This is a genomic window from Faecalispora jeddahensis (assembly GCF_000577335.1).
Classification (GTDB): Bacteria; Bacillota; Clostridia; order Oscillospirales; family Acutalibacteraceae; genus Faecalispora; species Faecalispora jeddahensis.
Map to the genome: position 1 here is coordinate 1 of NZ_CBYL010000026.1, position 55,668 is coordinate 55,668.

General features: G+C 52.8%; 53 protein-coding genes, 1 pseudogene and 2 riboswitches. Of the genes and pseudogenes, 21 read left to right on the plus strand and 33 right to left on the minus strand.

What is annotated here, in order from left to right:
- Both TY09_RS10800 and TY09_RS10805 read right to left on the minus strand, forming a co-directional pair.
- On the minus strand, positions 1 to 784 hold a 784-nt coding region (locus TY09_RS10800; RefSeq protein WP_042434166.1), incomplete at its 3' end, for a formate--tetrahydrofolate ligase.
- A gap of 395 nt (positions 785 to 1,179) precedes the next feature.
- Positions 1,180 to 1,800, minus strand: coding sequence for a HutD/Ves family protein (locus tag TY09_RS10805; protein WP_042434168.1), 621 nt, complete (start codon positions 1,798 to 1,800; stop codon positions 1,180 to 1,182).
- A gap of 243 nt (positions 1,801 to 2,043) precedes the next feature.
- Here TY09_RS10805 and ftcD point away from each other — a divergent pair, with 243 nt between their 5' ends.
- Positions 2,044 to 2,937 (plus strand): glutamate formimidoyltransferase, encoded by an 894-nt coding sequence (ftcD, locus tag TY09_RS10810; protein WP_020072018.1) that lies wholly within the window; start codon positions 2,044 to 2,046, stop codon positions 2,935 to 2,937.
- Positions 2,938 to 2,965: 28 nt separating this feature from the next.
- Positions 2,966 to 3,589 (plus strand): cyclodeaminase/cyclohydrolase family protein, encoded by a 624-nt coding sequence (locus TY09_RS10815; RefSeq protein WP_042434171.1) that lies wholly within the window; start codon positions 2,966 to 2,968, stop codon positions 3,587 to 3,589.
- 99 nt (positions 3,590 to 3,688) lie between these two features.
- On the opposite strand, the gene TY09_RS10820 is transcribed toward TY09_RS10815, so the two are convergent.
- A complete protein-coding gene (locus TY09_RS10820; RefSeq protein ID WP_009065484.1) occupies positions 3,689 to 4,144 on the minus strand; it encodes a hypothetical protein in 456 nt (151 codons plus the stop codon).
- A 1,690-nt stretch (positions 4,145 to 5,834) separates the two neighbouring features.
- On the opposite strand from TY09_RS10820, the gene hutH reads away from it, so the two are divergent.
- From hutH to TY09_RS10840, 3 genes are all read left to right on the plus strand, one after another.
- On the plus strand, positions 5,835 to 7,364 hold the full coding sequence (gene hutH / locus TY09_RS10830) for a histidine ammonia-lyase (protein WP_042434177.1): 1,530 nt from the start codon (positions 5,835 to 5,837) through the stop codon (positions 7,362 to 7,364).
- Positions 7,365 to 7,848: 484 nt separating this feature from the next.
- Positions 7,849 to 9,153: an SLC13 family permease gene (locus tag TY09_RS10835; RefSeq protein ID WP_042434180.1), complete on the plus strand. Its 1,305-nt coding sequence runs from the start codon at positions 7,849 to 7,851 to the stop codon at positions 9,151 to 9,153.
- 214 nt (positions 9,154 to 9,367) lie between these two features.
- The gene (locus tag TY09_RS10840; RefSeq protein WP_242841484.1) at positions 9,368 to 9,802 is read left to right on the plus strand and encodes an AraC family transcriptional regulator; all 435 of its coding nucleotides are present in this window, start codon (positions 9,368 to 9,370) and stop codon (positions 9,800 to 9,802) included.
- 106 nt (positions 9,803 to 9,908) lie between these two features.
- Here the strand turns inward: TY09_RS10840 and thiE are convergent, their stop codons facing one another.
- From thiE to thiD, 4 genes are read right to left on the minus strand one after another with little or no spacing between them, the layout of a single operon-like run.
- A complete protein-coding gene (thiE, locus tag TY09_RS10845; RefSeq protein WP_042434183.1) occupies positions 9,909 to 10,556 on the minus strand; it encodes a thiamine phosphate synthase in 648 nt (215 codons plus the stop codon).
- Entirely contained in the window at positions 10,546 to 11,379 is an 834-nt protein-coding gene (gene thiM / locus TY09_RS10850) for a hydroxyethylthiazole kinase (protein ID WP_042434186.1), read from the minus strand. The genes thiE and thiM overlap by 11 nt, the downstream gene beginning before the upstream one ends.
- A 19-nt stretch (positions 11,380 to 11,398) precedes the next feature.
- Entirely contained in the window at positions 11,399 to 12,712 is a 1,314-nt protein-coding gene (gene thiC / locus TY09_RS10855; RefSeq protein WP_042434189.1) for a phosphomethylpyrimidine synthase ThiC, read from the minus strand.
- A gap of 18 nt (positions 12,713 to 12,730) precedes the next feature.
- The gene (gene thiD, locus TY09_RS10860; RefSeq protein WP_042434192.1) at positions 12,731 to 13,525 is read right to left on the minus strand and encodes a bifunctional hydroxymethylpyrimidine kinase/phosphomethylpyrimidine kinase; all 795 of its coding nucleotides are present in this window, start codon (positions 13,523 to 13,525) and stop codon (positions 12,731 to 12,733) included.
- 59 nt (positions 13,526 to 13,584) lie between these two features.
- Positions 13,585 to 13,684, minus strand: a riboswitch (TPP riboswitch).
- Between the two features lie 49 nt (positions 13,685 to 13,733).
- Positions 13,734 to 13,833, minus strand: a riboswitch (TPP riboswitch).
- Positions 13,834 to 14,042: 209 nt separating this feature from the next.
- Between thiD and TY09_RS10865 the strand changes: the two genes are divergently transcribed.
- The 6 genes from TY09_RS10865 (at position 14,043) to TY09_RS10890 (ending at position 17,987) form a co-directional block, all read left to right on the plus strand.
- Positions 14,043 to 14,696, plus strand: coding sequence for a hypothetical protein (locus TY09_RS10865; RefSeq protein ID WP_042434195.1), 654 nt, complete (start codon positions 14,043 to 14,045; stop codon positions 14,694 to 14,696).
- A 26-nt stretch (positions 14,697 to 14,722) separates the two neighbouring features.
- Complete coding sequence (locus tag TY09_RS10870) at positions 14,723 to 15,364, plus strand: Vat family streptogramin A O-acetyltransferase (protein WP_042434198.1); 642 nt, start codon at positions 14,723 to 14,725, stop codon at positions 15,362 to 15,364.
- Between the two features lie 321 nt (positions 15,365 to 15,685).
- Positions 15,686 to 16,252 (plus strand): DUF4256 domain-containing protein, encoded by a 567-nt coding sequence (locus tag TY09_RS10875; RefSeq protein WP_042434201.1) that lies wholly within the window; start codon positions 15,686 to 15,688, stop codon positions 16,250 to 16,252.
- Positions 16,253 to 16,338: 86 nt separating this feature from the next.
- A complete protein-coding gene (locus TY09_RS10880) occupies positions 16,339 to 16,683 on the plus strand; it encodes a DUF4274 domain-containing protein (RefSeq protein ID WP_042434203.1) in 345 nt (114 codons plus the stop codon).
- 10 nt (positions 16,684 to 16,693) lie between these two features.
- The gene (locus tag TY09_RS10885) at positions 16,694 to 17,206 is read left to right on the plus strand and encodes a GNAT family N-acetyltransferase (RefSeq protein ID WP_042434207.1); all 513 of its coding nucleotides are present in this window, start codon (positions 16,694 to 16,696) and stop codon (positions 17,204 to 17,206) included.
- 88 nt (positions 17,207 to 17,294) lie between these two features.
- On the plus strand, positions 17,295 to 17,987 hold the full coding sequence (locus TY09_RS10890) for an aspartate/glutamate racemase family protein (RefSeq protein WP_187119603.1): 693 nt from the start codon (positions 17,295 to 17,297) through the stop codon (positions 17,985 to 17,987).
- A gap of 97 nt (positions 17,988 to 18,084) precedes the next feature.
- Here TY09_RS10890 and TY09_RS10895 read toward each other — a convergent pair whose 3' ends face one another.
- On the minus strand, positions 18,085 to 18,873 hold the full coding sequence (locus TY09_RS10895; protein WP_042434209.1) for a hypothetical protein: 789 nt from the start codon (positions 18,871 to 18,873) through the stop codon (positions 18,085 to 18,087).
- Positions 18,874 to 19,057: 184 nt separating this feature from the next.
- Positions 19,058 to 22,072, minus strand: a complete 3,015-nt coding sequence (locus TY09_RS10900; protein WP_042434212.1) for an AAA family ATPase — start codon at positions 22,070 to 22,072, stop codon at positions 19,058 to 19,060.
- A 196-nt stretch (positions 22,073 to 22,268) separates the two neighbouring features.
- Between TY09_RS10900 and TY09_RS10905 the strand changes: the two genes are divergently transcribed.
- Together TY09_RS10905 and hutI are read left to right on the plus strand one after the other, a co-directional pair.
- Positions 22,269 to 24,290 carry a urocanate hydratase gene (locus tag TY09_RS10905; RefSeq protein WP_042434215.1) on the plus strand — a complete coding sequence of 674 codons (2,022 nt, stop codon included), beginning with the start codon at positions 22,269 to 22,271 and terminating at the stop codon, positions 24,288 to 24,290.
- Positions 24,291 to 24,309: 19 nt separating this feature from the next.
- Positions 24,310 to 25,557 (plus strand): imidazolonepropionase, encoded by a 1,248-nt coding sequence (gene hutI, locus TY09_RS10910; protein ID WP_042434218.1) that lies wholly within the window; start codon positions 24,310 to 24,312, stop codon positions 25,555 to 25,557.
- A gap of 448 nt (positions 25,558 to 26,005) precedes the next feature.
- On the opposite strand, the gene TY09_RS10915 is transcribed toward hutI, so the two are convergent.
- Complete coding sequence (locus TY09_RS10915) at positions 26,006 to 26,959, minus strand: agmatinase (protein ID WP_009065407.1); 954 nt, start codon at positions 26,957 to 26,959, stop codon at positions 26,006 to 26,008.
- A 203-nt stretch (positions 26,960 to 27,162) separates the two neighbouring features.
- Between TY09_RS10915 and TY09_RS10920 the strand changes: the two genes are divergently transcribed.
- Complete coding sequence (locus tag TY09_RS10920; protein WP_042434221.1) at positions 27,163 to 27,594, plus strand: Lrp/AsnC family transcriptional regulator; 432 nt, start codon at positions 27,163 to 27,165, stop codon at positions 27,592 to 27,594.
- 390 nt (positions 27,595 to 27,984) lie between these two features.
- Complete coding sequence (locus TY09_RS10925; RefSeq protein WP_052335607.1) at positions 27,985 to 28,605, plus strand: ECF transporter S component; 621 nt, start codon at positions 27,985 to 27,987, stop codon at positions 28,603 to 28,605.
- Positions 28,606 to 28,791: 186 nt separating this feature from the next.
- Here TY09_RS10925 and TY09_RS10930 read toward each other — a convergent pair whose 3' ends face one another.
- Complete coding sequence (locus TY09_RS10930) at positions 28,792 to 29,946, minus strand: GGDEF domain-containing protein (protein WP_042434224.1); 1,155 nt, start codon at positions 29,944 to 29,946, stop codon at positions 28,792 to 28,794.
- A gap of 465 nt (positions 29,947 to 30,411) precedes the next feature.
- Here TY09_RS10930 and TY09_RS10935 point away from each other — a divergent pair, with 465 nt between their 5' ends.
- Together TY09_RS10935 and TY09_RS10940 are read left to right on the plus strand one after the other, a co-directional pair.
- Positions 30,412 to 31,524 (plus strand): M20/M25/M40 family metallo-hydrolase, encoded by a 1,113-nt coding sequence (locus TY09_RS10935; RefSeq protein ID WP_009065469.1) that lies wholly within the window; start codon positions 30,412 to 30,414, stop codon positions 31,522 to 31,524.
- A 13-nt stretch (positions 31,525 to 31,537) separates the two neighbouring features.
- Positions 31,538 to 32,158, plus strand: a complete 621-nt coding sequence (locus TY09_RS10940) for a peptidase C39 (RefSeq protein ID WP_009065411.1) — start codon at positions 31,538 to 31,540, stop codon at positions 32,156 to 32,158.
- A 173-nt stretch (positions 32,159 to 32,331) separates the two neighbouring features.
- Here the strand turns inward: TY09_RS10940 and TY09_RS10945 are convergent, their stop codons facing one another.
- The gene (locus TY09_RS10945; protein ID WP_009065422.1) at positions 32,332 to 33,747 is read right to left on the minus strand and encodes an MATE family efflux transporter; all 1,416 of its coding nucleotides are present in this window, start codon (positions 33,745 to 33,747) and stop codon (positions 32,332 to 32,334) included.
- Between the two features lie 178 nt (positions 33,748 to 33,925).
- On the opposite strand from TY09_RS10945, the gene TY09_RS10950 reads away from it, so the two are divergent.
- Positions 33,926 to 34,231 carry a hypothetical protein gene (locus tag TY09_RS10950; RefSeq protein ID WP_009065472.1) on the plus strand — a complete coding sequence of 102 codons (306 nt, stop codon included), beginning with the start codon at positions 33,926 to 33,928 and terminating at the stop codon, positions 34,229 to 34,231.
- Between the two features lie 138 nt (positions 34,232 to 34,369).
- Here TY09_RS10950 and purD read toward each other — a convergent pair whose 3' ends face one another.
- The 9 genes from purD to TY09_RS10995 all read right to left on the minus strand — a co-directional run bounded on the left by purD (position 34,370) and on the right by TY09_RS10995 (position 42,848).
- On the minus strand, positions 34,370 to 35,641 hold the full coding sequence (gene purD / locus TY09_RS10955) for a phosphoribosylamine--glycine ligase (RefSeq protein ID WP_042434228.1): 1,272 nt from the start codon (positions 35,639 to 35,641) through the stop codon (positions 34,370 to 34,372).
- A gap of 105 nt (positions 35,642 to 35,746) precedes the next feature.
- Positions 35,747 to 36,919, minus strand: coding sequence for a phosphoribosylaminoimidazolecarboxamide formyltransferase (locus TY09_RS10960; RefSeq protein WP_042434231.1), 1,173 nt, complete (start codon positions 36,917 to 36,919; stop codon positions 35,747 to 35,749).
- 15 nt (positions 36,920 to 36,934) lie between these two features.
- Positions 36,935 to 37,645 carry an IMP cyclohydrolase gene (locus TY09_RS10965; protein WP_042434234.1) on the minus strand — a complete coding sequence of 237 codons (711 nt, stop codon included), beginning with the start codon at positions 37,643 to 37,645 and terminating at the stop codon, positions 36,935 to 36,937.
- Positions 37,642 to 38,292 carry a phosphoribosylglycinamide formyltransferase gene (gene purN, locus TY09_RS10970; RefSeq protein ID WP_009065400.1) on the minus strand — a complete coding sequence of 217 codons (651 nt, stop codon included), beginning with the start codon at positions 38,290 to 38,292 and terminating at the stop codon, positions 37,642 to 37,644. Before purN ends, TY09_RS10965 begins: the two co-directional genes overlap by 4 nt.
- Positions 38,286 to 39,320 carry a phosphoribosylformylglycinamidine cyclo-ligase gene (gene purM, locus TY09_RS10975; RefSeq protein WP_042434237.1) on the minus strand — a complete coding sequence of 345 codons (1,035 nt, stop codon included), beginning with the start codon at positions 39,318 to 39,320 and terminating at the stop codon, positions 38,286 to 38,288. Before purM ends, purN begins: the two co-directional genes overlap by 7 nt.
- A 21-nt stretch (positions 39,321 to 39,341) precedes the next feature.
- On the minus strand, positions 39,342 to 39,848 hold the full coding sequence (gene purE, locus TY09_RS10980; protein WP_042434239.1) for a 5-(carboxyamino)imidazole ribonucleotide mutase: 507 nt from the start codon (positions 39,846 to 39,848) through the stop codon (positions 39,342 to 39,344).
- 436 nt (positions 39,849 to 40,284) lie between these two features.
- Positions 40,285 to 41,205 carry an SPFH domain-containing protein gene (locus TY09_RS10985; protein ID WP_042434242.1) on the minus strand — a complete coding sequence of 307 codons (921 nt, stop codon included), beginning with the start codon at positions 41,203 to 41,205 and terminating at the stop codon, positions 40,285 to 40,287.
- Positions 41,206 to 41,238: 33 nt separating this feature from the next.
- Positions 41,239 to 41,676 (minus strand): NfeD family protein, encoded by a 438-nt coding sequence (locus TY09_RS10990; RefSeq protein ID WP_042434245.1) that lies wholly within the window; start codon positions 41,674 to 41,676, stop codon positions 41,239 to 41,241.
- Positions 41,677 to 41,879: 203 nt separating this feature from the next.
- Positions 41,880 to 42,848 carry a LysR family transcriptional regulator gene (locus TY09_RS10995; RefSeq protein WP_042434248.1) on the minus strand — a complete coding sequence of 323 codons (969 nt, stop codon included), beginning with the start codon at positions 42,846 to 42,848 and terminating at the stop codon, positions 41,880 to 41,882.
- A 277-nt stretch (positions 42,849 to 43,125) separates the two neighbouring features.
- Between TY09_RS10995 and glsA the strand changes: the two genes are divergently transcribed.
- The gene (gene glsA / locus TY09_RS11000) at positions 43,126 to 44,055 is read left to right on the plus strand and encodes a glutaminase A (RefSeq protein ID WP_411918532.1); all 930 of its coding nucleotides are present in this window, start codon (positions 43,126 to 43,128) and stop codon (positions 44,053 to 44,055) included.
- 20 nt (positions 44,056 to 44,075) lie between these two features.
- The gene (locus tag TY09_RS11005) at positions 44,076 to 45,542 is read left to right on the plus strand and encodes an alanine/glycine:cation symporter family protein (protein ID WP_042434251.1); all 1,467 of its coding nucleotides are present in this window, start codon (positions 44,076 to 44,078) and stop codon (positions 45,540 to 45,542) included.
- A gap of 204 nt (positions 45,543 to 45,746) precedes the next feature.
- Here the strand turns inward: TY09_RS11005 and TY09_RS11010 are convergent, their stop codons facing one another.
- The 9 genes from TY09_RS11010 to TY09_RS11050 all read right to left on the minus strand — a co-directional run bounded on the left by TY09_RS11010 (position 45,747) and on the right by TY09_RS11050 (position 54,277).
- Positions 45,747 to 46,205, minus strand: a complete 459-nt coding sequence (locus TY09_RS11010) for a DUF6773 family protein (protein ID WP_042434254.1) — start codon at positions 46,203 to 46,205, stop codon at positions 45,747 to 45,749.
- Positions 46,192 to 46,407 (minus strand): helix-turn-helix transcriptional regulator, encoded by a 216-nt coding sequence (locus tag TY09_RS11015; RefSeq protein ID WP_042434257.1) that lies wholly within the window; start codon positions 46,405 to 46,407, stop codon positions 46,192 to 46,194. The genes TY09_RS11010 and TY09_RS11015 overlap by 14 nt, the downstream gene beginning before the upstream one ends.
- A 299-nt stretch (positions 46,408 to 46,706) precedes the next feature.
- Positions 46,707 to 48,338, minus strand: a complete 1,632-nt coding sequence (groL, locus tag TY09_RS11020; RefSeq protein WP_042434260.1) for a chaperonin GroEL — start codon at positions 48,336 to 48,338, stop codon at positions 46,707 to 46,709.
- Between the two features lie 38 nt (positions 48,339 to 48,376).
- Positions 48,377 to 48,661, minus strand: a complete 285-nt coding sequence (locus TY09_RS11025; RefSeq protein ID WP_009065964.1) for a co-chaperone GroES — start codon at positions 48,659 to 48,661, stop codon at positions 48,377 to 48,379.
- A gap of 262 nt (positions 48,662 to 48,923) precedes the next feature.
- Entirely contained in the window at positions 48,924 to 49,871 is a 948-nt protein-coding gene (locus TY09_RS11030) for a hypothetical protein (RefSeq protein ID WP_042434263.1), read from the minus strand.
- Positions 49,872 to 50,231: 360 nt separating this feature from the next.
- The gene (locus TY09_RS11035; protein ID WP_009065896.1) at positions 50,232 to 51,353 is read right to left on the minus strand and encodes a THUMP domain-containing class I SAM-dependent RNA methyltransferase; all 1,122 of its coding nucleotides are present in this window, start codon (positions 51,351 to 51,353) and stop codon (positions 50,232 to 50,234) included.
- A 106-nt stretch (positions 51,354 to 51,459) separates the two neighbouring features.
- On the minus strand, positions 51,460 to 52,008 hold the full coding sequence (gene hpf / locus TY09_RS11040; RefSeq protein WP_009065922.1) for a ribosome hibernation-promoting factor, HPF/YfiA family: 549 nt from the start codon (positions 52,006 to 52,008) through the stop codon (positions 51,460 to 51,462).
- 119 nt (positions 52,009 to 52,127) lie between these two features.
- On the minus strand, positions 52,128 to 52,970 hold the full coding sequence (locus TY09_RS11045) for a fumarate hydratase (RefSeq protein ID WP_042434265.1): 843 nt from the start codon (positions 52,968 to 52,970) through the stop codon (positions 52,128 to 52,130).
- A 152-nt stretch (positions 52,971 to 53,122) separates the two neighbouring features.
- Positions 53,123 to 54,277, minus strand: coding sequence for an amidohydrolase (locus TY09_RS11050; RefSeq protein WP_042434267.1), 1,155 nt, complete (start codon positions 54,275 to 54,277; stop codon positions 53,123 to 53,125).
- Positions 54,278 to 54,320: 43 nt separating this feature from the next.
- Between TY09_RS11050 and TY09_RS18345 the strand changes: the two genes are divergently transcribed.
- Positions 54,321 to 54,479, plus strand: a complete 159-nt coding sequence (locus TY09_RS18345) for a hypothetical protein (protein WP_157037049.1) — start codon at positions 54,321 to 54,323, stop codon at positions 54,477 to 54,479.
- A gap of 53 nt (positions 54,480 to 54,532) precedes the next feature.
- Here TY09_RS18345 and TY09_RS11055 read toward each other — a convergent pair whose 3' ends face one another.
- The 3 genes and pseudogenes from TY09_RS11055 to TY09_RS18750 form a co-directional block, all read right to left on the minus strand.
- On the minus strand, positions 54,533 to 55,021 hold the full coding sequence (locus TY09_RS11055) for a S1 RNA-binding domain-containing protein (protein WP_009066095.1): 489 nt from the start codon (positions 55,019 to 55,021) through the stop codon (positions 54,533 to 54,535).
- Between the two features lie 36 nt (positions 55,022 to 55,057).
- Positions 55,058 to 55,360, minus strand: a complete 303-nt coding sequence (locus tag TY09_RS11060; RefSeq protein WP_020072056.1) for an FtsB family cell division protein — start codon at positions 55,358 to 55,360, stop codon at positions 55,058 to 55,060.
- 66 nt (positions 55,361 to 55,426) lie between these two features.
- Positions 55,427 to 55,668, minus strand: a pseudogene (locus TY09_RS18750) (spore cortex biosynthesis protein YabQ); the annotation flags it as partial.

Genomic DNA, 55,668 nt, shown 5'->3' on the forward strand with positions numbered 1-55,668 from the left:
ACGTCTGCACCAGGTTCGGCTTGATCGCATCCTTCAGCAAAGCGCACATCGCACCCTCTGCCTTGAGCTGAGCAGCGGTGACAGGCTCTTCGTTGTAAGTATAGCCGATGATCATTTTGCCAAGGCGCTCTTTCATATCGCTGATGGAAGAGGACAGGCACAGAACCGCCATGATCTCGGAAGCGACAGTGATGTCGTAGCTGTCTTCACGGGTGACGCCGTTGGTGCGCGGGCCAAGGCCGTCCACAATGCTGCGCAGCTGACGGTCGTTCATATCGACAACGCGCTTCCAGGTGATGCGCTTGGGATCGATGCGCAGCTCGTTGCCCTGATAAATGTGGTTATCCAGCAGAGCGGCCAGCAGGTTGTTCGCCGCGCCGATCGCATGGAAATCTCCGGTAAAGTGCAGATTGATGTCCTCCATCGGTACTACCTGGGCATATCCGCCGCCGGCCGCGCCGCCCTTTACGCCGAATACCGGGCCAAGGGAGGGTTCGCGCAGAGCGACAATCGCCTTTTTGCCGATTCGGCGCAGGCCGTCGGTCAGGCCGACGCTCGTGGTGGTCTTTCCCTCACCCGCGGGAGTCGGGTTAATCGCCGTGACTAAAATCAGTTTGCCGTCCGGTTTGTCCGCCAGATCGCTCAGGAGCTTATAGTCCACCTTTGCCTTGCCCCGTCCGTACACCTCCAGATATTTCTCGTCGATGCCCGCGGTCTTTGCGATGTCCCGAATGTCTTTTGCTTCGTATTGCTGTGCAATTTCAATATCAGATAAAAAGCCCATTGTTACAATTCCTCCTGATCCATTTATGAATTCGGCCCCCGAACGCCGTCATAGCCGCCACACACGGCCTGCCGGGCGTTTGAAACCACTCTTTATTCCAAAATACCACACCGAATTCCTCGTTACAATAACCAAATGACCGCAAAACGTCCAATTTGACGATAATAAGACGAAAAGCCATAGGGATTCCAGACGCTAAAACCGTCAAAAACCCAGCGGACATCCCGTTTTTAAGAGAAACCGAGGTATTTCAAACGAACTGCTCCGGCTCTTTCCTTACGTCGAAAACAAAAGGCTCATGTTCAGAAATCCGCGCCAAAAAGGACGAATACAGCCAAACGGGCAAGTTCCGGGGGTGGAAACGTACTCATTTTCAATCGATGGGAACGCGAATGTCAGGAAAGAAAAGACACCTGCGCCACCATCAGCCGAACGGGGGAATCCCCCTTGTTCCGAATTTTCACAGCTACGGTGGGCGCGCCGGCCTCCGTTTGCAGACGGGCTGCGTCGCGCGGTGAAAGAGCGACGGTCTCCCCTCCTGCACCGAGCTCAGCGGCTCCCTGCACACACCAGCACAGCAGAACGCTGCGGCCCGGTTCGCCGCTTTGGCAGCAGAATTCCGCCGTCTGCCCCACGCCGACAATCAACGCAAACGCATTGCCCCGGCAGACGCCCTTTCGGGTCATCAGATTATAATCCACAACCTTTCCGCGGCTGCGGGTCTCCCACGCGCCGTCAAACGCGGCGCATTCCAGCTCCCGCAGAATTACCGGCGTTTCGCTTCCCTTATAAAAAAGGGAAAGCTCCCCCTCTACCGGCGCGATGATCCGGTCGTAATCCGGCAGAGAGGTAAAGTTTGATTCCTCAAGCTCCACCGTGGCTGAGCTCAGCCGAAAATGAAAGCTGCGGTCGGCATACAGCGCGCCGGGCGGGTCGATGGCGATCTGCGTTGTTTTCCCGCCAGACCACTCGCTCACCACAAAATCCTGCGGTGTGATCTTCTCCAGTTTTGTCATTTTGTCCCACTCTCCTTCTGTAAAACAATGTGAATAAAGACGCTTTTCTCACACTATATCCGCTCTCTCGTCTAATAAACGTCACAAAGGAGGGCGTTCCATCGAAAAAGCCGGTTTCGGTGGTTGCACTTGCCGAAATCTTCTATTATGATTGTTTTGTAGCCGATTCCGTTGCCGGATTCCCGTTCTCAGCGCGGATTCATCCACCATAAAAATTTCAACATAGAAACGGAGCCGATCATTATGATGAACAAAATTCTGGAATGTGTACCCAACTTCAGCGAAGGACGCGACCTGGAAAAGGTTGAGAAAATCGTCTCCTCTTTCCGCGGAAAAGAAGATGTAAAGCTGCTGGACTACAGCACCGATAAAGACCACAACCGCTGCGTCGTCACCGTAGTGGGCGAGCCCGAAGCGGTGCGCGACGCAGTGATCGAGGCCATTGGCGTTGCCACCGAGCTGATCGACATGACCAAGCACGAGGGCCAGCACCCCCGCATGGGCGCAACCGACGTGGTTCCCTTCATCCCCGTGCGCAACTGCACCGTAGACGAAGCCAACGAGATCGCCAAACAGGTCGGCGCCGCCATCGCGGAGAAATTCGGCGTGCCGAGCTTCCTGTATGAGAAGTCCGCTACCGCTCCCCACCGCGAGAATCTCTCCGAGATCCGCAAGGGCCAGTTCGAGGGCATGCCCGAGAAGATGAAGGATTCCAAATGGAAGCCCGACTTCGGCCCGGATCACATTCATCCCACCGCCGGCGTCACCGCGATAGGCGCCCGTATGCCCCTGGTTGCCTTCAACATTAACCTCGACACCCCCAACCTCGAAATCGCCACCCAGATTGCCCGCAAGGTTCGCTTCATCGGCGGCGGCTTCCGGTTTGTCAAGGCGATGGGCGTTATGCTCGAGGACCGCAACATTGCTCAGGTCTCCATGAATCTGACCGACTACACCAAATCCGCCGTGTACCGCGTATTTGAAACCGTTAAGATGGAAGCCCGCCGTTACGGCGTCAACGTGGTAGGCAGCGAAGTGATCGGCCTGGTTCCCATGGCCGCTCTGATCGACTGCGCAGAGTATTACCTGCAGATCGAGAACTTCAACATGGATCAGGTTCTGGAAACCCGCCTGTAAGCAATCAATTTTGGAGGGAAACATACCAATGGAAATGAAAAATATGACCCTTGAGGTCTTTTGCGCCACTACCGCCTCCAACGAGCCCGCGCCCGGCGGCGGGAGCGTTGCTGCTCTGGCCGGCGCACTGGCCGCCGCCTTGGCGGAAATGGTAGCCCAGCTGACCATCGGCAAAAAAGGCTATGAAGAGGCCGCGGACGAAATGAAGGCGATCATCCCTGAGGCTGCGGCGCTGCGCGCGGAGCTTCTCGATGAGATCACCCGTGACAGCACCTCCTTCAACGCTTATATGGAAGCGATGACTCTGCCGAAGGACACCGACGAGCAGAAGGAAGTTCGCCGCAACGCGATGCAGGAGGCTTTGAAAAAGGCCGCCGAGGTGCCGCTGCATGTTGCCGTAACTGCGGCAAAGATCATGCCGATGGCCGGCACTATGGTGAAAAAAGGAAATGCCAACGCCGTAACCGACGGCATGGTGGCCGCGATGATGACCCGCACTGCGGTTCTGGGCGCTCTGCTCAACGTGAAGATCAACCTCGGCTCCATTAAGGACGAAGCGTATGTAGCGGACATGAAGGCAAAAATCCACGAGATCGAAACCGCTATCGTTCGCGACGAAGCCGCTGTTTTGGCAGCTTCGCCCCTGAAATAAGAAGCTTATGATTTGAAAAGCACCAAACAGAATAAGTGAATGATGGGAACGGTCTGAGAAATCAGGCCGTTCTTTTTTGCTCTCCTTCTTTTGATACGATTAAAAACTCATGTGAAAGTAGTACCAGCGGTCAACGATTTTTTCTGTTTCATATTGATTGTCCCCGTTGACCTGCTCATAGCTCCACCCCGTATCGGTTTTTACCAGAGACATAACTTCCCCCTGAAAGCCCAAAGGAACATCCGACGGGGAATAATAGAACCCGGTGTAGGAAGAGGATGGAGCCAGACCAAAGCCGCCGCACAGGAATTCGACCATTTTGCTGTCGGAATGATAGACGATCTCCTGAACGCCGGAGACAGAAGCGCCCTCTGCGCTGCCGCGCTCTATGACAGAGGAAGCAACCTCTGTCAGCTGCGCTTCGTTGTTTTTCACACGAGAGACAATGGCCCCTTTGGTGCCGGGATACCAAACCGATACAACGGGAATACTGATCAACAGACAAACTACGAGAAACAAAAGCAGCACCGGCCGTTTTTTCAATTGGTCTTTCATCAGCTTTTCCCCCTGCCATTTTCATTCAGTCATTTCCAACGATAGCTTTCTGAAAGTGATCGGCGGGTTGAGCACGCTGACACCCGCGGAGAAGCGTCTCAAAAAACTGTCTGTTCCCACACGGATACGGCCTTGCAGAAAGCTACCGCAAGCAGCTATGCAGGCCAATAAGAACTTTCTGAAAGCGGCTGGTGGGTTGAGCCCACTGACACGCCACGGGGAACCCGCAGAAAACTCTCTTCTCTGGAAAGATAATCTGCCTTCGCGTCTTTTGCAAAAAGAAAAAAGCATACCGCAGCATCACCGCTTAGTATGAAGTTTGAAGTTATTTTACCACAAATACCCGGATCGTTCCACCCTGAAAAAGTCTGCGCGGGCAGTGAGCGTTTCGACGCTAAAGACCGCGGAGAAAGAATTTTACGTCGCATTTTATCAACCAAAATTGTTTCGGAAAACGAACATAACGACTTCTGATCCTTCCATTTTTTGTTTGCCAGGAAGATCGAGAAAAAGTGAAAGGATAGAAAAAGATTCTATATTTTGGTAAAAACCCAGTTATACTGTGATTTTCTCTTGTATTCAAAATGGAAGGAGTCTCTTGCTTCTTCTCATCTTCCATAAACCCTCTGTTCGCGGCTCCAAGAAGAAAATATTCAAAACTTGTTTTTGCAGGATTTTCTGCCCATATCTTCAACTTTCGCGCGTATTTTCAATTATTTTGATGAAATTTGAATTTTTTTCAGGAAAAAGAAGGCATTTTCCTGACTTTGAAAAATGCGATCAGACGGAAGAAAAAACAGGAAAAGAGCGATCTTGACGTAAAAATCCAGGCAGACTGCGCATTCTATAGTTTGTTATCAGATTAGCACAGTAAAATTCCATCTTATTTCCGTCTTTTCTATCAGAGCAAATTAAGGCTCAATGCAGGGGCAAAAACACCGCTTTTTCCCTAAATCATAACGAAAAAACCTGTAACACAAAATGAAATAGACGGACAAGCCTTCGATTGTTCCGGGAAAAACGGCATTTTTTCCTTTTCGAGCGCTTTGCAATAAACCCCCCTGATTTGCTCAAATTTTCACGTTTTGAATTCAATTTAACGTGCTAACATGTTAGCTAGCTACCAAATCATCTAGATGACACAATAAAGCAAATTTGGAATATTGTCATTAAAAACAAGAGTGTGAAAACCTGCGTTTTTTTCATTCTATATTAGAAGTAAAACACCTTTCACAAAGCTCTTCAAAGCCGCATCGCACCTGGCTTTTTCAGGGCTTTTGAGGAGCAAAATCACTCTTATCAGAATCACAACTTTTTTTCATTGATCAATCTTTTCAATTTTTTTGCCTTTACCCTCTTCTCTTTTGTATCTTTTCCCCGTAAAATAAGAAGGAAAGTAAATTTAAGGCCATCAGTCTGGGTTTTGGCCACCCCAAAATTACGATCTTTTTCGCTTCAATCTGTCGGTTTTCATTATTTATTACAGTTTGCGTTTGTTTTTACCTAAGATTGCTCCTTTTCGGCCTGCAATTGCAATTCAGCAATTTTTGCAGCCTGATTTTTAGAAAAATAAGAAGATTCACTTAGACGTTTCTTTGACATGCGGCGATGTATAATCTGGTCAAAGTTCAACAAGTGATTTGTGTGTGAGTTGCATTGAAACCAAAATGGTAAAAGGAGATTGTACATTATGAAAACTGTTATTTTGACCGGCCAGGATTTGACCCTGGAAGAATTCGCACTGGTTTGCCGCGAGGACGTGCCTGTTGCTTTATCGGAGCAGGCCAAACAGAACATCATCGCTTCCCGCAAGGTTGTGGATCAGATCGTCGATGAGGATCGCGTTGTTTACGGCGTAACCACCGGATTCGGAAAGTTCAGCGACGTTGTCATCAGCAGCGACGAATGCAAGCTGCTGCAGAAGAACCTGATCATTACTCATGCGGTCGGCGCCGGCAATCCGTTCCCGCGCGATGCGGCCCGCGGAATGCTGCTGCTCCGCATTAACAATATGGCGAAAGGCTTTTCCGGATGCCGTATGGAGGTTGTAGACGTTCTGATTGAAATGCTCAACAAGGGCGTTACTCCTCAGATTCCCGAAAAGGGCTCTTTGGGCGCTTCCGGTGACCTGGCTCCTCTGGCTCACATGGTTCTGCCGATGATCGGCCTTGGTCAGGCGGAATACAAGGGCGAAATCCTCGACGGCGCCGAAGCGATGAAGCGTGCGGGCATCCCCGTCGTGGAGCTGAGCGCAAAAGAGGGCCTGGCACTGATCAATGGTACCCCGGCTATGACCTCTACCGGCGCTTTGACCGTTTATGACGCTCTGGAACTGCTGAAGGTCGCCGACGTTGCCGCCGCTCTGAGCTTTGAGGCACACAACGGCGTAGTCAACGCTCTCGACGAGCGCATCCATGTAATCCGCCCCCACAAGGGCCAGATGGATACCGCCAGAATCCTGCGGCAGCTGCTCAGCGGCAGCAAAAATACCACCCATCAGGGCGAGATCCGCGTTCAGGACGCTTACTCCCTGCGCTGCGTACCGCAGATCCACGGCGCGAGCAAGGATGCCATCAACTTTGTCAAGCAGAAGGTCGAAATCGAGATCAACTCGGTTACTGATAACCCGATCATTTTGAAGGACACCATGGAGGGCATCTCCGGCGGTAACTTCCACGGCCAGCCGATGGCGCTTCCCTTCGATTTCCTGGGAATCGCGATCGCGGAGCTCGCGAACGTTTCCGAACGCCGCATGGAGCGCCTGGTAAACCCCGCGCTGAGCGGTCTGCCCGCATTTTTGACCAAAGACGGCGGCGTAAACTCCGGCTTTATGATCGTTCAGTATTCCGCTGCGGCTCTGGTTTCTGAAAACAAGGTTCTGGCGCATCCCGCCAGCGTTGACAGCATTCCTTCTTCCGCAAACCAGGAAGACCACGTCAGCATGGGCACCATCGCGGCGCGCAAGGCCCGCGAGATTCTGGGCAACGCCCGCCGTGTTCTGGCAATGGAGCTGATGTGCGCCTGCCAGGCGATCGATATGCGCGGCGACAAGGGCATGGGCGCAGGCACGAAACCCGCCTATGATACCATCCGCGCTCTGGTGAGCAAGCTGGAAGAGGATCGCCCGCTGTATGAGGATATCAATCTGTGTGAAAGCACTCTCATCGACGGCAGCCTGATTTCTCATGTAGAAGAAAGCGCTTCAAAGATCGAGCTGTAATTTATCGAAAGAACGAACCTGAACACCGCCGACAGTTTTGATCCAACGCAAAGAGCATTCCCCGTATGAAGCCAGGATTCGGACGGAGATTGTCAGGCGTGGAAAAAATTGATCTGGTACGTCCCAGCACTGTTACTCTGCTCTTTGTTCTGATGGATCGCCCGAAGGAACGGGCGGTGTTCGGTTTTTCTTAACCCCCACGGTTCGTGCGGATAGTCCTTGCAGCGAATGAGATTCACAGCATACACAAATAAACGCAACGAAAGGAGAAATGAAACGCACTTGTTCACGCTGTGTTTGCTGACCGGCTGTATCCCCACAAAAAGGTCTGCGCCGGAACACTGAGAATGGTTTGCTTTCGCTTTCTCAGTTTGTGCTCTGTGAATCCTCCATACCGCTAACGGGGCTTGTGGCATAAAGAGGGGATGTTTTCTGTATCAGTTTTACAGGTTTTCCCTTTATTAAAACAAGAGGAGGTTATTTTATGATTTTGACGAACCCGGTACTTATTGCCGTTGTTGTGCTGCTTGTACTGTGCTTCTTGAGAGTGAACGTTCTGCTGGCCCTGTTTGCCTCTGCAGTTACTGCTGGTTTGGTCGCAGGCATGGACGTTTCGACAACAATGACAACCTTTATCACCGGTATCGGTGAGGACCCCGAAACGGCCCTGTCTTATGTGATGCTGGGCGGTCTGGCCGCCACCATCAGCTACACGGGTGTTTCCGACATTCTGGCGGTTAAAATCGCCAAGCTGGTCAACGGAAAATCACTGGTATTCGTGTTTTTCCTGGGCTTTATTTCCTGCTTCTCGCAGAACCTGATTCCCGTACATATCGCTTTCATTCCGATTTTGATTCCGCCGCTGCTGATCGTCATGAACAGGATGAAGATCGACAGAAGAGCTGTGGCCTGCGCCCTTGCGTTTGGTCTGCGTGCTCCTTATGTTGCCATCCCTGCCGGATTCGGTTTGATTTACCACGGCATCATTTCGAACAACATGACCAAAAACGGCATGGAAATCGACAAAATGGATGTTTGGCGTTACACCTGGCCCCTTGGCGTTGCAATGCTGATCGGCTTTGTTCTGGTCGTTCTGTTCCTGTATCGCAAACCCAGAGAGTACAAGAACGTGGAAGGCTTCGCGGTTGATCTGGATACCGTTGACACCACCATGACCTTTAAGCACTGGTCTGCGGTTATCGCTGCGGTTGTTACCCTGGTGATTCAGCTGGTTTGGGGTTCCCTGCCGCTGGGCGCTTTGATCGGTTTGGCCATTATGTTCATCACCAAGGCAGTCAAATGGTCCGACATGGATAAGATCATTGACGAAGGCGTTCAGCTCATGGGCTTCATCGCATTCGTTATGCTGGCTTCCAATGGCTTCAGCGCCGTTCTTCGCGACAGCGGCGGTGTTGATCAGTTGATCCAGAGCTCTTTGGGCTTCATTGGCGGCAGCAAGCTGCTCGGCGCGCTCATCATGATGCTCGTTGGTCTGTTCATCGTAATGGGCACCGGTACTTCTTTCGGTACCGTTCCTGTTCTGGCGGTTCTGTATGTACCGCTTTGCGCACAGCTGGGCTTCAGCGTCGGCGCAACCACGCTCCTGATTGCTGCGGCTGCTACCATCGGCGATACCGGCTCCCCTGTTTCCGATACCACACTCGGACCGACGGCCGGACTCAACGCGGACGGACAGCACGACCACATTTGGGATACGTGCGTACCAACCTTTATTGCATCCGATATTCCGATCTTTATTTTGGCAATCGTTGCTCCCCTCTTGATGTGATCGGGATTTCTCAAACAAACAGAGCGCCGTGGAAATTTCCACGGCGCTCTTTCTGTTACAGAAAAGTTCCTTTGAAGCAATCCTTTTTCCCCTCGAAGGGTAAAGAGAAACTGAATTTGAACTGCCGTAATCCTGAACGGTTTTAAAAGAATTCTTGAAAAAGATTTTAAAGCGTGTTATGGTGCGGATAGTTCATCAATCAGGAAGGATTTTTATGACCTATCAAATAGAAGAGATGACGGCAGGCCGGGCCATGTCGATGCGGCGCACCGGCCCGTATGGCCCCGGCAACCACGCGCTGATGGAAACATTCAAGGAATGGGTCAGAGCCAACGACCTGTTCACCGACTCGGCAGTCATTCTGGGAATTTCACAAGATCATCCCCAGACCACACCGCCGGAACGCTGCCGCTACGACGTTTGCATTCTGGTTTCTGACGACTATTCCCAAACGGACACGGCTGTTACTGAACTCTCCCTGCCGGGCGGCAAATACGCGGTCTTTTCCATCCCCCACACCGCAGAGGCGGTTCAAAAAGCGTGGAGCGACATCTTTCCGCAGCTCGCCGCTGATGGGCTGACTTCAGATCCCTCCCGGCCGATTCTGGAGAGATACGTGCCGGCAATGCTGCAAAAAGCATCTGTGTGAAATCTGTGCCCCGGTGTGAACGCACCTTTTCTAACAAATCATCCATCAGCAGACCCGTCCGCAGCTTTTCTGCGGACGGGTCTGCTGTATTTCTTTCGAAGTATGTTTACTCCCGGCAAGCGGATTTCTGCTGCTCCAGCAGGTCTTTCAGGCTGCGGGCCGCGGCAGCGATATCCTGGGCAGCGACGATTGCCGAAACAACAGCGACACCGTCTATACCGCCCCCCCGGAACAGGGGAATGGTCTTTGCGTTGATGCCGCCAATCACAACGATCGGGAGGCTCACGGCGGAACGGATTTTTCTCAGTTCTTCCATAGAGACGAGCTGTGCGTCCGCCTTGGTGCCGGTGGCAAACATGGCGCCGACGCCAAGATAGTCCGCACCGTCGCGTTCGGCCTGAAGAGCCTCCTCCACTGTGGAGACAGAAACACCGAGAAGCTTCTCTTCCCCGAGGATGGCGCGAACCGTTTTCGCGGGCAAGTCCTCCTGCCCGACATGGACCCCCGCGGCGTCTACGGCAAGGGCAATGTCCACCCTGTCGTTAATAATGAGGGGTATCCCCTTTGCATCGGTCATCCGCTTCACGCCGAGTGCCGTGTGGTAAAAGTCGAGAGAAGATGCATCCTTTTCGCGCAGCTGCACCAGCGTGATCCCGCCTTCTATCGCCTGTTCCACAGCCTGCTCGAGCGTCGTCGTGCTCATCAGATCGCGGTCGGTAACCAGGTACAGACTGAGATCAAAATCAGGTTTCATCGAGCTTCGCCCTCTCTTCCAGAATTTCGGCGCTCATACGGTTGACTGCATCGACCAGCGCGACGCGAAAGCTGCCGCTGCCGAGTTCTCCCGCCCTTTCAGCCGCGAGCTCCCCTGCGATGCTCATGCAGAGGATTCCTCCCGCGGCGGCGGAGAGGAAATCGTCTGTGGCGCCGCAGAACGAACCGACGAGAGAGCTGCACATGCAGCCGGTTCCCGTCACGCCGGAAAGCGCCGGAACGCCGTTCTTCAAATACAGCGTGCGGGTTCCGTCCGTTACAATGTCGATGGCACCGGTTACTGCCGTAACGCAGCCAAGGCGCTTCGACACCGCCTGTGCGGTATCGCGCGCGGCCTGCAGTCCACCGCGGCTGTCCTCCTCCGAGGCATCCACGCCCTTTGTCCGGGAGTCAAGACCGGCCACAAACCGGACTTCGGAGAGATTCCCGCGCAGCACGCTGATCTTTACTTCTTCCAGAATCCGTCGGGTTGTTCGGTTGCGCAGCTCGGAGGCCCCCGCGCCGACCGGATCAAACACAACGGGGATTCGAGTTTTATTTGCCTGTTTCCCAGCCGCAAGCATCGACTCGATCGTTCTTTCATTCAGCGTGCCGATGTTCAGCACCAGCGCGGAGGAAATCGCGGTAATATCCGCCGCTTCGCCGATATCGTCCGCCATGATGGGCGAGGCCCCGATCGCCAGCGTGATGTTGGCGCAGTCATTGACGGTAACATAATTGGTAATGTGGTGAACCAGAGGCTTTTTCGAGCGAACTTCTTCTAAAATGCCGCCGATTTGCTCTAGCCATTCTTTTTGAGTCATGCATCTCTCCCCTTTCGTTTTATTTGCTCTCGGGCATCAGCTCGACGTCGAGCCCTTCGAGAATCCGGTTCATGGTGCGTACGGCGCACATTTTCCCGCACATGGAGCAGCTGTGCTGATCCTCCGGCGGAACGCTTTCAAAGTATGTTCTTGCTTTCTCTCCGTCGAGCGCGAGCGCAAAGGTCTCTTCCCAATCCAGCCGCCTTCTGGCTTCGCTGATGCGGTAATCCGCCTCGCGTGCATGTTTGATTCCCTTGGCAATGTCCGCCGCGTGGGCCGCGATTTTCGATGCGATGATACCCTCCTTCACGTCGGAGAGATCGGGCAGACGAAGGTGCTCTGCAGGAGTGACATAGCAGAGAAAATCCGCTCCGTTCGCAGCAGCGATCGCCCCGCCGATCGCGGAGGTGATATGGTCGTACCCGGGGGCGATGTCCGTGACCAGCGGCCCAAGTACATAAAACGGCGCGCCGTGACACAACCGCTTTTCGAGCTTCATATTGGCGGCAATTTCATCCATCGCCATGTGGCCGGGGCCCTCCACCAGGACCTGTACGCCGCGCTCCCATGCGCGCTTGGTCAGATTCCCAAGCTCCGTCAGCTCGGCGATCTGAGAGGCGTCTGTCGCATCTGCGATGCTGCCGGGGCGCAGGGCGTCGCCAAGGCTGATCGTGACGTCGAATTCGTGCAGAATTTCGAGCAGCTCGTCGTAATGCTCGTAGAACGGGTTTTCGTTCCCGGTCATCTTCATCCACGCGAACAGCAACGAGCCGCCGCGCGAAACGATGTTCATCTGACGCCGCTCCCGCATGAAGATCTCTACGGCGCGGCGGTTGAGCCCGACGTGAATCGTCATGAAATCCACACCCTCTTCCGCGTGGGCGCGCACCACCTTCAGAAAATCCTGAGCCGTGATCTCTTTTAAATCCTTTTCCAGATACCCCACCGCATCGTAAACCGGTACGGTACCGATCATGGCGGGGGAGGTTTCGATCAGCTTCTGCCGGAAGGTATGCGTCTTGCCGTAGTTGCTCAAATCCATGATGGCTTCGGCCCCAAAGCGCTCGGCAAGGCGAACCTTTTCCATCTCGACCCGGTAATCCACACAGTCGCCGGAAACACCGAGGTTTACGTTGATTTTCGTGCGGAGCCCCTTCCCCACGCCGTGCGGATGAAGCACCGTATGCCGCACATTGGCTGGGATGACGACCTGCCCGCCGGCCACCAGCTCCAGCAGCTCCTGCTCCGCGATAGCCTCTTCCTGCGCTACCTGACGCAGTTCTTTTGTGACAATCCCTTTACGGGCAGCGTCCATCTGTGTTTGAAATTCCATTCATTTGCCCTCTCTTTCCTATAATCCATTCTGATAAAGATCGTAAAAATGATGCGTGGGGCCGCAACCCTTGCCAATCGCGAGCGAATGACGGATCGCGGTGGTGACGTACGCCTTTGCTTTGCGCACCGCTTCCTCCATGGAACAGCCCAGCGCCAGATTGCAGGCGATGGCAGAGGAATACGTACAGCCCGTGCCGTGTGTGTTTTTGGTCTGGATTCGCGTTTCGCTGAACCGGTAAAAGCGCTCGCCGTCGAACAGGATATCCAGCGCGTCACCGTCGGCGTGACCGCCTTTTACCAGAACACCCCTCGCCCCCATGGCGTGGATTTTCTTCGCCGCGCGCTCCATATCCTCCGGCGAATGAATTGCAAGGCCGGTGATGGTCTCCGCCTCGGGAATATTGGGAGTGAGCAGATCGGCCAGCGGCAGGATTTCGTGGATCAGCGTATCCATCGAGTCCGGCTGCATCAGGGGGCAGCCGTTTTTCGCCAGCATCACGGGGTCGATCACCACATTGTTCGGGCGGTATTCGCGCAGCTTTTCTGCCACGGCCAGCATGCAGTCGGATTTGGAAAGCATACCGACTTTCACCGCGTCTGTGCCGATGTCCTGAAACACGGCGTCGATCTGCTGTTTGATCATATCGGGAGAGATGTCCTGCACACCGAGAACCTCGCACGTGTTTTCCGCCACCACAGAGACGATCACGCTCATGCCGAAGGTGCCGTGCGCCGCAAAGGTTTTCAGGTCGGCCTGAATTCCCGCGCCGCCGCTGCAATCCGAACCGGCTATGGTCAAAAGCTTTTTCATATGGGTCACCTTTCTTTCCTCAAAACAAAAAGGATGCCGCCGACCATGGCAAGCATCCTTTCGATCGATGTTTTGCTTCCCTACGCCAGTGTTAACTAACAGGTTCAAAGGGTCAGGTTTTAACCTTCTCAACTCCATAGAGTCCCCCCGCAACAGATTCAGTTGTTAAATAAAAAAGTGCTTTCCCTTGTGAGGAAAGCACCGATTCATTCGTTCTGCATTTGCTTCCCTGCGCCAGTGTTAACTGACAGGTTCAAAGGGTCAGGTTTTAACCTTCTCAACTCCGTAGAGTCCCCCCGCAATCTATTCGATTACTCATAACTTAGCACGTATTTTCTTTTGTGTCAATACCGAACGAAAAAACACGTTTTGAGATTGGCCATGTCAGAGCGGTGCTCCGGCCGAGGACGCTGCACCATTGCCCAAACCCGATTGCCGTGGTAAACTGAGCTTAAATTAGAAGCGGAAATTCTGAACCTATACGCAGAGAAATTGGGATTTAGAAAGGGAAAACCGGATGAATATCATAAAAATTGAGGGAATATCAGAATCATATCCTGAACGGATAGATGGTACCCTAGAGTGGTATGCTTGCCAAGAGAGCAAAGATTCCTTTTGCGATTTATATGAAGCTGAAGCAATTGTGAAATCGGGAAAAATATTTTCTGGAATGACCTGCCATTTGATTCATTATCCAGAGGGAACGGTTTACAGTCCATTCGAATTGAAAGAAAATGTCTATATCGAGCAGCCGGTTTGGGACGAAGGAAAGCTATCCTTTTTAGGAGTTGATTTTTTCAAACAGAAAATACAGCTGTATCGCTATTTTCCGGAGAATCAGGAACTTGAAATGATCAAAGAACTTCCATTGGGAATTGTAGAAAATTGTTACAATCTTGCATTAAAAGTCTCGCCCCTTATGCTTTGTCGAGATGCAAACAATAAGATTTTTGAAATTGTCTGGCCAGAGAATGAAAAAATAGAAATAGGGCAAACCGAGGATTTATTGTTCCGCGATGGAGAAGACTTATATTTTTCCGAATGGTATGAAGATCCGGAATACCATGAAAATGTAATCATCAGAGATCTGTCTACTGGAAAGATAAAGGAAAAACATCCCGGCTATCTCATTAAGCTGCCCAACGGAGTGTATTGGAAGATTTCATTATAATTTCCAATTTGAGAGGAGGGGATTCGATGCAGTACGGCCCGAATCCTGATGCGATCTACCCCAACGAAGCGATCAAAAGCGTCTGTTTTATTAAGAATGTCATCACCCGTCCCAATATTCTTGTGGGCGACTATACCTACTACGACGACATCCACGGCCCGGAGCGCTTTGAGGAGCACGTCACCCATCATTATGAGTTTCTGGGCGACAAGCTCATCATCGGAAAATTCTGTGCCATCGCCAAGGGCATCGAGTTTGTCATGAATGGCGCCAACCACCGGATGTGCAGCGTTACCACCTATCCATTCAACATCATGGGCGGCGGCTGGGAAAAATCCATGCCCTCTTTGGATGACCTTCCTTTTAAGGGCGACACCATAGTGGGCAACGATGTATGGATCGGACAGAATGTTACGGTGATGCCCGGCGTCCATATCGGTGACGGCGCTGTCATTGCCGCAAATTCTGTGGTGGCGAAAGATATCCCCGCCTACTGCATTGCCGGGGGAAATCCCTGCAAGGTTATCAGAAAGCGTTTCGATGACGATCTGACCGAATACCTGCTGCAATTGCAGTGGTGGAACTGGCCCGCCGAAAAGATCTTTGCGAATCTGGACATTCTGTGCAGCGCGGATTTAGAGAAAATCCGGACAATAGAAAAGCCATGAACAGCCGAAAAATACACAAAAGCGGAATTGACAGAGGCGCACAGAGTCGTATCTTCCATCATCCACAAATGCGAAAAGGCACAGAAAAATTCCCGAACGGTACCTTTCATCACACGCTTCTAAAGAACAGATGAGAAGCGATGTATATTTCCAAAGCCTTGATTAAAGAAGCTCTTGGCAGCGAGGAGTGAAGTCCGATAGGACACTTCCTGAAAAAGGCAGAGCGAATATACCGCCCTGAATCCGGAAATCATTACTGACAATCCAGGATACCGATTGCGGCAGAATTGCAGCGGAAAATTTTGATTAGGAGATGTCAATATGAAAAATGAAAAACGGGAATTGTCGCTCGAGCAGCGTGAGGAGCTGCTCAAAACCTTAAAGGCCCGCTTTGAGAAAAACAGGAATCGGCATCCGGGTATTGAATGGGATGAAATACAGGCAAAATTGGAAGCCAACGCGGAAAAGCTGTGGTCGCTGAACGAAATGGAAGAAACCGGCGGCGAACCGGATGTTGTGGGGTTCGATCGTTCTACGGGCGAATATCTTTTTTATGATTGTGCGGCGGAAAGCCCAAAGGGCCGCAGAAGCGTCTGCTATGACCATGAAGGGCTCGAATCGAGGAAAGAACACAGGCCGGAGAATACCGCGGTCGATATGGCGGCTGCTATGGGCATTGAGTTATTGACGGAAGAACAATACCGGGAACTGCAGAAACTGGGAAGCTTTGATACCAAAACGTCAAGCTGGGTGAGAACTCCCGCTAATATCCGGAAATTGGGCGGCGCCCTCTTTTGCGACCGCCGCTACGATACCGTCTTTGTGTACCACAACGGGGCGGAATCTTACTATGCCGCCCGGGGCTTTCGAGGCATGCTGAGGGTCTGAATTTGATAAGGATGCAAAGGAACGGAGAAGTATAAAAGTATTGTTGACAAAATACTCAGCAAAATAGAAATTCACAGGGGAAGTATATGACATATGAAAAGATGAAGGCAGTACTTCAAGATTACAATTGGGATAATGGGTTTGATGTACCGAAACAAATGCTTCTGGATGAGAATTGCGATTTGGCTTTGGCATTAGAGGTTTTCTATCTTGGGGATGGCTTTGGATACTTTCAGACCTTTGCCCACAATATTGGCGGCACAAAGGAATGGTTTTGCTTTATCAGTGACCTGTACGAGGATATTGATAACGGGAAATACAAGAAGTCAGAGCATCACTATACAATTCCGCTGTCACAGGTACAACGTTATCAGCTTAGAAAAAACAACATCCCGGAAGTATTTTTGACAGACATATCAATCCCGGTTTAAGGAGGGCAAAATGATCATTCGTCAAGAACAAAAAAGTGATTCTGAAAAAGTGTATCAGGTGGTTCAGAAAGCGTTTGAGAAAGCGGAACGTTGCGACGGCAACGAGCAGGACTTGGTTGCTGCGCTGCGAAAAAGCGAGGCATATGTGCCGGAGCTCTCTTTGGTCGCCGAAGAAAACGGTGAGGTTGTTGCGCATATTCTATTTACCAAAATCCGCATAGGCGATCAAACGGAACTGGCTTTGGCGCCGCTTTCCGTTTTGCCGGAATATCAGCACCAGGGGATCGGAACAGCACTCATGGCTCGTGGGCATCAAATTGCCGCTCAGATGGGCTACAGATTTTCGGTGGTTCTGGGCAGTGAAGAATATTACCCAAAGGCAGGATATGTACCGGCAGAACAATATGGCATACAAGCGCCGTTTGATGTTCCAAGTAAAAATTATATGGCGCTTGACCTGCAAGGCAAGCCGCGTAAACTGAACGGCACCGTGGCGTATGCCAGGGAATTTTTTGAGGTATAGCGAGAAAATAGTGAGCGAATTGACTCAAAGCACAAAGAGTTGACAGTAGGTAGAGAGACTCCAAAATATGATCAAAGGGGGAATCATCTTGAAAACGATCGGACTGATTGGCGGGATGAGCTGGGAAAGCACGGTTACTTATTATCAGGTCATCAATGAAATCGTAAACCAAGAGTTGGGCGGACTGCATTCCGCAAAAATCCTGCTGTACAGTGTGGATTTTGCAGAAATCGAAAAGTGCCAGGCGGACGGTGATTGGGATAAAAGCGCGGATATTCTCTCCTCAGCGGCCCGGAACCTGGAAAAAGCCGGAGCGGATTTTATTGTGATCTGCACCAATACCATGCACAAGGTAGCGCCCCAGATTCAAAGCAAAATCGGCATCCCGATCCTACATATCGCCGAAGCGACAGCGGATGAATTAAAGCGCTGCAACATTACAACGGTCGCATTGCTTGGAACCAAATATACCATGACACAGGATTTTTATAAGGAAAAGCTGACGCGTGCGGGAATTACTGTTCTGATCCCGGATGAACAGGAAATTGAAACGGTAAACAATATCATTTATAAGGAATTATGTTTGGGGATCATTTCGGAAATTTCAAAGGAAAAGTATCGGGATATCATCAAAGCGCTTTCCAGGCGCGGCGCTGAGGGAGTCATTCTCGGCTGTACGGAAATCGGGATGCTGATTCGGCAGCAGGATACCGACCTGCCTGTTTTTGATACGACCAGAATTCACGCGTCAAAAGCCGCCATGCTGTCTATCGAAAGATAATTTTTTCAATTTCTCAGCGGGGCTTATGGCCCTCTGCACAGAAAACGCCCGCCAACAGCACAAGGCCGTTGGCGGGCTTTGGGAATGCAAAGAAAAATCAGAATTCGGGCAGAGTAATGATAATTTCTTCCGACAGGCTCACCGGGCCGCCCATGCGGCAGCGGATAACCTTGCCGTTTTCGATGGCGGCGGCAGCTTCGATCACGCCGCCGGGCTGGTGCAGGCTGAAACGATGCTCGCCGTCCCCCTGCTGCAAAGCCAGAAACACCGCAACTGCCATAGAACCGCTGCCGCAGCTGCTCTCCCAGATCAGGGAATCTGTGTCGCACACATACACAACGGGCACCATGTTTTGTCCGTTCAGGAAAAGGATTCCGTAGGCGCTGGCGGGTGCGGCCGCCTGAACTGCCGCAAGCAGTTCCCGGACAAACGCCTCCCCTTTGGCTTCTCCGGGAACGATGGTATGTACAATTCCGTCAAAGCAAACGGCATTGTATTCCTGACCGTCAAACGGAATCTGAATCGTTCCAACGGGCAGCGGCATTTCCGTTTCGCACCGGCCGCCCTCCCGGTCAATCTGCACGGTGAGGGGCTGTTCGGCGCCGCTGACCTCTACAATTACGGTATCGGGGGTCCCAGGAAGCTGCGTGCTGAGCAAATACCCGAAGCTGCGGGTAGCGTTGCCGCAGAACTCGCCGCCCATCATCTGAATGCGGCCCTGTGCGCCCATGCGCGGCGGTACCTGAAAAGCCACCTGTTCTGCATGGTACTCTTCCATGGACAGCAGCTTTGCCGCAACGGGGGCATACTGCTCCGGCGGCACATCGCCCAGTACAAAAATAGTGATATTGCCCGCGGGATCGGCTACTCTGATCGAAAACTTCACTCGAAAGCTCCTTTCCTGCATACCGGCAGTTCTCCGGTATGATGTTCTGCCCTTACAGCAATTTCCTAAGAATCGTGCGGAATAAATTTCGTTCTCTCCCCGCCGAAGGCGGGGAGAGAACACTCTACTTTCCGACTCTGATTTGAATTTGCTATAGCATACCATGTGTGCGTCTTTTTTCCGTTTAAATTGTCGTGTCCGCCAGCTCCAGCGGCAGGTACAACTCATAGGCCCCCGGCAGGTGCCCCATGTATTTTTCGGCGTTCGCACAGCACGCTTCAAAGCCCTCCGGAATCACGTCGGTGAACTCTTCGGGATAGTTTTTGATCAGGATCGCCTTAATCCGCTCCAGAATGCCCAAAGACATGGGCGAAGCCAGCATCTGCGCATGTCGTTCTGCCTCTGCGAGCAGGGGCTTTGAGTCCTTAAAGTTCCCCTCGGCCGCGTACAGCAGCGCACAGTAGGATTTGGTGATGCCGCGCCCTACTAGGATGTTGGAGGCGTCGTACAGCTTATTCGAGGTAAAGAAACGGTCGGCCGCCTGCTCCTTCTTGCCCAACGCAAGCAGTGCGCGCGCCTGATTGGAATAGAATGTGGGATTTTTGGGGTATTTGCGGTCGCTGCAGATTTCCAGCGCACGGTCGTAATATTCCAGCGAGCGCTCAAAATTCTGCTGCTTGCGCTCCACCTCGCCCAGATAATTGTAGCAGGCCGCAAGATTCAGCACGTAGTTCTGGGCATCCAGCGATGCGGATTCAAACCGGTTGATGGCCTGATTCAGCTGCTCGCGGCTTTCGTCGTATCGGCCGCACATCAGCAGGTACAGCCCGTACAGCCGGCATTCGATCGCGTAATCGATCCCAAGGCGGTTCTCCTTCGCGATCTCCATGCTCTTCTGAATGTTTTCGCACATCAGCCCGGTATCCCCCACCTGAATTCCGTAGAAAGTGAGCTGGCGCAGGCAGGCAATATGCATCTGCGGGTGTTCCTCCAGGTATTCGGCATGGCTCAGGCTGCGGTGAATCGCGTCGAGCCCCTTTTTGTACTGTCCCTGCGAAATGCAGTATTTGCCGATCACAAGATACAGCCACGTTTCCATCTCGGCAAAATCCAGCGCGTTCGGCTGGTAGTTATACAGACGAACCAGCTCCGCCGTCAGCTCGTCAAAATACTTGGTCAGCTGCTTCGGCGCCTTTAGTGCCGAATCCTTTTGTAATTGCAGAATCGGATACAGCTCATAATTAAAGCGGGAATAATCCGAAAGGCTCAAAATCTTATACTGCAGCACCTTGGCGTCGTTGCCCGCCTGCGCGTAATGATAGATCACCCGCTGATACCAGCTGTTGTTATGAACCAGTTCGGCCGCCTGCTCGTAATAATTGGCGACGCGGGCGTGCAGCAGCCTGCGCTTGGAGGGCGAAAGCTGCGAATGGACGAAATCCTGCATTTTCGCGTGGCGGAACTGGAAACGGATCTGCCCGTCCGACACTTTTTCGCGGATCAGACTGCGCTGCTTGAGATCATCCGTCAATTCTATGATCTCTAAGGTGTTGCGGTTGAAGATATATTCGACGATATCGAGCGTGATGGACTCGGGGCAGACCGAGATAGTGTCGAGCAGCTGCCGCGAATCGGTGGAAAGCTCCTCCAGCCGGGCCAGCAGGATATCCTGCGGATTCGACGGCATGTGTACGCCGGACGCACCCGCATCCTGTGTCAGGTAGCTCATCAGCAGATCGAGAAAAAAGCCGTTGCCCTCCGAATCCTGGTAAATATGGCGGATGATCTGATCGTTCAGAGCATCCGGTCCCAGACGGTCGGCGAGAATATCCTTGACCACCTGCTCGCTGAAAGGCTCCAGCAGAAGCTGTGTGGCGAACTTTTCGCGCAGCAGCGCATTGATCTGCTTTTGCAGCTGCGGGGTCTGTACATCCAGGCAGGTGCAGATGCACATAATATTAGGGTTGCGCTCGCGGATAATCAGCGAGAGCAGCTCGAGGCTGAGGTTATCCATAAACTGAATGTTATCGAAAAACAGGATGATAGGCGTTTCCTCCCCCACGAGAGAAAACAGCTTGAGCACGCTGTTGCGGGTGGTGCGGTAATTGTAAGAGATCATGATGTCCTCCGGCACCTGCAGCGAAAGAGGCCGGTCGCCGAACAGCGGGAACAGCGTGTTGATGTGGTTCATGTAGTTTGCGGGAACCGTAATGTTATGGCTGCGAATGTATTGATCGAGCTGCAGCATAATGGTGTTCCAGGGCTGGAGAATAAACTCCCGCTCCTCCTGAAAGCAAATGGTTTTCAGCACAATGCAGGAATCCTCACCGATGCTGTCAAAAAAATGATTGATGAGGTATGTTTTTCCGACGCCGTTGTCACCCAGAACAAAAATGGCCGTGGGGGTTCCAAGCAAAAACGAGCGGTACGATTTCATCAGATACTGCATCTCTTCCTTGCGGCCAATCACGTGCACCATCGGCTGCTCGGGCTCTTCGGTGCTCGACTGCGTCCACGCGCTGAGCAGCTCGCGGTGCAGCTGAGAAAGCTCGGCGCACGGCGCGATGCGCAGCTCGGCGTTGAGCAGCTTGCTGATGTTCTGATACACCTTGATCCCTTTATAATAGAGGCCGTTTCTCTGGTAGCATTCCATCATCAGCTGATAGACGCGCTCGTCCAGCGGATCTTTCTTGACATATTTGGCAAACAGCGACTCCGTCTCAGAAACATCCTTGCCCGCGGCCTGAATCATGCTGTCGTACAGTTGGCGCAGATAATACTCCTTGAGCTCGGTACGCTCCATATCCAGCCAGTTTTCGAACACGTCCGCGTTTTTCAGGCTGAAGCCCTGCATCAGCTCGCCGTCGCACAGCGAGAAATCACGATTCTTCATGAAGTTGTCATAGTCGATATCGTAGCTGAGCTCGGGGTTCAGCGTAAGCAGGTGCTTTTTCGGCGAAACAATCAGTTCCAGATCAAACGTCTTTTTAATCGTATAAAGCGTATGGCGCAGATTCTTTTTGGCCACCTGCGAATCGTCGGAATCCCACAGCAGATTCGCGGCCTGTTCCCTTGAAATCGTCTTTTTCAGGGCCAGGCAATACAGCAGCGCTTCTGCCTTTTTAAACGGAAGCAAAACCTGCTGTCCGTCTAACAAAACTCTCGGGGTCTGCAAAAGTTGGAAAGAAATAGTCGGCATAACGGAAACCCTCTTTCTCATATTCAACAAAAAAACAGAACGAATCGGCTCAAATTTCTCCTCTGCATTTTATTATACACGATCTTTCATGAAAAAGCATCTATGAATTCAAATTTTTTTAAGTCATCCCCGCTTATTATAGACGTTATTTAGACAGCGCTGTGCTACTATGTATTTGCAAAGGAGGTTCTACCACATGAACAATATTGAGATCGGTAATGCTATGACAATCAAACTCGACCCCGTTCTGCCGGAATATCCCACCTTCAAAGAGGGTGTTCGCCGCGCACCGAAGCGTGAGTTGACCTTGAACGAAAGAGAGATCAAGCTCGCTCTGAAAAACGCGCTGCGTTATGTTCCGGAAGAGCTTCACGAGCAGCTTGCTCCGGAGTTCCTGGAGGAGCTGATGACACGGGGCCGCATCTACGGCTATCGCTTCATGCCGAAGGATCGCATCTACGGCAAGCCCATCGACGAGTACAAGGGCAACTGTGTAGAAGGCAAGGCGTTCCAGGTCATGATCGATAACAACCTGGACCACGAAGTGGCCCTGTACCCCTACGAGCTGGTTACCTACGGCGAGACCGGCCAGGTCTGCCAGAACTGGATGCAGTATCAGTTGATCAAAAAATATCTGGAAGCGCTGACTGACGAACAGACGCTTGTCATGATGTCCGGCCACCCGATGGGTCTGTTTAAGTCCCATAAGACCAGCCCCCGCGTGATTATCACCAACGGCCTGATGATCGGTATGTTCGACAATCCGCACGACTGGGCCAAGGCCACCGCAATGGGCGTTTCCAGCTACGGCCAGATGACTGCCGGCGGCTGGATGTACATTGGGCCGCAGGGCATCGTCCACGGCACCTTCAACACTCTGCTCAACGCGGGCCGCAAGGTTCTAGGTATTCCGCAGGACGGCGATCTGCGCGGACACCTGTTTGTTACCTCGGGCCTGGGCGGCATGAGCGGCGCGCAGCCCAAGGCGGTTGAAATCGCCGGCGGCGTAGGCATTGTTGCCGAAGTGGACGCTTCCCGCATTGAAACCCGCCACAGCCAGGGCTGGGTCGGCAAGGTGGCCGAAACTCTGGAAGACGCTTTTGCCTGGGCAAAGGACGCTATGGAAAAGAAAGAGGTTCTTTCCATCGCTTATCACGGTAATATTGTAGATCTGCTGCAGTACGCCGTGGACCACAACATTCACATCGACCTGCTCTCCGACCAGACCTCCTGCCATGTGCCGTACGACGGCGGCTACTGCCCGCAGGGAATGAGCTTTGACGAGCGCACCGAGATGCTGAACTCCGACAAGGAAACCTTCTGCAAGAAGGTCGACGAATCCCTGATCAAGCACTATCACCTGATTAAAACGCTGGTAGAGCGCGGCTCTTACTTCTTCGATTACGGCAACGCCTTTATGAAGGCCGTATTCGACGCCGGCGCGAAAGATATTGCCAAAAACGGCGAGGACACAAGCGAAGGCTTCATCTTCCCCTCCTATGTGGAAGACATCATGGGCCCGATGCTGTTCGACTATGGCTATGGCCCGTTCCGCTGGTGCTGCCTGTCCCGCAAGCCGGAGGATCTGCGCAAAACCGACCACGCCGCCATGTCCATCATCGATCCCAACCGCCGCGGCGCAGACCGTGACAACTACATCTGGATCCGCGACGCGGAAGAGCACAAGCTGGTTGTCGGCACCCAGTGCCGCATTCTGTATCAGGATGCGCTTGGCCGCCGCGACATCGCCCTGAAATTCAACGAGATGGTCAGAAACGGCGAAATCGGCCCCGTAATGCTCGGCCGTGACCACCACGACACCGGCGGAACCGATTCTCCCTTCCGCGAGACCTCGAACATCTACGACGGCAGCAATGTGACCGCCGATATGGCGATTCACTGTTATGCCGGCAACGCGGCGCGCGGCATGAGCCTGGTGGCTCTGCACAACGGCGGCGGCGTAGGCATCAGCAAGTCCATCAACGGCGGCTTCGGCATGGTGCTCGACGGCAGCAAACGCGTGGACGACATTCTGATGGCTTCGATCCCGTGGGATACCATGATCGGCGTCGCCAGAAGAAGCTGGGCGCGCTGCGAGCATTCCATTGAGACCGTTGCGGAGTATAACCAAACCCGTAAGGACTCTGACGCGATTACAATGCCTTATATCGCCTCTGACGATCTCATTAACAAGACCTACGATAAAATCGTGAAATAAGAAAGCGGAGGAACCGATCATGAGCAAAAAACTGATCTGCCATGCCGCAGAGCTGGTTACCTGCGCCGGGAAAGGGCCGAAGCACGGCAAAGACATGTCCGACATCGGAATGATCAAGGATGGCGCGGTTCTGATCGACGGCGACAAGATCGTCGCTGTCGGCACGACCGAGCAGCTGAAACAGCAGTGCAGCGGAATCGACTGCGAGATCATCGATGCGACGGGCAAAACGGTTATGCCAGGATTCGTGGATTCTCACACGCACTTTGTGTTCGGCGGTTACCGCGCGGATGAATTCTCCTGGCGCCTGAAGGGCGACAGCTACATGTCCATTATGGAACGCGGCGGCGGAATTAATGCGACTGTTTCAAAAACCCGCGCGGCATCGCTGGAAGAACTGGTGGAAGCGGGCCGCGACCGGCTCGACCGCATGCTGGAATTCGGCGTGACCACCGTGGAAGGAAAAAGCGGCTACGGGCTGGATAAGGAAACCGAATTAAAGCAGCTTCGCGCCATGAAAGAGTTGAACAGCACACACTGTGTGGACGTTGTCTCCACGTTTATGGGTCCGCACAGCGTTCTGCCGGAATACAAGGGCCGCGAGCGTGATTTCATCGATTTTCTGCTCCATGAAGTCATGCCTGTGGTAAAGGAAGAAAACCTTGCTGAATTCGCGGATATTTTTACGGAGAAGAATGTATTTTCCGTTGAAGATTCCCGCCACTATATGACAGAGGCAAAGAAGATGGGCTTTAAGCTCAAGATTCATGCCGATGAAATTGTTCAGCTGGGCGGCGCTGAACTGGCAGCCGAAATGGGCGCTGTTTCCGCCGAGCATCTTCTGCAAAGCTCTGACAAGGGGATTGCAGACATGGCCAAGGCCGGCGTGATCTGCAACGTTCTGCCCTGCACGGCGTTCTGCCTGAAGGAACCGTACGCGAAAGCCCGCAAAATGATCGATGAGGGCGCGGCGGTTGCCCTTGGCAGCGACCTGAACCCCGGCAGCTGCTTTACCAACTCCATTCCCCTGATGATTGCACTCGCCTGCATTTACATGGGTCTGTCGATCGAAGAGGCCATCACCGCTCTTACCATCAACGGTGCAGCAGCGGTAGACAGAGCCGACCGGATCGGCAGCATCGAGCCCGGCAAACAGGCGGATATCATTCTTCTGAAATACCCTTCGATTCATTTTCTGCCCTACCATACTGCTATTAACTTGGTCGAAACCGTCATCAAAAACGGTGAGATCGTTCACAAACGGTAAACCCTCTCCTTACTACAGAGAAAAATTCGGCGGAGTGACATTCTGCCTGCCGCTCCGCCGAACGCTTCTCTCTTAACTTTGCTAATACGTTCTTGCACAACTAGGTGCTTGACTTCTGCCACGGAGCAACATTTTCCCGGGTTTTTTGGCGGCCGGAATACCTGCCAAAGAGCCGGAACAGTGTTGCTCCCTCCTCTTTTTCTGCGGCTTTGCACACATTCCGGACAGAAACTTCCAGGCAGAATACATTGAACCCACACCTGAACAGATCAACCCATTTCTGCTTCCCTCTTCCACATGGCAGAAGGGAAGAAAATCAATCATTCAGGAACCAACTTTATTCAGAAACGAAAACAGGCAGCCCTGCTGGTCGGCGGGCTGCCTGCTTTCGTTGAGTTATTTTATGGTAATGATAAAAAAGAGGTGTACGCAAAATCATTGGATTAGATCAAGAGTTCTGACGTTGTTCCTTGATCTGGGCCTCAATCTGACCCATGGTGTGCAGCATCATCAATGCGCCGAGACGTACTGTAATTCCGGAGGGGTCAAACGAAGGAGCGATTTCTACCAAATCTGCCGCGACGATACGGCCCATTTTTGCCACCCCGGAAATGATGTCGCACACCTGGTCAAACAGCAGGCCGCCGGGATACGGCGACGCCACGCCGGGCGCAATCGACATATCGAAACCATCAATGTCTACGGTAATATAATAATTTTTCGCCTTGGGAACTCTGGCCAGTACGCCCTCTACCCCCATTTGGTCGGCTTCGCGCGAGGAAATGAGAACGCTGCCATATTTTTTGGCATCATCAAAATCTGTTTTCTTACTGCTGCCGATGCCGCGAAGGCCAATCTGAATCATGGGGCCGATGTGATCCATTTCAGACAAACGGCGCATGGGACTGCCGTTGCCGTAGCGGAGCGGACCGACATGGTCATTCCAGTCTAAATGCGCGTCGAACTGCACTACGCAGATTTCTTCCCCAAGCTCTTCAAGGGCGTTGCCCACCGGCGCGCTGATCGAATGGTCACCGCCGAGTACAATCGGCACCGCGCCGCGTCTGAGAATCCCTCTGACACCGTCTGAAATTGCGTCGAAAGTGTGCTGCGGATCTGCCTGAAGAATATCCGCGTCGCCGCAATCCACAATCTTTAAAGGAGCAGCCAGCCGCTGGCAGTCATGTTCAAAATCGTAATAGCCGGTTTCACCGCGGCTATACTGGGTAGAAGCCTCTCGAATACGGCGAGGCCCAAGGCGCGCGCCGCTCATATACCCTACTGCAAAGTCAACAGGTGCACCTAAAACGGCAATATCGGCGTCCAGTTGCTCCAGATCGGTACAGATGGGATATTTGCCAAACGAGCATATGCCGGTAATTGGAAGATTTAAGCGCTGCATGAAAGTCCCTCCTGTCAAAACTGTATCAACAAATGATTTTTCACGGCCCTTTGCGGGCCTCTTTGAATGTGTATTTATTATAGCATCCGGCCTGGGAATCTGTACAGCGAACTTGTTTTGTGGTATAATCCATTTGCTTACTATTGTTCGGTAAAGTGCGTCTTATGCTTTACAAAATGTTTTTCGCGAGAAGGAGCCGTTCCATGGATCAGACGGATATCAGAATTATGAATATTCTGCAGCAGGACTGCAAGACCCCGATGCGTGAAATCGGGCGTCAGGTGGGTCTGACCGCGCCTGCCGTTTCGGAACGGATTGCCCAGCTGCGCGATTCCGGCGCAATTCGTGCCTTTCGGGCCAAGCTGGATTTTGCGGCAGCCGGTAAAAAGCTGGCGGCTTATATCATGATCAACGTGCCGCCGGACACTTACGCGCGCTTCTGCACCTTTACCAAGGACAACCCGGCCATTACGGAGCATCACCATATTATCGGGCCATACAACGCCCTTTTAAAAATTCATGTCGCCGATTCTGAAGAGCTGGAAAGCCAGCTGTCTGAAATCCGCTCCTTTGGCATGTCGCAGACCGCAGTGGTACTGAAAACCTATTTTGACCAAAAGTCTCTGCCGGAATGACAGCATTCGTATTCTCTGATACACCTGGCGCCAGTCCTCTCAGTAAACCGTGTTTTTACTGAGGAACTGGCGTTTTTTACGCCTAAAGATCATTTATCGGGCGTTCATCCTCTGCCCTTTCAAGCGGAGCTTTACCGCCCATTCTGCAAGCCCGCTTGTCCCGATTAAACTAAAAAATCTACTCTTCTTGTTAAAAATGATAAAATAATTGTCTTTTACACTGTCCTGCGTTACAATAACGTCTGAAAGTCTGTATCTATTGATTTGAGCGCCGTATCTTTTCGAACGACAGCCCGAATAACGGTCTTTCATATAGAAAGCGCGCCATGTGCGCAAAAATTTGTTGCGCCGCATCCACAATAACCGGAGCGGCAGTAAGGAGAGAACAAAATGTCTACAGCCAACACAAAACCCCTTTCGCACACATCCTTTTCCGCGCAGCGACTGACCGTGGTGGGCATGATGATCGCTTTGACAGTGGTGATGCTCAACACCCCCCTGGGCGCGATTACGCTGCCCATGATCCGCATTACCATTGCGCATGTGCCGATTCTCATCACGGCGATTCTGTTCGGCTTATCCGAAGGATTGATGGTGGCTTTTGCCTTTGGTGTCTGCACCCTGCTCATTGCGCTGATCTCGCCGGTCTCGGTTCTGGATCCATTTTTCGTAAACCCGCTGGTTTCGATTCTTCCCCGCGTCATCATCCCGGTGACTACTTATTTCAGCTACCGCGGGCTGCAAAAGCTGCTGCCCCAGTTTAAGGGCAAAGAAACACTCTCTGTGGCAATCAGTTTGGCAATCGGCAACCTGACCAACACCTTTGGCGTATACGCCATGCTATATCTGCTGTATGCTGCTCAGATTTTAGAAAAGACGGGGACTCCTGCGCTGAGCCTGATCATCGGTCTGATCTCCACCTCCACTGCCATCAAATGCGCGGGCATTGTGCTGATCGGCACGCCCATTGTACTGACCCTGCGCAAGGCGCTTCAGCATTTGCAGCGCTGAAAAATTATTTGCGCGAAGCTTTCAAAGAAACGTTCCGTATTCTGGAGCACGGGATACCACGGGAACGCCAACATAAGCCTGTGAAAGAACAGGCAAAGCAGCGGACTGAAAAAGAGCCATGGAGCATAAAATGCCCCATGGCTTTTTTTGCATTATTTTATTTTTGCAGGGGCTGAACCAGCCCAGTTAGTCTTCGTCTTCACACTGGTTCTGCTCCTCATTCTTCTGCTTGTTTAAATACATCAGCCGGTCGATCCGGGTGAGGAAGGAAGAGGCCGTCAAGCCTTCCTTTCGGTCAAAGCAGTCGCAGCCAATCGTCAGCCCGATCTCATAGGGTACAACATTCTGGCGGTTAAATATCTCGATATTCTTATGCAGCCTTTCAAGGATTTCTTTCAGTTCGCAGGAATCCTGAATTTCCATCACCACCACAAACTCATCGCCGCCGTAACGCGAGATAAAATCCTGGCGGCGGAACGTCTGCCGTAAGATCCGGGATACATTCCGCAGCGCCTGATCCCCGCTGTCGTGTCCATACTCATCGTTAATTTTTTTAAAGGAATCCAGATCGATCATCAGGCCGGCCAGCAGGCGGTTATCCCTGGTTTTGACCTTCACGGAGAGGTAATGGTCGAGATACCGGCGGTTATAGAGCCCCGTTAAATAGTCTGTTCTCAGCTGGTCGTTCTGAATATTGATGTACAGCATCAGGATTGACAGCGTGGTACAGGCCCAGATCAAAACGCCCCTGGGCATGAGGAACTGGATCACCGCACCGACGGTCGGAAAAAGCCCAAACAGAAAAAGGCTGGAAAACTCTTTGAAGGTCATACGCTTTCGATTGACAAACAGCAGCAGGCTGGTGGCAATCACATAAATCAGGCAGATGATCATTAAAATGATGATGTATTTGCCGCGATGGTAAGTATTATATTCGTCGAGGACAAAATAAATATTCCCAAAAACACTGACAACGGAGAGCACCAGATTGAATGCCACCGGAATCAGCAAAAAATGCATGTAGCTGCGCATGCGTTTCCGGCTTCCAAAAATATAGAAATCCACATACAGGTACCAAAGCAGGCAGATCACCGGATTGAGGGCATTGTAGGCCACCATCGCCCCCGACGACAGGATGCGGAAAATGCGTCCCGGTCTGCCGTCAATCATCCACATCAGCGTATCCAGAAGCAGCATTGCGGCAACAGCGCAGATGATCGACAAAAAAAGCCGCTGATCCGGAAAATACTGGCGGTCCTGACGGCGTACATTCCGAAAGACAAAAAACAATATGATCAAAGCGTAGCAGTTCAGCTCAATAAATTGAACAATCAGATTCACTGTAACGACGGCTCCTTCCGGATATTTTCCCCCGAGTTCTTCCTTAAGATCATTCGGGACGCGAAAAATCGGCGGGCGGTATCCTCACGGTTCATTTTGATAATAACAGCGAAACCCCAACAATGCAGATAGTGAAATCCATTTTTTTATAATTATTTTACACGGGAACGGCCGCTTTCTTTCTTCTTTTTAAGGCTTGCAAGACGGAGTGCACCGCCCAAGATTTCTTTTTGTCGTTTTCACAGCATCTTCTCATGGATTTGCATCCAACAATATGAAAATTTAGGTTGACAAATTCCTTACTTCACACTATGATTTAAAACATACATGATATATATGAAATTGTTTTTCTTGTCTGGCGGCGATCCGTTTGACAAAAGAGAGAAACATATGAGCGGCTTTGGCCGCGGGTAAACCATCCATCACACAGCGATCCATTTGAGGAGCAGAAAATGAGGTGCAACCATGCTGACAAACAAAGAGCGGTTAATCGAGCAATTCACCAGACTGATTACCATTGACAGCCCCACCCTTGGGGAAAGGCAGATAGCCGACTACCTGAAGAGCGAGCTCACCGCACTGGGCCTGACGGTACAGGAGGACGACGCGGGCGAGCGTCTGGGCGGAACCAGCGGGAATCTGTATGGATTTTTAGAGGGTGACAGCAGCCTGCCGCCTTTGTTGCTGGGGTCACACATGGATACGGTGGAGCCGTCCTCCGGAAAACGGGCCATACTGGAAAACGGCGTTCTGCACAGCGAGGGGAGCACCGTTCTTGGCGCGGATGACTGCTCGGGAATCGCCGCGATCCTGGAAACGCTTCGCGTGATTCAGGAGCAAAAGCTGAATCACCGCCCGGTGGAGGTATTGTTCACGATTGCAGAGGAAATCTACTGCAAGGGCGCGGAACAGTTTGATTTTTCGCGGGTGCGCTCCAAAGAAGCCTACGTTCTCGATTATTCCGGCCCCGCGGGAACAGCGGCCTACCAGGCACCGACGATTCTGTCCTTCACCGCTGTTGTTCACGGGCTGGCGTCGCACGCGGGTTTTGCCCCGCACAAGGGCATCCACGCCGTTCAGGCCGCGGCCAGTGCGGTAGCCGCCCTGAAGCTGGGGCAGATCGACTCGGATACGACGCTGAACATCGGTACGATCCAGGGCGGAAAGGGAAACAATGTCATCCCTGATCTGTGCACAGTCACCGGTGAAATCCGCAGCTATTCCCATGAAACGGCGCTTTCTCTGGCTGAGAAGGTACATAAACAGTTCGAAACTTCCGCGGCGGCATTCGGCGCCACAGTGGAGTTTGAGGAAAAGCTCGGCTGCCGGGCCTACGAAACCCCGAAGGATCACCCCGTGATAGAGCGGTTCCAGCGGGCCTGCCGCGAGATAAACCTGCCCGGAACGCTGGAAAAGACGTTTGGCGGCAGCGATAATAACGTATTTGCCCAAAACGGCATTACGGGGCTTGTCGTGTCGAGCGCGATGTACCAGTGCCATTCACTGGAGGAATACGCCCCCGTAGAAGAAATGATTCAGTTAGCCGAGCTGGCCCGGCTGCTGATTACTCTGGAATGATTGAGAGATATTTATGAAAAATCCGCTGAATTACCAAACAACCGAATACGACTGCGGCCCCACCACGCTGCTCAACGCCATCAGCTATTTGTTCCGGCGGGAGGAAATCCCGCCGGACATCATCAAGCATATTATGCTTTATTGCCTCGATTCCTATAACGGAAAAGGAGAATTTGGGAAAAATGGAACGTCGCGCATGGCGATGATGTTCCTGAGCGACTGGCTGAATCAGTTCGGCAAGGTGAAAAAATTTCCGATCCACTGCGAATATTTGACAGGGCGGGACGTGTGCATCCACCAGAACAGCAAAATTGTCTCCGCCCTGCAGCAGGGCGGAGCGGCTGTGGTGCGGCTGCGTTATGGCTACTGGCACTATGTGCTTTTGACCGCCGCCGATGAAGAGAGCATTTACCTGTTCGACCCATATTACCGGAAAAAGCCGTTCCAGCAGAAGGGGATCGAGATTATTCTGGACATGCCTCTGAGCAGGAACCGCCGGGTCTCGTACGAGCTTTTGAACGGCTCCGGCCGCAGCCCGTATGCGCTTGGCCCCACCGAAACCAGAGAAGCGATTCTGCTGTTTAACACAGAAACGCAGAAAACGCCCGCAAACACCATCGAGTATTTTATCTGACAGAACGGTTGAAAGCGAGAGCAAAAATATACGCTCTCGCTTTTTTAGGTACCAGTCGGACCGAGCTGCCGGATCAGTATGATTCAGCCAATGGAATTCTGCAAGGGATGGGCAAAAGAGCCTTGGTTTCGCAGCACGAAACAAGGCCCTTTTGGATAACAACACTTACGTTTTTATTGATCCCGTGCGTCCGCGGCCAGACGTACCGGCGCAGCGGAAGGGGATTCCGGCATGGTGCGGATGCAGCCACGATACACGTGGCGGAACAGCAGCAGGCTTGCCGCCAGCGAAAAGATCTCCGCAATCGGGAACGCATACCAGACCGAATTCAGAGAGATATGGGCAAGCAGGTGGGCCGCAGGCAGCAGCACGATCATCTGGCGCAGCAGAGAAATCGCAAGGCTGTAAATTCCCTTGCCCAGCGCCTGGAACACCGTGCTGAACGTGATGCCCACCGCAGCCGGCACAAAGCAAAGGCTGATAATCTGCAGTGCCGGAACACCGATCTGCACCATCTCGGGGGAAGCTTCGAAAATCAGAAGCAGGCGAGCGGGCATTACCCAGAACAGAAGAACACCGGCAGCCATGATCAGCGCGCTGACCACAAGGCCGATGCGGATAGCCTGCACCATTCTCGGTTGTTTTTTCGCGCCGTAATTATACCCCAGAATCGGCATCATGCCCTGCATGAGACCGAACACCGGCATAAAGACAAACGACTGCAGCTTGAAATAAATTCCGAACAGCGCCACCGCCGTATCGGTAAAGCGAACCAGAATCAGGTTCATGCCCATTACCATCACCGATGCGATCGACTGCATGATGATGGTGGGGATGCCGACCGCATAAATATCGCGGACAATTTTGAGATCCAGACGGAAACCGCGGAAATTAACTTCGATCTCATGCTTTTTCTTCATCAGAACGGTCAATGATACACACATGGCGATACACTGGGCCAGCACGTTGGCGATCGCCGCGCCGGGCACACCCATGGCGGGAACGCCGAACCAGCCGAAGATGAAGATCGGGTCCAGAATCAGGCTGGTCAAAGCGCCGATCAGCTGAAAGACCATCGGATAGATCATATTGCCGGTCGCCTGCAGCGTCTTTTCTACATTGATTTCGACGAACACGCCGAACGAGAAGATGGAGACGATCTGAACAAACCGGGTCCCGTCCGCAATGACGGTCGGGTCTGTGGAAAAGCCCTCGATAAACTGGCGGGCAAAAAACAGACCGAACAGCGCAAACAGCGCCCAGTTGACAAGACCTAGCAGCAGGCCATGGGTCGCGGCACTGTTGGCCTCTTTTCTGCGGCCCTCCCCTAGGCGGCGCGAAACCAGCGAGTTAATACCGACGCCGGTGCCGACACCAAAGGCCACCAGCAGGGACTGGATCGGAAACGCCAGCGAAACGGCCGTCAAAGCCTCCTGACTGATTTTAGCGACGAAAAAACTGTCAACAATATTGTAAAGGGCCTGCACCATCATCGAGAACATTGCGGGCACAGCCATGCCCGCAATCAACCCGCCGACCGGCGCAGTTCCCATCTTATTTTCTTTGATTTCTGTTTTGATTGTTTCCATGTGTTCACTCCTGAAATGCGTTATGATAAATTTTTGATTCGATTGGGCCCAAAGAAACAAATTTTCCCACTTGTTTTCTTCCCGTAAAGAAAACGGCGGCGGGGATTTTTCTTTACTTCTAGGCCTGTCTATGCTATAATTTTAGTTCACAAAGTATGAATGATGGGAGGTTATCAGTTTGAGTAACGAAAACGGAAAAGAGAATGCCACGAAGTTTCCCACCTACCGCGGAAAGCCCCTTGTGCGCTGCGGCGACGTGATTTATTATGGAAGCATGAAAGACAAATACGTGGTAAAATTGGAAATCAAGAGCAAAAAACGCGTGCTGGATATGGACGTTGCCGACAAGGTCGGCATTCAGTTAATGTATACCAACCCCGACATTCGCGCCCGCAAGCAAATTGTAAAATCCAGCGAAAAGGAAGGGCTGTACCTGGCCATGGATATTGCCGATGCCTGGCTGCAAAGGGCTCTTTCTGAATAACGCAATTCTGATCGTTTTGGTCTATATTGAGAAATCATTTGTTTCTCACACGTTTGAAACCGCCGGGAATGCTCCCGGCGGCTTTTTGTTTCCGTCTTTTAAAGGGGGAGGCCGAACGGCCTGCCCCCTGCTTCGTTGTCAGGCGTTCTGAATTTTCCCGATATCGCGGCGGTAGTGGGCGCCCTCAAAATGGATGCCGGAAACCGCACGATACGCTTTTTCCAGCGCTTCCTCCAGTGTTTCACCCGTAGCGGTCACTCCAAGCACGCGCCCGCCGTTTGTGACGAACTCTTCGCCGCGCAGAGCGGTACCGGCGTGATACACCGTCGCCCCCTGCACCTGGCCGTCTTTGGACAGGCCGCTGATCGCAATGCCTTTCTGGTACTGCGCAGGGTAGCCGCCGGAGGCCATCACCACACAGGCTGCTGCCTGCGATGACCACTGAATCTCCTGCTCCTCCAGACGCTCATCGATGACGGCTTCCATAATATCGAGCAGGTCACTTGTAAGGCGAGGCAAAACCACCTGGGTTTCGGGGTCACCGAAACGGGCGTTGTATTCGATCACGCGCGGACCCTTCGGGGTGAGCATCAGCCCAAAATACAAACAGCCCTTAAATGGCCGGCCCTCGGCATTCATGGCATGGATGGTGGGAAGAAAAATGGTTTCCATGCACACGCGCGCCGTTTCGTCGTCGTAAAACGGATTGGGACTGATGGTTCCCATGCCGCCGGTGTTCGCGCCCTGATCGTTGTCGAGCGCGCGCTTGTGATCTTTGGAGGACACCATGGGGCGCACGCATTTGCCGTCGGTAAACGCCAGAACCGAAACCTCCGGCCCGGTGAGGAACTCTTCGAGCACGATGCGGCTGCCGGATTCGCCGAAGATTTTATCCTCCATCATCGAGCGAACCGCCTGCTCCGCTTCCGCGTAGTCCTGCGCGATCACGACTCCCTTGCCGAGCGCAAGGCCGTCGGCCTTGATGACGACCGGGTAGCTGTTCTCACGGCGGATTTCCGCGAGCGCCGCTTCCGGCTCGGTAAACACCTGGTACCCCGCCGTGGGGATATTGTATTTTTTCATCAGATTTTTGGAAAACACCTTGCTCGCTTCAATCTGCGCCGCAGCCTTGTGCGGGCCGAACGCGCGGATGCCCTCGGCCTCCAGCGCGTCCACCATTCCGGCGGCCAGCGGATCGTCGGGCGCTACGACAACCAGATCGACCCCGTTGCTCTTTGCAAACGCCACCACGCCGGGAATGTCCGCCGCCTTGATGTCTACGCATTCCGCGTCTCGGGCGATGCCGCCGTTGCCGGGCGCACACCAGAGCTTCGTCAGCCGGAAACTTTCTTTCAGCTTGCGCACCAGTGCATGCTCGCGGCCGCCGCTGCCGATTACCAGTACCTTCATATTTTCACACACTCCTGTTGTAAACTCATACGGATTCCCGATCCTCTAAGCGGAAGAGATTTTCTCCCCCGCCTTCCTGCTTCTCGCAGATCAGTACCGGGTTAATTAGTGGTGGAACAAACGCAGACCGGTAAATACCATGGCAATGCCGTACTTGTTGCAGGTATCGATCACATGGTCGTCGCGGATGGAGCCGCCGGGCTGTGCAATAAATGAAACGCCGCTGCGGTGGGCGCGCTCAATGTTGTCCCCAAACGGGAAAAACGCGTCAGAGCCCAGCGAAACGCCGGTGATGCCCGAAAGATAGCGGCGTTTTTCCTCGCGGCTGAGCGGCGCGGGGCATTCGGTAAAGAACTGCTGCCAGACGCCGTCCGCCAGTACCTCTTCCGCGTCGTCGGAAAGGTACACGTCGATGGTGTTGTCGCGGTCGGGGCGGCGGATATCCGCACGGAAGGGCAGGCTGAGTACCTGCGGATGCTGGCGCAGATGCCACAAATCCGCCTTATTGCCCGCAAGGCGGGTGCAGTGGATGCGGGACTGCTGCCCGGCTCCCACACCAATGGCTTGTCCGTCCTTTGCGTAGCAGACGGAATTGGACTGCGTATATTTCAGCGTGATCAGCGCCACCAGAAGATCACGTTTCGCTTCTGCGGAGAATGTTTTGCTGTCGGTGACGAAATTGGTCAGCAGGCTCTCGTCGATCACCGCGCTGTTGCGGCCCTGCTCAAAGGTGATCCCGAACACATCCTTATGCTCTACGGGGGCAGGAACGTACTCCGGATCGATCCGAACCACGCTGTAAGAGCCCTTGCGCTTTGCCCTCAGAATTTCGAGCGCTTCAGCCGAATAGCCGGGCGCAATAATGCCGTCGGACACCTCGCGGGAAATCAGGCGGGCGGTCTGCGCGTCGCATTCGTCGGAGAGCGCAATCCAGTCGCCATAGGAGGACATGCGGTCCGCCCCGCGGGCCCTGGCATAGGCGCACGCCAGCGGGGAGAGCTCGAGATCGTCGACAAAGCAGCTCCTTTGCAGCTCGGGCGACATCGGCACGCCCACCGCCGCACCGGCGGGGCTGACATGCTTAAACGATGCGGCGGCGGGCAGTCCCGTTGCCGCTTTCAGCTCTTTTACCAGCTGCCAGCTGTTCAGCGCGTCCAGAAAATTGATATAGCCGGGCTTGCCGTTCAGCACCGTGACCGGCAGCTCGCCGCCGTCCTGACGAAAAATCCGCGACGGCTTCTGGTTGGGGTTGCAGCCGTATTTCAGCATCAGTTCCATCCTCTGTTCCTCCCCTTACTGATTCTTATTGATGATCCGGGTTTCCGTTTCGCCGGTTGAAAGGCGAATGCGGCGGGTAAACAGCGAAACCCGGTTTTCCGTGTTCAGGGAATCCCAGATCAGCCGGGTAAACTCCTCCAGCTCCTGCGGAACGCTGACGCAGACCGGCTCCCCCTCAAAGGAGGGAAGCGGGCTGCCGTCGCAGCGGTAAGTATGGATCAGGTGCCCCTGCCCCGGCACCGGCGTTTCGTACTCGAAAAACATGCGCTGCACCGAGGAGGGGTTGCCGCCGGCGCTTTTCAAAATCGAAAGGCGGTAGGCAAAGTCGGTGCCCGCGTTCATCCAGCCGGAAACGCGGGGGGTAAAGTTCGGCTCGTCCGGCTCAAAGGTGCGGCTTCTCAGCGCATCCTCAAACGTTTCGCCGCGGCGCAGAAAATCGCGCACCGTATCGGTCTGGTCGCCGTTTGTCACAATCACCTCGGTGCCGACCACGCGCACCGGCGCATAGATGATCAGCGACGGATCGGACAGCTTTGAGGGGTCGAACGCCTGTGTGCGCAGCCCGTCGCCCTCCCGCACAAAAACACGGTTGCGGCTGTTTTCACTGCGTCCCATAATGAAATAGGCAATCAGCGCATACGCGCCGTCGGGCGTTTTCCCGAGCAGAATTCCGCGCCCGGGGTACCCGTTGCCCGCCAGGGCCTGTTCAATCGTTTTGGTTGTCATTCGGCTTCCTCCCGTTGTTCCTTGTTGATTTGCAGCACGCGGTTCCCGGCAACAGAAAGCCGGCCTTCGCAGAACAGAGATACCGCGCGGGGCAGTATTTTCCATTCGGCCTCTTCCATCACCCGCTTCTGCAGCGTTTCCGGCGTGTCGTCGTCGTGGATCTCGACAGCCTGCTGCAGGATGATCGGCCCGCCGTCGCACACCTCGTTGACAAAATGGACGGTTGCGCCCGTCACACGCACACCGCGCAGGAGCGCGGCGCGGTGCACCGCGAGGCCAAAATACCCCTCCCCGCAGAAAGAAGGGATCAAAGACGGATGGATGTTCATCATCCGGTTGCGGTAGCGTGCGATCACTTCATCCCCGATGATCGTCATGAACCCGGCCAGCACCACCAGATCGGCCCCACAGCGCTCTAGGAGCGACAAAAGGGCATGGTCGTAGGCAGTTTGGCTGTCGAATTCTTTGCGGCGCAGAACCTCGCAGGGGATGCCTGCCTGCGCGGCGCGGGTCAGAGCGTACGCATCCGGTCTGCTGGAAATGACGCACGAAAGCCGCCCGCCGGAGAGTTCTCCCCGGCGTTCGGCATCGATCAGAGCCTGCAGGTTGGTTCCCCCGCCGGAAACCAGCACCACAATATTCAGCATAGAACAACGCCCTCCGTGCCCTGCTCCACCTGGCCGATCACGGATACGCGTTCGCCCGTCTCCCGCAGCAGCGCGGCAGCCTTGTCCGCTTCATCCGGGGATACCACGAGACACATGCCAATTCCCATGTTAAAGGTATTGTACATGTCGTGCTCGGGGATATTGCCCACGGACTGCAGCAGGTGGAAAATCGGCAGAGAAGGCAGAGCGGCCTTTTCCAGCTTTGCTGTCAGGCCTTCCTTCATCATGCGCGGCACATTCTCGTAGAAGCCGCCGCCCGTAATGTGAGAAACCGCCTTTACATTGCATTGTTTCATCAGATTCAGAACAGACTTGACATAAATTCTTGTTGGGGTCAGAAGCTCTTCGCCCAGCGTTTTGCCCAGCTCGTCCACATGGCGGCCGACGTTGCCGGAATCCAGACGGAACACCTTGCGCACCAGCGAAAAACCGTTGGAATGTACGCCGGAGGAGCCGAGACCCAAAATCACATCGCCCGGCTGCATCTGGGAGCCGTCGATGATCTTAGAGCGGTCTACCATGCCCACACAGAAACCCGCCAGATCGTACTCGTCCTCGGGATAAAAGCCGGGCATTTCCGCCGTTTCGCCGCCTACCAGAGCACAGCCGGACTGCACGCAGCCCTCCGCCACACCGGCGACGATCTTCTCGATTTTTTCCGGATGGTTCTTGCCTACCGCAAGGTAGTCCAGGAAAAACAGCGGCTGTGCGCCGCCGCAGACCACGTCGTTGACGCACATGGCCACGCAGTCGATGCCGATGGTGTCGTGCTGATCCATCAGAAAGGCCAGGTGCAGCTTTGTGCCGACGCCGTCGGTACCCGAAACGAGAACCGGCTCTTTCATGCCCGAAAGATCGGGACAAAACAGGCCGCCGAAGCCGCCCAGGCCGGACAGCACCCCGGGCGTCGTCGTTCTGGCCACGTGGCTTTTCATGAGTTCTACCGCACGGTATCCGGCGGTGACATCTACCCCCGCCGCTTTATAGCTTTCGCTGAAACTTTTCATACCCTTCCCCCCATTTGACGCTTACAGAGCCTTCACGGCCGACTGAATCGCCTCATCCTTCTTCTCTACTTCATCCGCCATTTTCTGCTTCATCTGCTCGAGCTGATCGGCCAGCGCTTCATCCGTAAGGGAAAGCATCTGAATCGCCAGCAGAGCCGCGTTGTCCGCTCCGTCGATCGCCACGGTGGCAACCGGAACGCCGCTGGGCATCTGCACGGTGGCAAGCAGCGCGTCAAGGCCGTCCAGTGTGGAACACTTGATCGGGATCCCGATGACCGGGAGCGTGGTGTGCGCCGCAAGCACTCCTGCCAGATGCGCCGCCTTGCCGGCCGCGGCAATAATGACGCCGAAACCGTTGGTTCTGGCATTTTTCGCGAACTCCGCAGCCATGAGCGGCGTTCTGTGCGCCGACATCACATGCACCTCTGTCGGTACTTCATATGCTTTGAGCCGCTTAATCGCGGCGGATACAACCGCAAAATCACTGTCACTGCCCATAATAACCGCAACTTTTTTTCCGCTTGACATGAAACAGCACTCCTTTTTCAAATCGTCATTTTGAAGTCTAAACTGCCGGAATTCAATCCATCGAACTTGCGAAATGGATGTTGCGCATCGTCCAATTGTCAAAGACAAATGAAGCGGCGCACTGGAATTTTTCTGATTATAATCACAAAAGGATTATAACTCGCCAGTGATTTTAATCAGAAAACAAAAAGCAGACCGCACCCTTACAGGGTGCAGTCTGCCCAGTTATTCAGAAACCCGGTTCCATCCGGCACATTTATCCAGACTGGTGAAAATCAACAGAACCGATCTCATGCCTTTCCCTCCGGTCTCTCCTGAATAATCCATCCCTTTCAGTTTAGGTTAAAAAGAAGTAAAATGCAATAGACGCCGCTTCAAAAATCATATTTTCGTAAGGTTATCATGAGCTTTCCCTAGGAAATACTGCCTATTTTGTCTATTTTGCGCGGTTCGGTTTTTCACCCTGCGGATCTTCTGTGAAGAGTTCTTTTACAGAAGTTGCAAGACCGGCCAGCCCCTGAATTTCAGACGGAATGATGATCTTGGTGGCCTTGCCGTCGGCGGCCTTTTGGAATGCCTCCAGGCTCTTGAGCGCGATGACGCGGTCACTGGGAGCCGCTTCGTTCAAAAGCTTGAGACTGTCAGCCAGAGCCTGCTGAACAGACATAATGGCCTGCGCCTCGCCCTGGGCCTCCAGAATATGAGACTGCTTCTGCGCGTCGGCCGCCAGAATCGCCGCTTCCTTCTGGCCTTCGGCGATCAGAATTGCGCTGCGCTTCTGGCCTTCCGCGTCCAGAATGATGGCTCGGCGGTCACGCTCGGCCTTCATCTGCTTCTCCATCGAATCCTGAATCGCGGGCGGCGGCAGAATGTTCTTCAGCTCCACGCGGTTGACCTTAATGCCCCAGGCATCGGTCGCTTCATCCAGCACGATACGGATCTTGCTGTTGATGACGTCACGGGACGTCAGGGTGGTATCCAGCTCCAGCTCGCCGATGATGTTACGCAGCGTGGTAGCGCTCAGGTTTTCGATCGCGGAAATGGGGCGCTCTACGCCGTAGGCGTACAGCTTCGGGTCCGTGATCTGAAAATACACAACGGTATCGATCTGCATCGTTACGTTATCTTTCGTAATAACGGGCTGAGGCGGGAAATCGATGACCTGCTCCTTGAGGGATACCTTTTTGGAAATCCGGTCAATAAAAGGGACTTTTACATGCAGACCGGTCTCCCAGGTTGCGTGATAGGCTCCCAGCCGTTCCATAACGTAGGCATGCGCCTGCGGAACGATCTTGATGTTCGTGATGATGACCACCACGACAATCAGGACCAGGATCCATAGAATAATCCATCCCATAGTGAAACCTCCTGTTAAATAAAATACAGTTTTTTAAGATTCGGGCACCACGATCAGCTTAACCCCTTCAATACGCAGCACCAGAACATTATGTCCTGCCGGGATCACAGCTCCGCTGTCGGAACGGGCGGACCAGATACTGCCCATTACCGTCACCTGACCCAGGCCTTTTTCGTTGTCGATTTCTGACGTGACGATACCGACCTTGCCGACATAGCGGCCGGCATTCGTTTCTTCCCGTTTGACTTTCAGGGCTTTTTTGATCAGCGGACGGGTCAACGCCAGCGAAAGCGTCGTAACCACCGCAAACGTCCCTGTCTGAATCCAAATCGGCGCACCCAAAAGATTCGCGATCAGCGCCGCAATGCCGCCAACCACCATCCAGATGGATACCAGCTGCACGGTCACGGCTTCCAGAATTGCCGCTCCGACAATCACTGCCAGCCACACAAAAGGATAATAAGCCTCCATCGTTTCACACCTCCCGAACAGAGTACTGAACTGTATCACAATGCTATGACTTTAGTTTACCATAAATGCGCATTGAAAGCAAATTTCAGTATTGAAACTATTCGGCAAATCCATTAAAAACTGTTTCCTTTTCTGTAAAAATTTAGCTTTTGTTTTCATTCCTTTTTTATACCTGCAAATGGATAAATCTTGCTGTTTCCGTTTTAATCTGCCGCCAGCCCGCTGCGCACCGTTTGATTCTCGCGCATTTGCAGCTGGCGGTAGCTTTCTGTCACCTCGTCGATAAACTCCCGCTCCGCATCTGAGAGCTTCCCGTTCCGCTTGGTCACGATCCCGAACAGGATATGCTCCGAACAGTTCATCAGGGGAACCGAAACGACCCCATACAGGGAATTCTGCCCCGAAAATTCCGAAATTCCAATCGTAAAGAAGCCGCCGGTCGAAATCAGGTTCATCTGCTCGGCGCGGTCGCTGACATACACGATCCGGGAGGAATCATTCAAATCCAGATGAAGATTTTCGGCAGTGATATGGTAGATAAAATCCTCAAACTGCCCTATGTATCTGACAAACCCGTAATTCTTCAGCTCTGAAATATCAATGCCGCTGCTGCCGTTGAGCAGCTGGTGGTCGCTGGACAGGCACACATACGGCAAAAAGGTAGCCAGCGGGCGGAACTCCAGCTCCTTATCGGAAAAAAGCTTCTGCATGATATTCGATTCCTGAGACGCAAAATGGATCACCCCCACATTTGCGCTGCCGCTGATCACGTCGTCTATCACATTCATCGTGGAATCCTCGTTGAGACGGTAGGAATAATTTTCCAGATTCCAGTGCCGGCAGCACACCCGGTTAAAGCACTCCGCCGTATGCGAAAATTTCGTCATAGAAATACTCATTACACTTTTACCGGCCTGTATCTCGCTGCTGAACTGCTTTAGATTTTCGATTTCCCGCAGAATGACCTCACAGTGCTTCAAATATTTTTTTCCGTTTTTCGTCAGCACGCAGCCCTGCTTCGTGCGCTGAAACAGCTCGAACCCCGCCTCCTCCTCCACCTCTTTGATGATGTGGCTCAGATGAGGCTGAGAAATGTACATCACCTTGGCCGCCTGATTAATCGACCCATAATCCGCGACGGCCTGAAAGTATTTCAAATACTTGATCTCCAACAAAAGCTCCTCCTTTACAGTCTATCCCCCAAGCATAGAAAAACCGATTGTTTTCCTACTATTATTTATCATATTTGGAAAAATTTGTAAAGTGTCCGCCCGGATTTGTACTATCTTACCGCGCATGGGAACGCTTTATGTCCACCCTCTTATATGGATTCGCGATAAGCATTATCACCAAAACGAATTACCCGGTTTGTTAGATTTGTGGTACTATGATACTATTCCATAAAAAATATCGCATCCAAGGGGTAATTTTATGATGATGCCACAAGACATTGACCTTATGTTACAGGACGCTTTGCTCTGCGGCAGAAGCTTTCTTTCCCGCGGTAAGGTTGCCGACTATATTCCCGAGCTGGCCAAGGCCGACCCTTCGCATCTGGGAATCAGCCTGATCCTGCCGGACGGCACCACCTTCCATGCGGGCAGCTGGAACGTCCCGTTTACGATGCAGAGCATCGCAAAAACCTTTTCGCTGATTCTGGCCCTGGAGACGGTCGGCTATGAAAAGGTATTCAGCAAGGTGGGAATGGAGCCTACCGGCGACTGCTTTGACAGCATCGTGCAGCTCGAATCCAAGCAGCTTCCCCCGTTCAATCCCATGATCAACGCCGGTGCGATCGTCACCGTCAGCTGCATCGATCTGCCCGATCCCTTTGAGGCGTTTCTCGATCTGGTGCGCCGTCTTTGCTTTCACGACACCATCCGCCTGAATGAACAGGTCTACCTTTCGGAAAAGCGCTCAGGGCTGCGCAACCGCTCGATTGCCTACCTGCTGCAAAGCGACCACATTCTGGAGGGCGACCCCGAGCAGATATTGGACCGGTATTTCCGGATGTGCTCGGTGGAGGTAACGACGGAGGACCTGGCCCGTTACGCGCTGATTCTGGCCAACGACGGCCTGGACCCCGTTACCGGCAGGCAAATGATCGAAGAATGGATTGTGCGCATTGTAAAAACGCTGATGCTGACCTGCGGCATGTACGACGAATCCGGTGAATTTGCGGTAAAGGCTGGAATCCCATCCAAAAGCGGAGTAGGAGGTGGAATTGTAGCGGCGGCAGAACAAGGGATGGGAATCGCCACCTATGGCCCGGTTCTGAACAAGAAGGGCAACAGCATCGGCGGGATTCATATGCTGGAATATTTGTCCGGCAAGCTAAACCTGCATTCCTTTGCAACCAAAACTTGCACTGCGGTGTAAACAAAAAAGGGGTAACATGTATGAGTGTATTTGCGGATCACCTCAATCAGATTCTGAACGCGACAAACGGCTTTCTTTACGGCAGCGTACTGCTGGTGCTGCTGCTGTTTACGGGCATCTACTTTTCCATACGCACACGCATCGTTCAGTTCCGAATGGCCAGGGAGGGAATTCGGCTTCTGTTTCAGGACAACGACAACAAAGAGTCTGTTTCCGGCTTTCAGGCCCTGATGGTCTCGTGTGCCTCCCGTTTGGGCGTGGGCAACATTACCGGCGTGGCCTCGGCCATTATTCTGGGCGGCCCCGGCGCGATTTTCTGGATGTGGATGACGGCGGCGCTGGGCGGCGCTTCCGCCTTTGTGGAAAGCACGCTGGCGCAGCTTTACAAGGTAAAAACTCCCGATGGTGGCTTTCAGGGCGGCCCCTCGTACTATCTGGTGAAAATATTCAAACGCCGCTGGGTGGGCGTTGTGTTCGCCTTGTCTTTGATCATTACATTCTCCTACGGCTTTCAGATGCTGCAGGCCAATGCGGTAACCGCTTCTTTACAGCGGAACTTCGGGGACTCCCCCTGGGTCGCTTACGGTACCGCAGTCATTATGACCATTCTGACCGCTTACGCGGTTTTCGGCGGACAAAAAATCATCGCGAAGGTTTCCGAGGTGATCGTTCCTTTTATGGCGATCGGCTTTCTGCTGGTCAGCCTGGCGGTCATCGCTTTGAATGTACAAAGACTGCCCCATGTGTTCGGTCAGATTTTTTCGATGGCGTTCAATTTTGAATCCGTTTCCGGTGGCTTTTCCGGCACCGCGATTTCGATCGGCCTGCGCCGCGGCCTGTATTCCAACGAAGCCGGCATGGGCAGCGCGCCCAACGCAGCCGGTACGGTGGATGACACCCATCCCGCAAAGCAGGGGCTGGTTCAGATGCTCGCGGTTCATATCGACACGCTGATCCTATGCACGGCGACCGCTCTGCTGATTCTCTGCCCAGGCGTCTCCTGGGAAGGGAAAGACGGAGGCTACGCCATGCCTCTGGTTCAGGCGGCGGTGGAATCTCAATTCGGCGCCTTTGGCCTATGGTTCGTTTCCATTTCCGTTTTCTTCTTTGCCTTCGGCACCATTATCGGAAATGTGTATTATGTGGAAACCAATGTGTATTATATCTGGCACCGCGCGCCTTCCAGGCTGTTCCGCCTGAGCATCGTGGCGGCCGTGTGCATCGGCTGCCTGATGACTGCCGAGCTGGCCTGGAACTTGGCGGACTTTACCATGGCGATTATGGTACTGCTGAACTTCCCTGCACTGATGATTCTGGCCAACACCGCCATCAAGGTTCTAAAGGACTACGAGGCACAGAAAAGGCAGGGCAAAGAAAAAATCTACTTCTACGCACCCAGCATCGGAATCCACGACACCGACTGCTGGAATGTCAACAGAGAATCCGAGCCACAGGTGGTTCCTGCCGAAACGGCTGTTAAGAAATAACCGGCACCGGATTTCCGGTTTAAAAATTGCTAATACCTCTCTCTTGTACAATATAAATTTGGCAGGCGGCAAGGGCTCTTCGGAGCCCTTGCCGCCATTTTCCGCCTGTTTCAATTTTCGTTTTGCCGGAACACCGGGAGAGATGCAAATAGAAAGATCATCCTACTGGGGAATCGAAAGCTTTCCGCGTCATGCTTTTTCTATTTAATCATCACTGTCATTTTTATCATTTCTCTTCCTTATGATAGCTGCAATGAGCGAGAGGAGCAGACCAACGACCGAAACAAGAAAGAGAATCAGTGCAGAATGCTCATTTGCGGCTTGCGCAAAAAACGGCGCCGATGAGTTTTTAAAAAAGAAGAAAACGGCTGCTGCAAGCGCGACCGAACAGCCGATCGCGATCAGCAGGGACGCAACGGTTTTCTTACTGTCCGCTTTTGGGGGCAGATACGCGTTTGCCGCGATTGTTCTAACAAGGTAAATGCTCATGCTGAGAATGATAATCACCATGCTGTTCACGGGATATTCCAGCCAGCGAATCCCCATCCCATAAAGGCCCGCATCCAATAAAAGAAGATAGAACGTCAAAAGAAACATTTGATTGCCGATATGGTTACGTCTTTCGGTCTGCATTTCATCCAGAGCACTTTTATTGATTTTCATATTCGTTACCCTCCCAAAAAAGCTGATCCAAAGTTTTGTCCAGAACTTTGCAAATGGCAATGCACAGGTTGATCGAGGGATTATAGTCGCCTTTCTCAATTGCATTCATTGTTTGTCGAGCGACCCCAACAGCATCGGCCAAATCTTTTTGTGTCATATCCTTTGCGGCCCGCGCAGCCTTGATTCGTAAATTCTTCCCCATCATTGCCACCTCCTGCAGCATATAGTATCATATCAGCGTCATAAAGTCAAATATACATGACAAAAAACTTTATATATACGACTATTCTATCAATTCTTTTCAATGACGCAAAACCGTCCCGCTGATGCGGACGAGGTTGTTTCTTGCTTTTTTCTTCAACAATTCAATATCAAAAGCCGATGTCACGTCACAAAGCGGAGCGCAGCTCTTTCTTTGGCAGTTGTGACAGAGAAAGGTTTTTCCGCATAAAAAAAGCGATGCTGAAACCAGCATCGCTTTTTTTCAAATGTGTTTTAGGCTTAATACATGCCGCCCATGCCGCCATCTGCGGGCATTGCGGGAGCAGCCACCGGCTCCTTCTTATCCGCAACCAGAGATTCGGTGGTCAGAATCATGGCCGCGATGGAAGCGGCGTTCTGCAGCGCAGAACGGGATACCTTGGTAGGATCAACAATACCTGCATTGATCATATCGCCGTACTCCTGCGTCAGCGCGTTAAAGCCATAGCCGACCTTGTTTTCTTTCTTCAGGTTTTCAACAATAACGGAGCCTTCGAGGCCCGCGTTCACGGCAATCTGACGCACGGGTTCTTCCAGAGCTTTCAGAACGATCTGCACGCCGGTCTTTTCATCGCCTTCCGTGCTTTCCAGCAGCTTCTCCGCCGCGGGAATCGCGTTGATGAACGCAACGCCGCCGCCGGCCACGATGCCCTCTTCCACAGCAGCCTTGGTTGCCGCCAGAGCATCTTCAATGCGCAGCTTCTTCTCTTTCATTTCCACTTCGGTAGCGGCGCCGACCTTGATGACCGCAACACCGCCGGCGAGCTTCGCCAGGCGCTCCTGCAGCTTCTCACGGTCGAAGTCGGAGGTAGTAGTTTCGAGCTGAGCGCGAATCTGAGCCACTCTGTCCTTGATTTCATCGGAGTTACCGGCACCGTCTACGATGATGGTGTTCTCTTTGTCTACCTTTACCTGACGGGCACGGCCCAACTGAGCAATCGTGGTGTCCTTCAGCTCCAGGCCGAGCTCTTCAGAGATCACCTGGCCGCCGGTCAGAACCGCGATGTCGCGCAGCATCTCTTTTCTTCTGTCGCCAAAGCCGGGAGCCTTTACGCCAACGCAGGTAAAGGTGCCGCGCAGCTTGTTGAGGATCAGGGTGGTCAGAGCCTCGCCCTCGATGTCCTCAGCGATCATCACGAGCTTCTTGCCGGACTGTACGATGCTCTCGAGCAGGGGCAGAATCTCCTGAATATTGGAAATCTTCTTATCGGTAATGAGGATATAGGCGTCGTCGATCACGGCCTCCATCTTATTGGTATCAGTTACCATATAAGGGGTGATATAGCCGCGGTCAAACTGCATGCCTTCTACAACCTCGGAGTATGTCTCGGCAGTCTTGGACTCTTCCACGGTGATTACGCCGTCGGAGCTGACCTTTTCCATCGCTTCCGCGATCAGCTTGCCGATGAATTCATCCGCAGAGGAAACGGTAGCGACTCTCGCGATATCGTCGGAGCCGGAAACCTTTTTGGAATTGTCGATGATCGCTTTGACAGCAGCGTCAACCGCTTTCTGCATTCCCTTGCGCAGGATCATGGGGTTAGCGCCTGCAGCCAGATTCTTCATGCCCTCGCGGACCAGAGCCTGTGCCAGCAGAGTGGCGGTGGTGGTGCCGTCGCCGGCCACGTCGTTGGTTTTGATCGCAACCTCTTTGACGAGCTGTGCGCCCATGTTCTCAAAGGCATCCTCGAGCTCGATCTCTTTGGCGATGGTCACGCCGTCGTTGGTGATCAGCGGAGCGCCGAACTTCTTATCGAGCACCACGTTGCGGCCTTTCGGGCCCAGGGTAATCTTAACGGTATCGGCCAGCTGGTTTACGCCGCTCATCAGAGCTTTTCTGGCTTCCACGTCGAAAATAATCTGCTTTGCCATACTGCATTCCTCCTAAATTTCTGAATCAAAATGAAAAATCATTCCACAACAGCAAGAATATCCGACTGCCGTACAATGGTGTACTCTTCGCCGTCGATCTTCACTTCTGTTCCGGCATATTTGCTGCTGATGACCTTATCGCCCACCTTTACGTACATGGTAACCTCTTTGCCGTCTACCATACCGCCGGGGCCGACCGCGATAACAGACGCGATCTGGGGCTTCTCTTTTGCGGAACCGGCCAGCAGGATACCGCTCTTTGTGGTTTCCTCTGCCTCTTCCATTTTAATCAGAACTCTGTCGGAAAGTGGTTTGATCGTCATTTCCTATTTCCTCCTTATAAAAAATCAAATGATTGATTTGGTTTAGCACTCAATATCCTCGAGTGCTAAGACTTATTTTAGCCGCTGGACACATAAAAATCAAGAGGTTTTTTCCTAAAATACGGAATTTCATAATTTTTTTACAATTGCTATCTTTGCTTTTTGAGGTTAGCTTTCCTCTCAAATTTTACCTGATTCATCCAGAATAAAATAAGGGCCTCCTTCCGACTTCGAAATAGCCGAAAGGAGGCCTGTGTAAAATTCATGGCTGAACGCTCCGATTTAGATCAAAATACACGGCTTCCGACATACAGTGATAAGAATTTCCGTTATAGGAAACGGTAATATATGGCTGAATCGCAGCGCTCTTCAAGTTCGTTTTTATCTGTACATCGACCGCATATATTTGAAAGCTCTCGATATCCGACGCTGTTTTTGTGGTTGAATAATAATCTTTTGCATCCTTTGTCGCTTCTTCATCATATTTCCAGCTTATCGCTTCAGCCGATATCCGGTTTGGATCCTCTGAAATTACAGCGTGAAAGGTTATCGTATCCGGGTGTTTGGATGGCACCGCTACTCTGTAGGTCAGCGTCATATCCTCAGACGCCGTATCCAGAAGATCGATTATATTTTCAAACATAAAGCAATTTTTTGTTTCTGCATAAGGAACAGGCTGAATATCATATTTTCCAACCGGAGATTCCGTTAAAATTCCGTTTTCTTCCATTCTGATCCCAGTAACTATTGTTTTTTTCTGTATTTTTTCTTTGAATATTACTTTTAGTTGAATTTCGCGGCTCTCTTTATCGTCTCCCGATACCAGCCAATCAGCGGAAGAAACGAAAAGCTCTTGATTCTGCTCCGTAACTACCGATTGAATCTGAAAAAACTTTTTTAATTGATTCAGGATCTTATCGTTTTCCGAATTGGTAAAATCACCTTTTACCGTTCCAAAAAAGCTAATCTCTGACCACCATGCAGGATTGTTTCCACTGTCAGGATGAAGATAGCCCTCAGTAGGATAAAACTCTATGGAGTCAATCACAGGGGCCGGGCTTTCCAAAGCTGAATGCTCTATTTTATCGATTTCAGATGCAGAACCAGTTGCTGAAAAACATTCTTCTTTTATCCCCTCTATACACGAAGCGGAGGATACCATGATAAAACAAATCAGAAGAAATAAAAAGCATCGAAAGTGTACTTTCATGATCCCACCTCATATCTTACATAAATTCAAAATGGAATAGGAAGTATTCACAGTAAGTACATACCTCCTATCCCATTACATATGAATCAGTGTTTTCAGTCAATTACCATCAATAAATACTTTGGGAAGTGATTCGTTTATTATACGGCTTGCCAAAAGCATCTCCGCTTCCCACTCTATCGTTTTCTTACAGATCTTTGAAAGATTTATACATTTTCCAATTTTTATTTACAATAGCATGAATTGGTATATTTTAAATATTTTAATAAGAAATATACTTATATAAAATATACTATTATTGATAATAATAGTAAAAGGCAGGATTCCACATGGAATCCTGCCTTTTACTTTCTCTTTCTTCTACGCTTTATAGTAACTGTAAAGCTGGCATTTGATCATTCCGTTATACAGCTTGCGGCGCTTGTCCGCAGGACGGCCAAAGCAGCTTTCAAACGTTTCGTCGGGGCTGATGATGTGGTAGCTCCAGCCGCGTTTGGGAACAAAGCGCTGCCCCATGGCCGTATACAGCTCCTCCGCCTGACTCAGGTCGAGCAGGCGCTCGCCGTAGGGCGGGTTGCAGATCACACAGCCGCGCTCGCCCTCCTCCGCAAAGTCGCGGATGTCGCGCTTTTCCGCCCGGATATGGGCGATGACGCCGGCCTTTTTCGCGTTTTCCAGCGTCAGGGCAACGGCCGCGCCGTCGATATCATAACCGGTAGCAAGGAAGGTGCTGTCACGCCGAACCAGATCCTGCGCGCGCGCTTTTTCGCGTATCCACACGCTTTCATCGATCCCCTTCCAGCTCTGCGCAGCAAAGCTCCGCTGCAGGCCGGGGGCGATGTTCATCGCGAGCAGCGCCGATTCGATGAGAATCGTGCCGGAGCCGCAGAACGGGTCGTACACGTGGGAATCCGGCCAAAGACGGGCCAGCTTCGCCATCGACGCAGCCAGCGTTTCTTTGATCGGGGCCTCCGCCGCGTTGGGACGATAGCCGCGCTTGTGCAGTCCCACACCGCTGGTATCGAGCATCACGCTGACGGTATCCTTTAAGATCAGGAACTGCACCTGATACATGTCGCCGGATTCCTCGAACCACGGGATGCGATATTTCAGCTTCAGGCGTTCCACAATGGCCTTTTTGATGATGGACTGGCAGTCCGGAACGCTGGAAAGCTGAGAGCTGAGCGAACGGCCCTTGACCGGGAAACGGTCCTTCTTGCCGATCCACTGCTCCCAAGGCAGGGCCTTTACCGCCTGAAACAGCTGCTCAAAGGTAACGGCACGGAACGTGCCGAGCAGCACAAGCACCCTCTCGCTGTAACGGGAGCAGAGATTCGCGCGCGCCAGCATTTCTTCGCTGCCGGCGAACACCACGCGCCCGTTCTGGGGCTCTACCTGCTGCGCTCCCATATCCCGCAGTTCTTCCGCCACCAGGCCTTCTACGCCCAGCAGGCAGGGGCATACCAGTTGAAATTGATCCATTGTGTTTCTCTCCGTATCTAAAAAAATAGCGGGCAAAAATTTTGTGTTTTACCCGGGAAATAAAACGGAGGCCGCAGTCTGACGCGGCCCCCGCTGACTCACTATATTATTCCGCGTCCGGCTCCAATAAACCGTAATCGCCGTTTTTGCGCTGATATACTACATTGATTTCACCCGTAGCGCCGTTGCGGAACATGTAAAACTGATGACCGAGCAGGTTCATCTGCAGAATTGCTTCTTCCACCGTAAGGGGCTTCACCGGGAAATGCTTGGTGCGCACAATCCGATATTCCTCTTCTTCGGCGACTGCGGCAGGCTCGGCTTCTTCCGGCGTTTCCGTCACGAGCTGATCCAGCGCCGCAGAATGAATCTGCTTGTCCAGACGGCTCTTGTTCTTGCGAATCTGCCGGCCCAGAGCACTGATGACCTGATCCAGCGCGTCGTTCATTTCAAAATCGGTAGCCTCCGCACGATAAATCATGCCCTTGCTCCGGATTGTGATTTCAACCGTCTGACGGTTGCGCTCCAGCGTGACCACCACATGAGCGTCCGCGTCCGCATCGAAGATCTTATCAAAACGGGAAAGCTTTTTGGTTGCCAGGCTCTTGAAGTGATCTTTGAGTGTGACCTTACGTCCAGTAATCGTGATATTCATGTACGCATCTCCTTTGCAAATGGAAATCGCAGAGTTTTCGGAACATATTCCTGAAAATTGACCCGAACTCTCTGGGAGTATTATAACATAAATACCGAAAAAATAGAAGTAGTTCGATCTTAAATGATCATTTTTTTATGCCGGGTCACATGACAGCCGACGTTGACCGCAACGGGCAGGCCGGCAATGTGCGTTGCGTAGGTCTCGATATTCACGGCCAGCGCGGTCACATCGCCGCCAAAGCCCTGCGGGCCGACGTTCAGCTCGTTAACCGCACGGAGCATATCCTGCTCGAGCTGATGGTAAAACGGATCGGGATTCGGCTCATCCAGCGGACGGCACAGTGCCTTTTTGGCCAACTGCGCGCACAGCTCGAAATCGCCGCCGATCCCAACGCCCAGCACAACGGGAGGACAGGGGTTGCCGCCCGCAAGGCGGACGGTCTCCGTGACAAAATCGATCATCTGCTGCGGCCCGGCCGCCGGGGTCATCATCTTCAGGCAGCTCATATTCTCGCTGCCGAAGCCCTTGGGGCAGGCGGTCAGCGTCACGCGGTCGCCGGGCACAATGCGGGTGTGCAGCACGGCGGGGGTATTATCCTCGGTATTGATGCGGCGCAGCGGATCGCCCACCACGGAGCAGCGGAGCAGACCCTCTACATAGCCGCGGCGGACGCCCTCGTTCACGGCGTTCTCAAACGAACCGCCGGTGAGGTGCACCTCCTGCCCGATCTCCGCGAACACAACCGCCATGCCGGTATCCTGGCAGATGGGAAGATTCAGCCGCCGCGCGGCGTCCAGATTTTCGCACAGATCCTCCAGAATCGATTTTCCCAGAGGATTGCTCTCTTTCTGCACCGAGCAGCGGATGCAGCTTTCCAGATCGCCGGAAAGCTCGCGATTCGCCTCGATAAACATCCGGCACAGCCCGTCGCTGATCAGAGAAACGGGAACCTCTCTCATACACTCCACTCCTTTTTGTATGCGCCGCACGGGCGCGGATCGAACCATCCCATACTCATCTCTCGCGGAACAGCAGAGATCTATTTCACGCTCCCTCTGCAAACGGAGAGAGCGCAACGTCTTTTTTCACCTGTTTTGCGGAAGCCTAGTAATCAAAATACCCGGCGGCCGGATACAAACACCATTTCCGGCTTTGTGCTGATTTGAAGCGGGTCGTCGCGGAAGAGGGAAAAATCGGCGTCCTTGCCCGGTTCCAGAGAGCCGACGCGGTCTTCGATATGGCAGATGCGCGCGGGGTTGATCGTGATCGCGCGCAGCGCTTCTTCCCGCTCGAGCCCTTCGCGCACCGCAAGAGCGGCGGACAGCGGCAGGTATTGAATCGGAACGACCGGGTGATCCGTGACGATCGCAATGCGGACGCCTTGCTTTTGGAGCATACCGGGGCACGCCGGCGTCAGATTCTTCAGCTCGGGCTTGGAACGGTCGCACAGAATGGGGCCGGAAAGCACCGGAACATCTTCCCCGGCCAGATCGTCGGTGATCAGGTAGCCGTCCGTTCCGTGAATGATCACATAATCGAGATGGAATTCGCGCCCCAGGCGCATGGCGGTAAAGATATCGTCGGCCCGGTGTGCGTGAAAATGCACCTGCAGCTTGCGCTGAAGCACCGGAATGAGCGCTTCGCATTTGATGTCGTACTCCGGCGGATCGATGTCCTCGTCCTTGCGAGAAAGCTCCAAATCCTCCAGATAGCGCCGGGTCTTGTACAGCTCCTCGCGGATGAGGGCCGCCGTGGCCATACGGGTGGAGGGCGTCTGGCTTTTGCCGTGGTACGTGGATTTTGGGTTCTCCCCCAGCGCCATTTTCATCGCCACGGGCGCCTGGATGACCATGTTGTCGATCCGCCGTCCCGCTGTCTTGACCGCGGCCAGCTGCCCGCCGATGGGGTTCGCACTGCCCGGGCCGGTAATGACTGTCGTCACGCCCGCGGCGCAGGCCTCCTCAAAGCAGCGGTCGAGAGGGTTCACGGCGTCGATGCCGCGCATCTGCGGCGTAATGGGGTCGGTATCCTCGTTGCCGTCGTCGCCCTCAAAGGTCAGGCCGTCCTCCCACATGCCGAGGTGGGTATGGGCGTCCACAAAGCCGGGGTAGATGGAAGCGCCGCCGGCGTCGACCACCTCTTCCTCCAAGGCGTCGGGCGCGGGCATGGGGGCGACCGCGGCGATTTTGCCGTCCTGCACCAGCAGGTAGCCGTTCGGGATCGGGTCGCCTGCCATCGTATAAATCATTGCATTTTGTATCAGCATGTGTTACCTCCAAAAACGGGCAGACGCCCGGAAAAATCCGGGCTTGTCTGTAACTTCAGATCGATCGGATATTTTAAAAGCAAAGCGAACCAAAGCGGCGCCGCAGGAATGCCCAAAGGGCACGCGTACCGCATGGATTCCGGGGATTGGAACGAGGCTGCTGCTTTTCTTTGTGGAACAGACCATCGTGCCATTTCTGTAAACAACCCCTGGAACCATTACGCAAAAAAGCGGAGTGTAACCACTCCGCCTGCTTTATTTGGATGAGCCGCCGTGCTTGGTAAAGCCGCCGCGCTTGGAATCAATGCACCTTTTGAGGTCGGACATTTTTTCATCGCTGGTCTGCTTGAACCGAGACATCATTTCCTCAAAGCTGGACGCTTCAGGTTTTTTGCTCGCCTGCCACTCGTAGTTGCCAGGCCTGCCTGCAGGACGCGGTCCGGAAGGGCGTGGCCCGGAAGAACGCGGCGCGAAGTGACGCGCGGCAGGACCGTTGTCACGAGGCGGCGGCGGAACAGCCTTTTTCATGGAAAGACTCACTTTGCCATCATCGCTGATGCTCAGCACTTTCACCTTGACCATCTGATTTTCCGTTACATAGTCACGGATTTCCTTCACGAAGGTCGGAGCTACCTCAGAAATATGAACCATCCCGGTTTTGCCCTCGGGAAGCTCTACAAAAGCACCGAACTTTGTAATTCCAGTAACCTTTCCCTCAAGAATTGTCCCTACCTCAAGTTGCATACAGTAATAATATCCTCCTCTTAAATTCAGAGCCGTTTAATTCCCCGCAATATTTACAAAAACACGTTCGCCGGGTTTGGCATAATCGAGCCCCTCCCGCACAACGCGTTCTATGTACTCGTCACTGACGCCGCTGCCGGAGGACAAGCTGTGTTTTAAGTCCTCGTTTTTGATCTCCTGAATTTTGATCTGCTGCTTTAAATCGGCCAGCTGCCGCTTCTTTTCGCTGATCTGCATCTGCTGGTTCACAAGGGCGACCGCCGCGTAAACCGCAAATACCAGAATGGCAAACCGCAGCAAAAAGCTCTTCTTTTCTTTTTTGGCTTTCAGCACCCTCATAAAGTCAAACAGCTCCCCTCTCTGCAGTCCGCTGTAATCGGGCAAATTCAGAATCCATATAGCTGATTATACACTATCAGATGGGGAGGTTTCAAGCGATTTTTTTCTTTTCTTCCGAAATTTTAAGGGTTTTGTTGTGACTTTCGCGATTTTTACGCAGATCGTGCGCACCCCGCGGAAAATCCGGCGGAACAAACGCCCGATCGGCCGAAGAATCCAGCGCAGCAAAAAGTTTTTGATCGCCGTTAAAATCCGCAGAAGAAGCTTCGCCAAACGGAAGGTAATTTCGCCGAGGGTAAGAAAATAAA

Coding starts and splice junctions, on each gene's coding strand:
- TY09_RS10805 (WP_042434168.1), bottom strand. CDS start 1,800: ATGACAAAACTGGAGAAGATCACACCGCAGGATTTTGTGGTGAGCGAG.
- ftcD (WP_020072018.1), top strand. CDS start 2,044: ATGATGAACAAAATTCTGGAATGTGTACCCAACTTCAGCGAAGGACGC.
- TY09_RS10815 (WP_042434171.1), top strand. CDS start 2,966: ATGGAAATGAAAAATATGACCCTTGAGGTCTTTTGCGCCACTACCGCC.
- TY09_RS10820 (WP_009065484.1), bottom strand. CDS start 4,144: ATGAAAGACCAATTGAAAAAACGGCCGGTGCTGCTTTTGTTTCTCGTA.
- hutH (WP_042434177.1), top strand. CDS start 5,835: ATGAAAACTGTTATTTTGACCGGCCAGGATTTGACCCTGGAAGAATTC.
- TY09_RS10835 (WP_042434180.1), top strand. CDS start 7,849: ATGATTTTGACGAACCCGGTACTTATTGCCGTTGTTGTGCTGCTTGTA.
- TY09_RS10840 (WP_242841484.1), top strand. CDS start 9,368: ATGACCTATCAAATAGAAGAGATGACGGCAGGCCGGGCCATGTCGATG.
- thiE (WP_042434183.1), bottom strand. CDS start 10,556: ATGAAACCTGATTTTGATCTCAGTCTGTACCTGGTTACCGACCGCGAT.
- thiM (WP_042434186.1), bottom strand. CDS start 11,379: ATGACTCAAAAAGAATGGCTAGAGCAAATCGGCGGCATTTTAGAAGAA.
- thiC (WP_042434189.1), bottom strand. CDS start 12,712: ATGGAATTTCAAACACAGATGGACGCTGCCCGTAAAGGGATTGTCACA.
- thiD (WP_042434192.1), bottom strand. CDS start 13,525: ATGAAAAAGCTTTTGACCATAGCCGGTTCGGATTGCAGCGGCGGCGCG.
- TY09_RS10865 (WP_042434195.1), top strand. CDS start 14,043: ATGAATATCATAAAAATTGAGGGAATATCAGAATCATATCCTGAACGG.
- TY09_RS10870 (WP_042434198.1), top strand. CDS start 14,723: ATGCAGTACGGCCCGAATCCTGATGCGATCTACCCCAACGAAGCGATC.
- TY09_RS10875 (WP_042434201.1), top strand. CDS start 15,686: ATGAAAAATGAAAAACGGGAATTGTCGCTCGAGCAGCGTGAGGAGCTG.
- TY09_RS10880 (WP_042434203.1), top strand. CDS start 16,339: ATGACATATGAAAAGATGAAGGCAGTACTTCAAGATTACAATTGGGAT.
- TY09_RS10885 (WP_042434207.1), top strand. CDS start 16,694: ATGATCATTCGTCAAGAACAAAAAAGTGATTCTGAAAAAGTGTATCAG.
- TY09_RS10900 (WP_042434212.1), bottom strand. CDS start 22,072: ATGCCGACTATTTCTTTCCAACTTTTGCAGACCCCGAGAGTTTTGTTA.
- TY09_RS10905 (WP_042434215.1), top strand. CDS start 22,269: ATGAACAATATTGAGATCGGTAATGCTATGACAATCAAACTCGACCCC.
- hutI (WP_042434218.1), top strand. CDS start 24,310: ATGAGCAAAAAACTGATCTGCCATGCCGCAGAGCTGGTTACCTGCGCC.
- TY09_RS10915 (WP_009065407.1), bottom strand. CDS start 26,959: ATGCAGCGCTTAAATCTTCCAATTACCGGCATATGCTCGTTTGGCAAA.
- TY09_RS10920 (WP_042434221.1), top strand. CDS start 27,163: ATGGATCAGACGGATATCAGAATTATGAATATTCTGCAGCAGGACTGC.
- TY09_RS10925 (WP_052335607.1), top strand. CDS start 27,985: ATGTCTACAGCCAACACAAAACCCCTTTCGCACACATCCTTTTCCGCG.
- TY09_RS10935 (WP_009065469.1), top strand. CDS start 30,412: ATGCTGACAAACAAAGAGCGGTTAATCGAGCAATTCACCAGACTGATT.
- TY09_RS10940 (WP_009065411.1), top strand. CDS start 31,538: ATGAAAAATCCGCTGAATTACCAAACAACCGAATACGACTGCGGCCCC.
- TY09_RS10945 (WP_009065422.1), bottom strand. CDS start 33,747: ATGGAAACAATCAAAACAGAAATCAAAGAAAATAAGATGGGAACTGCG.
- purD (WP_042434228.1), bottom strand. CDS start 35,641: ATGAAGGTACTGGTAATCGGCAGCGGCGGCCGCGAGCATGCACTGGTG.
- TY09_RS10960 (WP_042434231.1), bottom strand. CDS start 36,919: ATGGAACTGATGCTGAAATACGGCTGCAACCCCAACCAGAAGCCGTCG.
- TY09_RS10965 (WP_042434234.1), bottom strand. CDS start 37,645: ATGACAACCAAAACGATTGAACAGGCCCTGGCGGGCAACGGGTACCCC.
- purN (WP_009065400.1), bottom strand. CDS start 38,292: ATGCTGAATATTGTGGTGCTGGTTTCCGGCGGGGGAACCAACCTGCAG.
- purM (WP_042434237.1), bottom strand. CDS start 39,320: ATGAAAAGTTTCAGCGAAAGCTATAAAGCGGCGGGGGTAGATGTCACC.
- purE (WP_042434239.1), bottom strand. CDS start 39,848: ATGTCAAGCGGAAAAAAAGTTGCGGTTATTATGGGCAGTGACAGTGAT.
- TY09_RS10985 (WP_042434242.1), bottom strand. CDS start 41,205: ATGGGATGGATTATTCTATGGATCCTGGTCCTGATTGTCGTGGTGGTC.
- TY09_RS10990 (WP_042434245.1), bottom strand. CDS start 41,676: ATGGAGGCTTATTATCCTTTTGTGTGGCTGGCAGTGATTGTCGGAGCG.
- TY09_RS11005 (WP_042434251.1), top strand. CDS start 44,076: ATGAGTGTATTTGCGGATCACCTCAATCAGATTCTGAACGCGACAAAC.
- TY09_RS11010 (WP_042434254.1), bottom strand. CDS start 46,205: ATGAAAATCAATAAAAGTGCTCTGGATGAAATGCAGACCGAAAGACGT.
- TY09_RS11015 (WP_042434257.1), bottom strand. CDS start 46,407: ATGGGGAAGAATTTACGAATCAAGGCTGCGCGGGCCGCAAAGGATATG.
- groL (WP_042434260.1), bottom strand. CDS start 48,338: ATGGCAAAGCAGATTATTTTCGACGTGGAAGCCAGAAAAGCTCTGATG.
- TY09_RS11025 (WP_009065964.1), bottom strand. CDS start 48,661: ATGACGATCAAACCACTTTCCGACAGAGTTCTGATTAAAATGGAAGAG.
- TY09_RS11030 (WP_042434263.1), bottom strand. CDS start 49,871: ATGAAAGTACACTTTCGATGCTTTTTATTTCTTCTGATTTGTTTTATC.
- TY09_RS11035 (WP_009065896.1), bottom strand. CDS start 51,353: ATGGATCAATTTCAACTGGTATGCCCCTGCCTGCTGGGCGTAGAAGGC.
- hpf (WP_009065922.1), bottom strand. CDS start 52,008: ATGAATATCACGATTACTGGACGTAAGGTCACACTCAAAGATCACTTC.
- TY09_RS11045 (WP_042434265.1), bottom strand. CDS start 52,970: ATGAGAGAGGTTCCCGTTTCTCTGATCAGCGACGGGCTGTGCCGGATG.
- TY09_RS11050 (WP_042434267.1), bottom strand. CDS start 54,277: ATGCTGATACAAAATGCAATGATTTATACGATGGCAGGCGACCCGATC.
- TY09_RS11055 (WP_009066095.1), bottom strand. CDS start 55,021: ATGCAACTTGAGGTAGGGACAATTCTTGAGGGAAAGGTTACTGGAATT.
- TY09_RS11060 (WP_020072056.1), bottom strand. CDS start 55,360: ATGAGGGTGCTGAAAGCCAAAAAAGAAAAGAAGAGCTTTTTGCTGCGG.